The organism is Streptosporangium subroseum (genome assembly GCF_900188345.1).
Taxonomy (GTDB): Bacteria; Actinomycetota; Actinomycetes; order Streptosporangiales; family Streptosporangiaceae; genus Streptosporangium; species Streptosporangium subroseum.
In genome coordinates, this window is sequence record NZ_FZOD01000035.1 from 1 (window position 1) to 56,550 (window position 56,550).

At 69.5% G+C, this 56,550-nt stretch carries 51 protein-coding genes; 22 read left to right on the forward strand and 29 right to left on the reverse strand.

The window, feature by feature from the left end:
• Positions 1-293: TCP-1/cpn60 chaperonin family protein (locus CHC08_RS28775; protein ID WP_275937217.1), on the reverse strand; the 293-nt coding region annotated here is incomplete at its 3' end.
• A gap of 216 nt (positions 294-509) precedes the next feature.
• Here CHC08_RS28775 and CHC08_RS28780 point away from each other — a divergent pair.
• The gene (locus tag CHC08_RS28780; protein ID WP_089210511.1) at positions 510-1,124 is read left to right on the forward strand and encodes a TetR/AcrR family transcriptional regulator; all 615 of its coding nucleotides are present in this window, start codon (positions 510-512) and stop codon (positions 1,122-1,124) included.
• 127 nt (positions 1,125-1,251) lie between these two features.
• Here CHC08_RS28780 and CHC08_RS28785 read toward each other — a convergent pair whose 3' ends face one another.
• The 3 genes from CHC08_RS28785 to CHC08_RS28795 all read right to left on the reverse strand — a co-directional run bounded on the left by CHC08_RS28785 (position 1,252) and on the right by CHC08_RS28795 (position 4,947).
• Complete coding sequence (locus CHC08_RS28785) at positions 1,252-2,364, reverse strand: ABC transporter substrate-binding protein (protein ID WP_089210512.1); 1,113 nt, start codon at positions 2,362-2,364, stop codon at positions 1,252-1,254.
• A 607-nt stretch (positions 2,365-2,971) separates the two neighbouring features.
• Positions 2,972-4,285, reverse strand: coding sequence for an ATP-binding protein (locus CHC08_RS28790; RefSeq protein WP_089210513.1), 1,314 nt, complete (start codon positions 4,283-4,285; stop codon positions 2,972-2,974).
• Positions 4,282-4,947, reverse strand: a complete 666-nt coding sequence (locus CHC08_RS28795) for a response regulator transcription factor (RefSeq protein ID WP_089210514.1) — start codon at positions 4,945-4,947, stop codon at positions 4,282-4,284. The genes CHC08_RS28790 and CHC08_RS28795 overlap by 4 nt, the downstream gene beginning before the upstream one ends.
• Positions 4,948-5,156: 209 nt before the next feature.
• Here CHC08_RS28795 and CHC08_RS28800 point away from each other — a divergent pair, with 209 nt between their 5' ends.
• Positions 5,157-5,975 (forward strand): COG4705 family protein, encoded by an 819-nt coding sequence (locus CHC08_RS28800; RefSeq protein WP_218825540.1) that lies wholly within the window; start codon positions 5,157-5,159, stop codon positions 5,973-5,975.
• 59 nt (positions 5,976-6,034) lie between these two features.
• On the opposite strand, the gene CHC08_RS28805 is transcribed toward CHC08_RS28800, so the two are convergent.
• Both CHC08_RS28805 and CHC08_RS28810 read right to left on the reverse strand, forming a co-directional pair.
• Positions 6,035-7,426 carry a sensor histidine kinase gene (locus CHC08_RS28805; RefSeq protein ID WP_089210516.1) on the reverse strand — a complete coding sequence of 464 codons (1,392 nt, stop codon included), beginning with the start codon at positions 7,424-7,426 and terminating at the stop codon, positions 6,035-6,037.
• A 1-nt stretch (position 7,427) separates the two neighbouring features.
• Positions 7,428-8,108 carry a response regulator transcription factor gene (locus CHC08_RS28810; RefSeq protein ID WP_089210517.1) on the reverse strand — a complete coding sequence of 227 codons (681 nt, stop codon included), beginning with the start codon at positions 8,106-8,108 and terminating at the stop codon, positions 7,428-7,430.
• A 76-nt stretch (positions 8,109-8,184) separates the two neighbouring features.
• Here CHC08_RS28810 and CHC08_RS28815 point away from each other — a divergent pair, with 76 nt between their 5' ends.
• A complete protein-coding gene (locus tag CHC08_RS28815) occupies positions 8,185-8,601 on the forward strand; it encodes a hypothetical protein (protein WP_089210518.1) in 417 nt (138 codons plus the stop codon).
• Between the two features lie 375 nt (positions 8,602-8,976).
• Here the strand turns inward: CHC08_RS28815 and CHC08_RS28820 are convergent, their stop codons facing one another.
• From CHC08_RS28820 to CHC08_RS28835, 4 genes are read right to left on the reverse strand one after another with little or no spacing between them, the layout of a single operon-like run.
• The gene (locus tag CHC08_RS28820; RefSeq protein WP_089210519.1) at positions 8,977-11,610 is read right to left on the reverse strand and encodes an ABC transporter permease; all 2,634 of its coding nucleotides are present in this window, start codon (positions 11,608-11,610) and stop codon (positions 8,977-8,979) included.
• On the reverse strand, positions 11,604-12,305 hold the full coding sequence (locus CHC08_RS28825; RefSeq protein WP_089210520.1) for an ABC transporter ATP-binding protein: 702 nt from the start codon (positions 12,303-12,305) through the stop codon (positions 11,604-11,606). Before CHC08_RS28825 ends, CHC08_RS28820 begins: the two co-directional genes overlap by 7 nt.
• The gene (locus CHC08_RS28830; RefSeq protein WP_089210521.1) at positions 12,302-12,952 is read right to left on the reverse strand and encodes an ABC transporter ATP-binding protein; all 651 of its coding nucleotides are present in this window, start codon (positions 12,950-12,952) and stop codon (positions 12,302-12,304) included. Before CHC08_RS28830 ends, CHC08_RS28825 begins: the two co-directional genes overlap by 4 nt.
• Positions 12,952-13,572, reverse strand: a complete 621-nt coding sequence (locus tag CHC08_RS28835) for a hypothetical protein (RefSeq protein ID WP_089210522.1) — start codon at positions 13,570-13,572, stop codon at positions 12,952-12,954. The genes CHC08_RS28830 and CHC08_RS28835 overlap by 1 nt, the downstream gene beginning before the upstream one ends.
• Before the next feature lie 85 nt (positions 13,573-13,657).
• On the opposite strand from CHC08_RS28835, the gene CHC08_RS28840 reads away from it, so the two are divergent.
• On the forward strand, positions 13,658-14,977 hold the full coding sequence (locus CHC08_RS28840; RefSeq protein WP_089210523.1) for a HAMP domain-containing sensor histidine kinase: 1,320 nt from the start codon (positions 13,658-13,660) through the stop codon (positions 14,975-14,977).
• Here CHC08_RS28840 and CHC08_RS28845 read toward each other — a convergent pair whose 3' ends face one another.
• Complete coding sequence (locus CHC08_RS28845) at positions 14,978-15,661, reverse strand: response regulator transcription factor (RefSeq protein ID WP_089210524.1); 684 nt, start codon at positions 15,659-15,661, stop codon at positions 14,978-14,980. It lies immediately after the preceding gene.
• A gap of 170 nt (positions 15,662-15,831) precedes the next feature.
• Positions 15,832-16,182: a sensor histidine kinase gene (locus CHC08_RS28850; RefSeq protein ID WP_089210580.1), complete on the reverse strand. Its 351-nt coding sequence runs from the start codon at positions 16,180-16,182 to the stop codon at positions 15,832-15,834.
• Here CHC08_RS28850 and CHC08_RS28855 point away from each other — a divergent pair.
• Positions 16,163-16,486 carry a TOBE domain-containing protein gene (locus CHC08_RS28855; RefSeq protein WP_179282268.1) on the forward strand — a complete coding sequence of 108 codons (324 nt, stop codon included), beginning with the start codon at positions 16,163-16,165 and terminating at the stop codon, positions 16,484-16,486. The genes CHC08_RS28850 and CHC08_RS28855 overlap by 20 nt on opposite strands.
• Before the next feature lie 24 nt (positions 16,487-16,510).
• Here CHC08_RS28855 and CHC08_RS28860 read toward each other — a convergent pair whose 3' ends face one another.
• From CHC08_RS28860 to CHC08_RS28870, 3 genes are read right to left on the reverse strand one after another with little or no spacing between them, the layout of a single operon-like run.
• Positions 16,511-17,755 (reverse strand): glycosyltransferase family 4 protein, encoded by a 1,245-nt coding sequence (locus CHC08_RS28860; RefSeq protein WP_089210526.1) that lies wholly within the window; start codon positions 17,753-17,755, stop codon positions 16,511-16,513.
• Complete coding sequence (locus CHC08_RS28865) at positions 17,752-18,450, reverse strand: phosphatase PAP2 family protein (RefSeq protein WP_089210527.1); 699 nt, start codon at positions 18,448-18,450, stop codon at positions 17,752-17,754. Before CHC08_RS28865 ends, CHC08_RS28860 begins: the two co-directional genes overlap by 4 nt.
• Positions 18,447-19,127, reverse strand: coding sequence for a DedA family protein (locus CHC08_RS28870; protein WP_218825541.1), 681 nt, complete (start codon positions 19,125-19,127; stop codon positions 18,447-18,449). The genes CHC08_RS28865 and CHC08_RS28870 overlap by 4 nt, the downstream gene beginning before the upstream one ends.
• A gap of 146 nt (positions 19,128-19,273) precedes the next feature.
• Between CHC08_RS28870 and CHC08_RS28875 the strand changes: the two genes are divergently transcribed.
• The 6 genes from CHC08_RS28875 (at position 19,274) to CHC08_RS28900 (ending at position 31,828) form a co-directional block, all read left to right on the forward strand.
• Positions 19,274-19,678 (forward strand): BlaI/MecI/CopY family transcriptional regulator, encoded by a 405-nt coding sequence (locus CHC08_RS28875; protein ID WP_089210529.1) that lies wholly within the window; start codon positions 19,274-19,276, stop codon positions 19,676-19,678.
• A 13-nt stretch (positions 19,679-19,691) separates the two neighbouring features.
• A complete protein-coding gene (locus CHC08_RS28880) occupies positions 19,692-20,636 on the forward strand; it encodes a M56 family metallopeptidase (protein ID WP_089210530.1) in 945 nt (314 codons plus the stop codon).
• Between the two features lie 251 nt (positions 20,637-20,887).
• The gene (locus CHC08_RS28885) at positions 20,888-23,302 is read left to right on the forward strand and encodes an alpha/beta hydrolase (protein ID WP_143653382.1); all 2,415 of its coding nucleotides are present in this window, start codon (positions 20,888-20,890) and stop codon (positions 23,300-23,302) included.
• 625 nt (positions 23,303-23,927) lie between these two features.
• The gene (locus CHC08_RS28890; RefSeq protein WP_089210581.1) at positions 23,928-25,148 is read left to right on the forward strand and encodes an ROK family transcriptional regulator; all 1,221 of its coding nucleotides are present in this window, start codon (positions 23,928-23,930) and stop codon (positions 25,146-25,148) included.
• A 142-nt stretch (positions 25,149-25,290) separates the two neighbouring features.
• Positions 25,291-31,113: a ThuA domain-containing protein gene (locus CHC08_RS28895; RefSeq protein WP_089210532.1), complete on the forward strand. Its 5,823-nt coding sequence runs from the start codon at positions 25,291-25,293 to the stop codon at positions 31,111-31,113.
• A 163-nt stretch (positions 31,114-31,276) separates the two neighbouring features.
• Complete coding sequence (locus tag CHC08_RS28900) at positions 31,277-31,828, forward strand: hypothetical protein (protein ID WP_089210533.1); 552 nt, start codon at positions 31,277-31,279, stop codon at positions 31,826-31,828.
• Positions 31,829-31,873: 45 nt separating this feature from the next.
• Here CHC08_RS28900 and CHC08_RS53000 read toward each other — a convergent pair whose 3' ends face one another.
• Positions 31,874-32,149: a hypothetical protein gene (locus CHC08_RS53000; protein WP_089210534.1), complete on the reverse strand. Its 276-nt coding sequence runs from the start codon at positions 32,147-32,149 to the stop codon at positions 31,874-31,876.
• Positions 32,150-32,525: 376 nt separating this feature from the next.
• On the opposite strand from CHC08_RS53000, the gene CHC08_RS28910 reads away from it, so the two are divergent.
• Both CHC08_RS28910 and CHC08_RS28915 read left to right on the forward strand, forming a co-directional pair.
• Positions 32,526-34,016 (forward strand): non-reducing end alpha-L-arabinofuranosidase family hydrolase, encoded by a 1,491-nt coding sequence (locus CHC08_RS28910; RefSeq protein WP_089210535.1) that lies wholly within the window; start codon positions 32,526-32,528, stop codon positions 34,014-34,016.
• Between the two features lie 420 nt (positions 34,017-34,436).
• Positions 34,437-36,362, forward strand: a complete 1,926-nt coding sequence (locus CHC08_RS28915; protein ID WP_089210536.1) for an ABC transporter ATP-binding protein/permease — start codon at positions 34,437-34,439, stop codon at positions 36,360-36,362.
• 66 nt (positions 36,363-36,428) lie between these two features.
• Here CHC08_RS28915 and CHC08_RS28920 read toward each other — a convergent pair whose 3' ends face one another.
• Positions 36,429-37,310, reverse strand: coding sequence for an SDR family oxidoreductase (locus CHC08_RS28920; protein ID WP_089210537.1), 882 nt, complete (start codon positions 37,308-37,310; stop codon positions 36,429-36,431).
• An 84-nt stretch (positions 37,311-37,394) separates the two neighbouring features.
• On the opposite strand from CHC08_RS28920, the gene CHC08_RS28925 reads away from it, so the two are divergent.
• Positions 37,395-37,973 (forward strand): TetR/AcrR family transcriptional regulator, encoded by a 579-nt coding sequence (locus CHC08_RS28925; protein ID WP_089210538.1) that lies wholly within the window; start codon positions 37,395-37,397, stop codon positions 37,971-37,973.
• A 74-nt stretch (positions 37,974-38,047) separates the two neighbouring features.
• Here CHC08_RS28925 and CHC08_RS28930 read toward each other — a convergent pair whose 3' ends face one another.
• Positions 38,048-38,998 (reverse strand): helix-turn-helix transcriptional regulator, encoded by a 951-nt coding sequence (locus CHC08_RS28930; protein WP_089210539.1) that lies wholly within the window; start codon positions 38,996-38,998, stop codon positions 38,048-38,050.
• Between the two features lie 63 nt (positions 38,999-39,061).
• Here CHC08_RS28930 and CHC08_RS28935 point away from each other — a divergent pair, with 63 nt between their 5' ends.
• On the forward strand, positions 39,062-40,213 hold the full coding sequence (locus CHC08_RS28935) for an epoxide hydrolase family protein (RefSeq protein ID WP_089210540.1): 1,152 nt from the start codon (positions 39,062-39,064) through the stop codon (positions 40,211-40,213).
• A gap of 121 nt (positions 40,214-40,334) precedes the next feature.
• Here the strand turns inward: CHC08_RS28935 and CHC08_RS28940 are convergent, their stop codons facing one another.
• The 4 genes from CHC08_RS28940 to CHC08_RS28955 form a co-directional block, all read right to left on the reverse strand.
• A complete protein-coding gene (locus tag CHC08_RS28940; RefSeq protein WP_089210541.1) occupies positions 40,335-41,360 on the reverse strand; it encodes a PrsW family intramembrane metalloprotease in 1,026 nt (341 codons plus the stop codon).
• Positions 41,361-41,638: 278 nt separating this feature from the next.
• Positions 41,639-42,442: a GNAT family N-acetyltransferase gene (locus CHC08_RS28945; protein ID WP_089210542.1), complete on the reverse strand. Its 804-nt coding sequence runs from the start codon at positions 42,440-42,442 to the stop codon at positions 41,639-41,641.
• Positions 42,443-42,619: 177 nt separating this feature from the next.
• Positions 42,620-43,396 (reverse strand): MerR family transcriptional regulator, encoded by a 777-nt coding sequence (locus CHC08_RS28950; RefSeq protein WP_089210543.1) that lies wholly within the window; start codon positions 43,394-43,396, stop codon positions 42,620-42,622.
• A 4-nt stretch (positions 43,397-43,400) separates the two neighbouring features.
• Positions 43,401-43,706: a hypothetical protein gene (locus CHC08_RS28955; protein ID WP_089210544.1), complete on the reverse strand. Its 306-nt coding sequence runs from the start codon at positions 43,704-43,706 to the stop codon at positions 43,401-43,403.
• A gap of 190 nt (positions 43,707-43,896) precedes the next feature.
• Here CHC08_RS28955 and CHC08_RS28960 point away from each other — a divergent pair, with 190 nt between their 5' ends.
• The gene (locus CHC08_RS28960) at positions 43,897-45,057 is read left to right on the forward strand and encodes a serine hydrolase domain-containing protein (protein ID WP_089210545.1); all 1,161 of its coding nucleotides are present in this window, start codon (positions 43,897-43,899) and stop codon (positions 45,055-45,057) included.
• A 356-nt stretch (positions 45,058-45,413) separates the two neighbouring features.
• Here CHC08_RS28960 and CHC08_RS28965 read toward each other — a convergent pair whose 3' ends face one another.
• Complete coding sequence (locus tag CHC08_RS28965) at positions 45,414-46,112, reverse strand: alpha/beta fold hydrolase (protein ID WP_089210546.1); 699 nt, start codon at positions 46,110-46,112, stop codon at positions 45,414-45,416.
• A 313-nt stretch (positions 46,113-46,425) separates the two neighbouring features.
• Between CHC08_RS28965 and CHC08_RS28970 the strand changes: the two genes are divergently transcribed.
• On the forward strand, positions 46,426-46,965 hold the full coding sequence (locus CHC08_RS28970; protein WP_245878627.1) for a DUF1062 domain-containing protein: 540 nt from the start codon (positions 46,426-46,428) through the stop codon (positions 46,963-46,965).
• 64 nt (positions 46,966-47,029) lie between these two features.
• Here the strand turns inward: CHC08_RS28970 and CHC08_RS28975 are convergent, their stop codons facing one another.
• From CHC08_RS28975 to CHC08_RS28990, 4 genes are all read right to left on the reverse strand, one after another.
• Positions 47,030-48,526 (reverse strand): carboxylesterase/lipase family protein, encoded by a 1,497-nt coding sequence (locus CHC08_RS28975; RefSeq protein ID WP_089210583.1) that lies wholly within the window; start codon positions 48,524-48,526, stop codon positions 47,030-47,032.
• 191 nt (positions 48,527-48,717) lie between these two features.
• Positions 48,718-49,722, reverse strand: a complete 1,005-nt coding sequence (locus CHC08_RS28980; protein ID WP_089210547.1) for a HEAT repeat domain-containing protein — start codon at positions 49,720-49,722, stop codon at positions 48,718-48,720.
• A gap of 6 nt (positions 49,723-49,728) precedes the next feature.
• On the reverse strand, positions 49,729-50,394 hold the full coding sequence (locus CHC08_RS28985) for a HEAT repeat domain-containing protein (RefSeq protein WP_089210548.1): 666 nt from the start codon (positions 50,392-50,394) through the stop codon (positions 49,729-49,731).
• A 123-nt stretch (positions 50,395-50,517) separates the two neighbouring features.
• Positions 50,518-51,300: an SDR family NAD(P)-dependent oxidoreductase gene (locus tag CHC08_RS28990; RefSeq protein ID WP_089210549.1), complete on the reverse strand. Its 783-nt coding sequence runs from the start codon at positions 51,298-51,300 to the stop codon at positions 50,518-50,520.
• Between the two features lie 86 nt (positions 51,301-51,386).
• Here CHC08_RS28990 and CHC08_RS28995 point away from each other — a divergent pair, with 86 nt between their 5' ends.
• The 3 genes from CHC08_RS28995 (at position 51,387) to CHC08_RS29000 (ending at position 53,262) form a co-directional block, all read left to right on the forward strand.
• On the forward strand, positions 51,387-52,238 hold the full coding sequence (locus tag CHC08_RS28995; protein ID WP_089210550.1) for a helix-turn-helix transcriptional regulator: 852 nt from the start codon (positions 51,387-51,389) through the stop codon (positions 52,236-52,238).
• Positions 52,239-52,446: 208 nt separating this feature from the next.
• Positions 52,447-52,599, forward strand: coding sequence for a hypothetical protein (locus CHC08_RS49800; protein WP_179282270.1), 153 nt, complete (start codon positions 52,447-52,449; stop codon positions 52,597-52,599).
• Between the two features lie 63 nt (positions 52,600-52,662).
• A complete protein-coding gene (locus tag CHC08_RS29000; RefSeq protein WP_089210551.1) occupies positions 52,663-53,262 on the forward strand; it encodes a copper resistance CopC family protein in 600 nt (199 codons plus the stop codon).
• 7 nt (positions 53,263-53,269) lie between these two features.
• On the opposite strand, the gene CHC08_RS29005 is transcribed toward CHC08_RS29000, so the two are convergent.
• Positions 53,270-53,911 (reverse strand): vitamin K epoxide reductase family protein, encoded by a 642-nt coding sequence (locus tag CHC08_RS29005; protein ID WP_089210552.1) that lies wholly within the window; start codon positions 53,909-53,911, stop codon positions 53,270-53,272.
• Positions 53,908-54,582, reverse strand: a complete 675-nt coding sequence (locus CHC08_RS29010; protein WP_089210553.1) for a DsbA family protein — start codon at positions 54,580-54,582, stop codon at positions 53,908-53,910. Before CHC08_RS29010 ends, CHC08_RS29005 begins: the two co-directional genes overlap by 4 nt.
• Before the next feature lie 900 nt (positions 54,583-55,482).
• Between CHC08_RS29010 and CHC08_RS29020 the strand changes: the two genes are divergently transcribed.
• Together CHC08_RS29020 and CHC08_RS50840 are read left to right on the forward strand one after the other, a co-directional pair.
• Positions 55,483-55,842: an ArsR/SmtB family transcription factor gene (locus CHC08_RS29020; protein ID WP_089210555.1), complete on the forward strand. Its 360-nt coding sequence runs from the start codon at positions 55,483-55,485 to the stop codon at positions 55,840-55,842.
• Between the two features lie 23 nt (positions 55,843-55,865).
• The coding region (locus tag CHC08_RS50840) for a cation diffusion facilitator family transporter (RefSeq protein ID WP_218825542.1) at positions 55,866-56,550 on the forward strand (685 nt) is incomplete at its 3' end.

Sequence of the window (56,550 nt, forward strand, 5' to 3'; positions counted from 1 at the left end):
GCCTGAGCGAGCACGGTGGCAGTCGTGGTGCCGTCACCCGCGACGTCGTCGGTCTTCTTGGCGACTTCCTTGACGAGCTCGGCCCCGATCTTCTCCCACGGGTCTTCGAGCTCGATCTCCTTGGCGATGGAGACACCGTCGTTGGTGATAGTGGGGGCGCCCCACTTCTTCTCCAGAACGACGTTACGGCCCTTCGGGCCGAGGGTCACCTTGACGGCGTCCGCGAGCTGGTTCATACCACGCTCGAGACCGCGCCGGGCGTCCTCGTCGAACGCGATCATTTTCGAAGTCATTCCTGCTCCTGCTTCTGATGGGGGCTCTCCGGGACGGCGCCCGCGACGGACGGTCCACCGGCGGGCGGCCACCCCGCCGGCAGACCTCGCCGTCCCGGCACACGCCTTGTGGTTGGCACTCTCCAGGCGTGAGTGCCAGGCGTTCCATCGCACTCTACCCACAACTTGCGTGGCACGCATATAGTGCGCGGCACGCAATGTCGGTAGGGTTGCCCCATGAACGACGACGCCATGGACCTTCGGGCACGCAACAGCCAGGCCACCCGGGAGGCGATCAGCCATGCCGCGCTGCGCCTGGCCATCGAGCGAGGCCCCAGCGGGCTGGCCCTTGTCCGCGTCCATGACATCGCCACGGCCGCGGGAGTCTCACCCCGTACCTACAACAACTACTTCTCCAGCAGGGCGGAGGCGATCTGCGCCTTCCAGGCCGACCAGTCCAGGCACGCGGGGCAGGCGTTGCGTTCCCGGCCCGCCGACGAGCCGCTCGGTCAGGCCGTCATCACGGCCGTGATCGAGCTCTACACCAACCCCGAGCCCGACAAGGCCGGCCTGCGCATGATCATGTCGACGCCCGAGTTGGAGGGCGAGGCGCTGAAGGCGTTCACCATGGCGGAGGGCCCGCTCGCCGAGGCGATCGCGGCGCGCACCGGCACCGACCCCGGACGCGACCTGTTCCCCGCCGTCACGGCCGCCGCGGTCGCCGGTGCCATCCGCGTGGCGGGGCGGCACTGGCTCGAGCCCGGCAACACCGAATCCTTCGCCACCACCCTGCGTCGCGCCCTGTCCTGCGTCTTTCCTGTCGCGCCGCCCAAAGACCCGCAGGATCGGTGACCGGCCCGCGCAGGCCCGGCATTTGAGACTGCCCATGCTGCTGCGTTCCCTGCACCGGTGACCGGGAGGCGGCAGGTGGTTCAGCCGTCGAAAAGCGTGGAGCACGATGGTGGTCGTCCGTGCTCTCTCAGCCGGCGTGGAGGATCCGAAAGCGATCAGGTTCCGCGGGATCTCGATCGACGACCTGGATTGGCGTCCACGCCCACTGCCAAACGCCGATGCCCGGCGTGCGGGAGAACCGGATCTGCCCGCGGGTGCCCTCGACGGCGACGCGCGGCCAGGATTCGGCGATGCGCGCCCGGTCCGCGCCGTGAGAACGCAGCACGTCGGCGAGGACGGCGACCGTGTCGTAGCCCTCGAAGGCGACGAAGGAGGGCGCTTCGGCCAGCCGCTCACGGAGGGCCGTCTCGACGCGTGCGCCGAGTGGGCTGAGGCGCTCGGGCAGGTAGCGCAAGAACGGGATCGCGGCGCCGTCGTCGCCCAGCGACGTCGCCCATTCGGCGAACTCCGGTTGCCCGGCCGGAGCGCCGATCATGATCTCGGCGAGGCGCTGGTCGCGGCGGACGGACTTGACGATCGACACGGCCGGCTCCGGGTGGCCGACCAGAAGAAGGAGGGCTGTCGCGCGACTGTCGACGAGTTCGTCGCACACGGCCGTGGGGGTGAGCGAACGCATGTCGAGTTCGATGACGGTGCCGCCGCGTGCAGCGAGGTGGTCCCGCAGAATGCGGGCCCCAGACGCCCAGTAGACACTCGGCTCGGCTGCTACGGCGATTCGGCTGTGTCCCGCGCCGAGGAGGAAGTCCGCGTAGATCTGCCAGCCGTGGGACTGCGCCGGGGCGAGGCGCGCGACCCATTCCGTCGGCTGTTCGGTGAGCGCGTCGAGAACCGCCGACGAGCAGAGGAACGGCAGGCCGAGAGCGTCGGCCCTGGCGGCGGCGGCGCGAGCGACGACGCTGTGATACTCCCCCGCCAAGGCAGCCACGCCCAGGTGAGCCAGTTCGTCTACGGCCGCCGCGGCCCTCTGTGGATCAGCCGCGGTGTCTCGGACCACCAGCTCGAGTGGTCTTCCGACGATCCCGCCGGCGTCGTTGACTTCGCGAACGGCCAGCTCGAGTCCGGCGAGCAGGTGCCGGCCCGCCTCGACCCAGCCAGGCCGGGTCAGCGGAACGAGAGCGCCGATCTGGATGGATGATCCGTCGGTCCGCTCCGCTCCGGGTGGCGATGGTGGCGTGTTCATGCGGTGGCGTCTCCCGTGCGACGATTCGGTTGCGGTCTGCCCGGATCGCAGCGTGGCAACGGCCTCGACACCCTATTCGACGCACCTTCCCGTCGGCGGCGGCAGGCCGCGTTCACGCTTCGGCGAAACCTGGATCGATTACCCGGGCTTCGGGGTTAGAAGACCGTTGACCGGTGCGAGCCGGTGGCGGGGTCAGGCGAACCGAGATTCGCGGACCGGCCCGGCCGCCGTCCCCCTCCAGGGGGATGAACGGATCACCTCAGAACATTACGCTACGGGTATGGGTCTCAGGCGCCGGATGGCCGCCTCGTACGTGCTGGTGACGACGGTGGCCGTGCTGGTGCCGTGCAGCACCGCGTCCCGGGCGGACGCGCCAAGTCACTTGCACTCAGGCTCGGCGAGGCGTCCGCGCCAGGTGCGGGGGTGGCCGCGCAGGCGGCCAGGATGGGCACGGCCAGGAACGGGCCCGCCCTACGGATCTTCATGGATACCGTCCTCCGGGAATGTGGGGATGCCTCCTCCACACTCCCGGCCGGGCAGGCCCCGCACATCGCGCCGGAGTGAGGCGGCCGGTCCCCCGTTCGGGGGAGTCCGCCCGTGCTCGGGCTCAGGCCACCGGAAGGCGCAGCTCGATCAGGCCGCCCTGGGACACCTTGGGCGTCAGGACGCCGCCCGCCGCCTCCGCCAGCCTGCGAGCCAGCGCGAGGCCCAGCCCGGCGCCCTCGCCGGGCGCGGCCGCGCGTCCCTGCGCTCCGGGGCCGAGAACGGTCTCCAGCTCGCCTGCGGCGAACCCGGGGCCGTCGTCGACGATGGCGAACACCACGTCGTTCTCGGATCGCGAGACGCGGAGCAGCGCCGCCGAACGGCCATACCGCAGCGCGTTGTCCAGGAGCGGCTGGAGCATCCGCAGGACCACCTCGTGATCACAGCCGACGGTCAGGCCGGCGGCGCACTCCAGATCGAGCTGGATCTCCCGTCCCCGCGCCCGGCAGGCTCGCCGCGCGTCCGCGGCCACGTCGACGGCCGCGGCCGTGCCCGCGGAGGGGTCGATGCTCCGCCGGGCCAGGCCGATCAGGGTGTCGAGGGCCGCGGCCATCCGATCGGTCCCGTCGAGGACCTGCCGCAGCACGGCCTGGAACTCGGCGGCCGAACGATCCCGGCGGAGGGCCACCTCGGTCTCCAGGCGCAGCTGGGCGAGCGGGGTGCGCAGTTCGTGGGCGATCTCGGCGGTGACGCGCTGTTCGTGGCGGAGCGCCGCGGAGAGCCGGCCGAGCAGGCTGTCCAGGGTCGAGGCGAGGCCTGTCAGCTCGTCACGGGGCGAGCCGAGGCCGAACCTGCGATCGAGATCCCGTTCGGACCACCTCGCCGCCTGGGCGGTCATCTGTGCGACGGGCCGCAGAGCCTGCGTCACCGCGCGCCGGACGAACAGGGCGCTGAGCCCGAGGACCAGCACGTCGAGGACCAGCGCGCCGATCAGTGCGGTCCGCTCGGCGTGCTCGTACGGAATCAGGGAGAGGGCGGCCACCACTATCGCGTCCGGCGTCGCAGGGCCGTGCAGCGGTATCGCCAGCATCCGCAGGTCGTCGCCGACGTTGCGGAAGGTGGAGCGGGAGACCGAGCTGAGCCTTCGGGCGAGCGGGTCCAGGGGGCCCGGTACGGGCGGGGCGCTGACCGGGACGCCGGCGGCGTCGAACACCCACACCCCGCTGTCGAGAACCTCGTCGAAGTGCGTCTCGTTCACCCTCAGCCGGCCCCGGAAGGTCGTCACCGTGGCCGCCGCCGCCTCGGCCCGCGCCCGCAGGACACCGTCGGCGTCACTTTCCAGCCGCCAGGAGAGCGCCGTGTAGAAGCCCATGGTCAGCGCCACGAGGGCGACGGCGAGTGTCGCGGTCGCGGTGGCGACGAGCCTGCGGCGGATCACGCGACCGAGTACCCGACGCCGCGGACCGTCGTGATCGCCGACGACCGGCCGATGCCGTCGAGCTTGCGGCGGAGCCGTACGACATAGGCGTCCAGGGTGTTGTCGTGGACGATCGCGCCCGGCGGCCAGGCCGCGGCGATCAGCGAATGACGGCGGACGACCTCCCCGCGGCGTGCCAGCAAGGCCGCGAGCAGCCGGAACTCCGTCGGGGTCAGGGCGATCCCCCTGCCCTCATGGCGCGCCTCGTGTGCCGCGGGGTCCAGATGAAGGCTCGAAGGCGGGTTCGCGGCCCTGCCCCCGCGCCGCGTGAGGGCTCGCAACCGCAGCACCAGCTCCTCGAAGTGAAACGGCTTGGGCAGATAGTCGTCGGCGCCCGCGTGAAAGCCCGACAGCCGGTCGGTGACGCCCGCGCGCGCCGTGAGCAGCAGGACCGGCGCGTGCACGCCGCGGGCGCGCAGAGCCAGGCAGAGATCGCGGCCGTCGACGTCGGGAAGGCCGATGTCGATGACGAACACGTCGGGCGGCGGGTCTTTGAGACCCTGCAGGAGAGCGGTCCCGCTGGTCACCGACAGGGAGACCTCGAACCCCTCCTCCCGCAGGCCACGGCTCAGACCGGCGCGGAGAGCCAGGTCGTCCTCGACGATGGCGACGTTCGGAGTCAAGAGATCGGTTTCCCCGTTCCAGAGGCCGGCGGGTTCGGCACATCAGGGTATGCGACCCGGAAAAGCGGCACGTGGGACCGTCGGATCCGTCGTTCCTCACGGAGGTCGCGCATTCACCTTCCTGCCACGGCCGCAGTGGAGGATGGCCGATCACCGGCCCGGAAAACGCGGTCAGGTTACGTTCAGGTGGGCTGTGCCAGCCTTGCGCGATGATGACGCACACGGGGCGGCGCGAGGCCACATCACGAGGCCGCCAGATGCTGAACAAGGTTCCAGAGGTCACGATCTACTTCTGGATCATCAAGATCCTGTGCACCACGGTGGGCGAGACCGCGGCGGATTTCCTGGACACGAACCTGAACCTTGGCCTGACCAACACCACCTACGTCATGGGCGGCCTGCTGGTCATCACGTTGCTCTTCCAGTTCGGGTCCAAGAGGTACGTGCCGGGGATCTACTGGCTCGCGGTCGTCCTGATCAGCGTCGTCGGCACGCTGATCACCGACAATCTCACCGACAACTTCGAGGTCTCCCTCGAGACGACCACCATCGTCTTCGGCGTCGCGCTGGCGGTGACCTTCGCGGCGTGGTACGCGAGCGAGCGGACCCTGTCCATCCACACCATCACCACGATCCGGCGCGAGGCCTTCTACTGGCTGGCCATCCTGTTCACCTTCGCCCTGGGCACCGCGGCGGGTGACCTGGTGGCGGAGGGGCTGGATCTGGGGTACTGGGTGTCGGCGCTCATGTTCGGCGCACTGATCGGGATCATCGCCGGTGCCCGCTTCGGCCTCAAGATGAACGCGGTCCTGACCTTCTGGGTCGCCTACATCCTGACGCGGCCTCTCGGAGCCTCGATCGGCGACTACCTGTCGCAGTCCCGCGACGACGGCGGCCTCGGCCTGGGCACCATCGCGACCAGCGCGCTCTTCCTTATCACGATCTTGAGCTTCGTCGTCTACCTGTCCGTCACCAGAAGGGACGAGGTCGCTCCCGTGGCCGTCGCGGGGGGACGGTGGGGACGGTAGGGCCCGGGCCGCGTCGTCCGCGGGGCCCGCGACATGCCGTCCAGGCCCGCAACGGCCGGTCATCCGGTTTGTGCGGCCGGGCTCGCCGAACCTGACGAGGCCGCGAGGGGCAGGACGATGCGGACCGCGGCGCCGCCCGCCGGTCGGTTGGCGGCTTCGGCGTGACCGCCGTGGGCCTCGGCGACGGCCTTGACGATCGCCAGTCCGAGCCCGGCCCCGCTCGAGTCGCGGGTGCGGGCGGTGTCGGCGCGGCGGAACCGTTCGAAGGCCGCGGGCAGGAAGTGCTCGGGGAAGCCGGGACCGGAGTCCGTCACCTCGATGATCACGGTGTCGTTCTCCGTGAAGGCGCGTACCACGATCTCGCTGCCCGCCGGTGCGGCGCGCTGGGCGTTGTCGAGGAGGTTGTCGAGGGCCTGACGCAGCCGGTCGGGGTCGAGGTCGGCGGTGAGGCCGGCCGGCACGTCGACGCGGAACTCGATTCCGGGGCGGCGTGCGCGGTTGGCCGCCGCGTGGACGACGGGTGCCAGGGGCAGTCGCTGGAGCCGGGTGAGCGGTGCGTCCTCGTCGTTCTGGGCGAGGAGCAGCAGGTTGTCGGCGAGCCGGGTGAGCCTTCTGGTCTCCTCCGCGGCGCCTGCCACCGCCAGGACGAGTTCGGCCCTGCTGCGGCCGGGCCGGGTGGCGAGTTCGAGTTCTGCCTGCAGTACGGCGAGCGGACTGCGCAGCTCGTGCCCGGCCTCGGCGACAAAACGGCGTTGCCGCCACAGCGAGGACTGCAGGCGGGCGAGCAGATCGTTGAAGGTCAGGGCGAGAGCGGCGATCTCGTCCCGGGTGCGCGGCACGTCGAGGCGGGCCGCCGGATCGCGGACGTGCATGTCCGACGCCGTCCGGCGCATCCGCTCCACCGGGCGCAGGGCCGTACCCGCCAGCAGCCAGACGCCGGCCGCGCCGAGGAGGGCCAGGCCGGTCGCGCCCACCGCCAGATCCTGGCGCACCCGGGCCAGCGCGGCCGTCGCCGGCTCCAGCGAGCCGCCGACCAGGACCACCCAGACGCCGGACGAGCGGGCCACCGGCTGGGTGAGGAGCCGTAGCGGTTCGCCGTTGAGATTCCGGGTGAGGTGGCCGGGGGCGCGCCGGGCGGTCTCCAGCTCGGCGGGGGTGAGCAGCGGCCTGCCTCCGATGGATTCGGACGCCACGGCCAGGGCTCCACCCGGGGTGAAGACCTGGGTGAACGTGGCTCGCGACGGACCGATCCGTTCCGGCTCGTCCTGGAAGTCGAGGGCGCCGTTCTCGGACACGATCTGGGTGACCTCCTCCGCCCGGCTCTCCAGGGCGGCGTCCATGGAGGCGATCAGGCCGGTCTGCAGCTGTCGTTCGAACACCATCTCCCCGCCCGCGGCGAGGAGGATCGTGGCGAGAAGGTAGGCCAGCAGCAGCCGGATCCGGATCGGCACGCTAGCTCCCGCACGGATCGCGCAACCGGTAACCGGCGCCGCGCACGGTCTCCAGGTCGGCGCGTGCGAACGGCCGGTCGATCTTCCGGCGCAGCAGCCCGACGTACTGGTCGACGACGTTCGACACACTGTCGTAGGCGAAGTCCCACACGTTGTCCAGGATCTGGGTGCGGCTCAGCACCACGCCGGGGTGCCGCAGGAACAGCTCCAGGATCGCGAACTCCTTGGCCGCGAGCTCGATCTCCGTCTCGCCGCGCCACGCGCGCCGTGACGCCGGATCCAGTCGCAGGTCCCCGACCTGGAGCACGGCGGGCCGCTCGTGGGCGCCACGCCGGATCAGGGCGCGGATACGGGCCGCCAGTTCGGTGAAGCTGAACGGTTTGGCCAGGTAGTCGTCGGCTCCGGCGTCCAGCCCCCGGACCCGGTCCGCCACGGCGTCGCGGGCGGTCAGCATCAGCACCGGCGCCCACCGCTCGGCGGCGCGCAGACGCCTGCAGACCTCGAATCCATCGAATCCGGGGAGCATCACGTCCAGCACGATCGCGTCGTAGTCGTGCTCGGTCGCCCGCCACAGGGCGTCCTCGCTGTGGGTGGCCACATCGACCGCGTAGCCCTCTTCCGTCAGGCCGCGCCGTAGGAGAACGGCCATCCGCGCGTTGTCCTCGACAACCAGTAAGCGCACGTCACACCTTCCCTACATCTATGCGTGGCTAGCGTCGCCACACGTCAGCGACATCACGAAGGGAAGTAACCGCACTATGAGAAAGACTCCGATCACCGTAGGCGCCCTGATCACGGCCTCGATCCTCACCCTGGGGGCCGGTTTCGGCGCCGCCTCGTCCGCGGCGGTGCAATCCCCCGCCGGCACCGCCGTGACCGGCACCCGGCTCCATCCGGCCCAGGCGGCGCCCACGCCCGATCCCGTGGACTCGACCGAACCCGCGGAGTCGGCCGAACCCAAGGGCGACACCGCCGAGGGAACGACCGAACAGGGCGAGACGGGCGAGCAGGCGGACTCGACCGAACCCGCGGAGTCGGCCGAACCCAAGGGCGACACCGCCGAGGGAGCGACCGAGCAGGGCGAGACGGCGGACGGCGCGAAACAGAAGGGCGAAGCGGGCGAACAGGAGGACAGCACCGCCCAGGACGCCACTCCCGAAGGCTCCGCGGGGTAGGACGTCACCCCCCGGTACCGGTCTGACGGTGAGACCGGCACCGGCGAAAAGCCCCGATCCTCCCATCGGCCGCCGGTCTTTCCCGGCGACCCCGGATCGAGCGGTGCACCCGGTGGCCGGATCACGGCGCCGGGTGCACCCGCGCGGCGCGTCACCGCGAACCCACGGTGGTCACGGGACGCTCCTGGCCGGCGCCGGGGGGACGTGCCGGACGACGACGCCACAACACGATCACCATGAGAACTCCGGCGGGCGCGACCAGGATGGCGGCGGGAACCAGCAGCAGGACGGGCAGGCGGAGCGCTCCGAAGATCGAAGGAGCTGACGCTTCCCCGGTGGCCGGCTGTCTGGGGCCGTTTCATGAGATATCCCCGATCACAGGTCTCGCAGGACGGTCAACGGCGGGCGCGGGGCGGCTCGTACGGCCGCCGCCCCCGCACTCGCGAGCCCCAGAACGCCGACGGCGGCGACGCCACCGAGGTAGGGCCAGGGCACGGACAGCGCGCTTGGCGGCGGATCGAAGACGCCGGTGAGGACGCTCACCAGCATCTGCGACAACGCCCAGCCGCCCAGCCCTCCGAACAGGGCGGTCCCGGCCCCGACGAGCAGGACCTCCGTCCAGACGAAGGCGCCGAGCTGGCGAGAGCGTGCGCCCAGGACCGTGGCGAGGGCGAAGGTACGGCGCCGCTCGGTGAAGCCCATGATCAGCAGTAGCGCGGTCGCGGCGACGGCGAGTCCGAGGGCGAAGGTCAGCTCGATGGTGGTGAGGCCGCCGAGATCGACGGCGGTGAGGCTGGAGCCGATCACCCGCCGGGTGGTGTCCAGGTCGGTGATCTGCGGCCGCGGGCCGAGCGCGGAGCGGAGCCGGTCGGCGACCGTGTGCGCGGCCGTGCCGTCGGTGGTGACCAGGAAGGCGCCGATGGTGTCGGAGCCGGTCTGCGCTGCCACGTAGGCGGCGTTGGCCACCAGGAAGCTGTCGCGCGGAGCGGTGGGGAACTCGGCGGCGATGCCTGCGTAGTGGAAGTCGACGTCGTGGAACTGCTTGGTGCGGCCGTCCTGGAGGCGGAGCCGGAGCAGATCGCCGATGTGCAGCTGGAAGTCGTGGACGGTCTCCTGGCTCACCAGGATCGCATCGGGCCGGCGGGCGAGCCGGTCGATCAGCGTGCGGGCGGTGCCTCCGACGAAGTAGGCGTCCTCCAACCGGGTGGTGTGTGGCAGGGTCGCGGGGCGGATGCCGTACAGGTCCTGCAGGTCGGCGCCGACGTAGGCGAATCGGTGCTGGAGCGGCTCCACCGCCGCCACGCCCTGGACGGCGGCGATCTGATGCTCCTGCGACGGGGGGATCTGAGCGCCGGGCGACTCGGTCACGGTCACGTCGGCGCCGTTGGTGAGCTGCGCGTCGACCAGCGCCTGCCGGCGGTAGGTGGCGTCGAAGGTGGCCGTGGAGGTGGCGAACACCACGGCCAGCGCCGCGATCGCCACCGTCCTGGTGACCAGCCGCCGCTGCCGCGACAGGGTGGCGGCGACGGTGCCCGCCAGGCCGGAGGCGAGAGGCCGGGAGAGCCTCCTGATCAGGCCTCGCGAGCCGAGCGTCAGATAGGTGAGGCGCCAGATCAGCAGGCCCGAACCGGCCCAGAGCAGCGCGGGGCCGGCGAACGCCCAGTAGTCGACCGAGATCTGCGGGACGCCTTCGGGCACCAGGACCAGCTGGTAGCCGCTCTGGCTGGTGACCAGGAACACCGCCGCCGAGCCGAGCAGGAGCCAGCCGTCCAGGCCGTACCTCATCCACCACGGCGGCCGGGCCGCTCCGATGGTGCGGCGGGCAGAGGCGACGGTGACCGTGCGGGCATCTCGCACCGCCGGGAGCAGGGTCGTCGCTCCCGCGATGAGCAGACCGGCGATGGCCGCGAGCACTCCCCCGCCCGCCACCGTCGCCGCCGTCGCGCCGAAGCCGGCCGAGCCGAAGGCGAGCAGGCCGATGATCGCGGCCAGACCCAGCCCGGCGAGCACGCCGGTCACGCCAACCATGATCGACTCGGCCAGGGCCAGCCGAACCAGCGCGCGGGTGCTCGCTCCCCGGGTGCGGAGCAGGGCCTGATCCGCGCGGCGCCGTACCGCTCCCGCCCCTGTGATCGCGGCGGTGAGCAGGGCGGCGAGCAGGGCGCCCGGCAGGCCGAGGAAGAGGAAGAGGATCTGGGCGTAGAGGGCGTCGGAGCGGGCGGCGTCCAGGGCCGCGCCGAGGTTGTCGCCGACCAGTCCCCCACCGGCCAGCCGCACCTCCAAGTTGCGGGCCGCTCCGGTGACCTGCTCGTAGGCGGCCGCGGGATCGCTGGGCAGGCGGTGGGACAGCCGGGCGTGGAACTGCCGGCGGGGCGGCGCGCCATAGAGCTTCTCCAGCTGATCGGCCGGCAGCAACAGCACGTTGTCCGGAGGGGCCTGGAGCTGGGCTCCCGGGGGGGCGCCCACCTTCTGGAACAGGGAGTCCGCTTCGGGCAGGTCGACGATGCCGTCCACCCGGACGGTGGCGTCGGGCCTCCCGGCACGGTGCAGGGTGATCGTGTCGCCCGGACCGGCGTGCAGGTTGGCGGCCGTCTGCTGGGCGAGCAGCGCTCCCTGCGGAAATCCGGTGAGGGGCCGCAGCTCGCCGGGAAAGACCCCGGTGTAGTCGGCGGGCAGGCCGAGCACCTGTCCGGCGCCGGTGGTGAGCACCTGGCCGCCCTGGCGGGATTCGAACCCGGTGACGGCCGCGAAGCCGACCGGGCGGACGGCCTCGATTCCCGGAGCGTGCTGGAGGGCCTGCGCCACGGCGGTGGGGTCGGCGCCGGGTTGGACCTCGATCTGCCAGTCCACCGGGACCCGCTGGACGGATCGCGCGGTCATGGTGGATTTGGCCGCCGAAAGGAAAACGCCCAGCGAGGCCAGCAGAGCGACGGCGACGGCGATGCCGGCCGCCGCCGCGATGAGCCGTCCGGTGCGGCGCGCCAGCAGGCCACGCAGCCAGATCAGCATGTCCGCCTGCCCAGCGCGCCGTCGGACATCTCCCAGCGGAGGGGGAACCGCTTGGCGATGGCCGGATCGTGGGTGGCGATGACCAGGCCGGCTCCCAGCTCGTCGGCCACTCCTATGAGCAGGCCGATGACGTCGTCGGCGTGGGCGGAGTCCAGCTGGCCGGTGGGCTCGTCGGCGATGATCAGACGCGGTGCGGCGGCCAGGACCCGGGCGACGGCCACGCGCTGGGCCTGCCCGCCGGACAGCTCTTCGGGCAGGCGCTGCCCAAGGTCTGCCAGACCGACCTGGCGCAACGCCTCGTGTGCCCGCTTCCTGGCGCCGCCCTCATCGAATCCGGCGATCAGCAGGGGCAGGGCGACGTTCTCCGTGACGTCCAGCGGTGACAGCAGGCTCGGTCCCTGAAAGACGATCCCGACAGGGAGATCGTGGCGGTGGGCGTCTTTCCCGGTCGGTCCGTCACGGCGGGGAACGTCTTTCCCGGTCGGCCCGTCATGGCGGTGGATCTCTCCCGCGGTCGGTTCGTCGAGCCCGGCGAGCAGATGCAGCAGGGTCGTCTTGCCCGACCCGGAGGAGCCGGTAACGGCGATCTTGTCGCCCTCACCGACCGCGCAGGTGACGCCGTGGAGGACGACGACCGCGTCGAGGCCGCTGCCGTAGGTGCGGGACACGCCCGTGCAACTGACGATCTCTGTCATGTGATCCGCCCGTCATGGAGGGTGAGAACGCGGTCGGCGAAACGGCGGACCGCGGGGCTGTGCGAGGCGATCACCACCGCGCAGGGGCGCTGTGCCTGGTCACGCAGCAACGTCAGGATGCCGGCCTCGGTGGCGCGGTCGAGTTCCCCGGTCGGCTCGTCGGCCAGCAGCACCGCCGGGCGGTTGGCCAGCGCGACGGCCAGGCCCGCGCGGGCGGCCTCTCCCCCGGACAGGGTGCTCGGCCGTGCCCGGGTACGCGCGATCAGGCCGGTGAGCTCAAGGACGTGATCGGCCCATGCGGCGTCGCGTCGCCCGGCCAGCCTCTGAACCAGGTCGAGGTTCTGGCCGACGGTGAGGTGCTCGATCAGGTTGCCGGACTGGAAGACCACGCCGATGGAGCGGGCGCGCAGTGCCGCCCGTTCGGCTTCGGGACGGTGGCTGATCCGGGTCCGATCGATCCACACCGCACCGCCGTCCGGCTCGTCCAGTCCTGCCAGACAGGCCAGCAGCGTGGATTTGCCCGACCCCGACGGCCCGGTGATCACGACGATCTCACCCGGATCGACCTCGAGTGAGACACCGCGCAGGGCCTTGACCTCTTCGTCGCCTGCCCGGTAGAAGCGATACAGCTCATCGGCCTGGATCATCACAGCCACGTGAAGGAGTCGGAGACCAGACGCCAGGGGTCCACGTTGTCGGAACCCGCCGGCCCCGACAGCGTCAGCACCGCTTCCTGACCGTTGCCGGAGAACTCATAGCGCTCCGCGTCGTCGCGGATCACCTTCCCGGTGACCGGATTGGGCGGGCTGTCGACCTGATAGACGAGCCGCACGGCCTGGCCGCCCTTGCGGCCGACCGTCTCGATCTTCTTCAGCGTGAAGTTGCCGCCGGCCGACTGGAGGGCGCGAACCTCCTGTTTCGCCGTCTCAGCGGTGGGAGCCGACGCCGCCGGTCTGAGCTCGATCTTGACGCTGTTGAGCTTGTCGGTGAAGCTCGTCCCGGCCGGGAGGTCCGTGCGCGCCCAGCCCTCGGGCACCTTGATCTCGTACAGCTTGGTGCGGTACGGGACGAAAGCGGTGTTGTCCGGGATGTCCCCCGGCGGGCTGGACTCGGTGGCGTTCGGATCCGGCTCCCCCGCCGGCGTTCCCACGGTCGAGACGGATGTGACGGGAACCGTGGGAGTCAGCGCCGCCTGCGTGCCCGAGCATGCGGTCACACTCACCAGACCTGCGAGAAGACCCGCGGTGATATATAGCTTTTTGACCATGTTCCCACGCTAGGGACCAGCCGGTCAGCGCCCGCTGAGCGGCAGGTTAGCGTGATGCTTACCTTGACTTTGAGACGCTGGTCCGGTGAAGAGAAACCGCGAGCCGGCACCGCTACGCCATCGGGTGCTCGTGGCGATCGTCGGCGTCGCCGCGTTGACGGTCGCCCTGTTCGCCGTTCCCCTCGCGGTCGCGGTCGGCCAGCTCTACCGCAACGAGACGACGGGAGGGCTCGAGCGAGACGCCACGTGGATCGCCGCCGCGATCCCCGACGAGCTGACGCAGGGCGGAAACGTGCCGGTGTCGCTGCCCAAGGTGCTCCCCTCCGGACTGACCGTCGGCGTCTACACGATGGGCGGCAGGCTGCTGTCGGGTGACGGCCCCCAGACCTCGGACGTTGTCACGAGCGCTCACGACGGCCACGTGCACGACGCCGTCGAGAACGGCTTCCTCGCCGTGTCGGCTCCGATCCCCTCCGACGAGTCGCCGGCCGGGGTCGTCCGCGTGGCCACACCCTACGATCTGGTGGAAGATCGCGTGCACCGGGCGTGGCTGGTCATGGCGGGGCTCGGCGTCATCGTGATCGGCCTGGCCACGGTGTTCGCCCTGCGCCAATCCATACGGCTCGCCGCACCGCTGGAGCACCTGACCCGCGCGGCGCAGGCTCTGGGCGCGGGCGATTTCTCCATCCGCGCCCCTCGCTCCGACGTCCGCGAGGCCGACGCCGCGGGGCTGGCGCTGGAGGCCACCGCGCACAGGCTCGGTGAGGTGCTCGACCGCGAGCGCGCCTTCAGCGCCGACGTGTCCCACCAGCTGCGCACGCAGCTCACCGGCATGCTTCTCGGTCTGGAATCCGCTCTCGCCCGTCCCGGCGCCGACCTCCCCCACGTGATCGGCACCGCTCTCGCCCGGGGCGAGCGGTTGCGGACGGTCATCGAGGATCTCGTGCGGTTGTCACGCGACAGCCGTACCGGCGCCGAACCCTTCGATGTCAGGAGCCTGCTGGAGGAGGCGCGCGCCGACTGGCACGGAACCCTCGCCGCGCAGGGACGGCGCCTGAACGTGACCCTTTCCGGCGAACTTCCCGCCGCGCAGGCCTCGGCGGCGGCGATCCGGCAGATCCTGCGGGTGCTGCTGGAGAACGCGACCGTCCACGGCAGAGGCGAGATCGTCGTCGACGTGGCCGATCTCGGCGACGCCATCGCGATCGAGGTCTCCGACCAGGGCGAGGGGGTTTCCGAGGACGCCGATATCTTCACCCGCCGCTCCGGCCACGCCGACGGGCACGGGATCGGCCTGGCGCTCGCCCGGTCCCTGGCCGAGGCCGAGGGCGGACGGCTCACCCTCCGCCGAGGCTCACCACCGGTGTTCAGCCTGCTGCTGCCCAGCGCCTCCGACCAGGAATGATCAAAGATCGGTCTCATAGCGGTAACCGCGTCCCCGCAGCGTGGTGATCCGCTGCGGATCCTCCCCGTGCTCGCTGAGCTTGCGGCGCAGCGCGAAAACGTGCACGTCCAGCGTTTTGGTCGGCCCGAACCAGTTGAGGTCCCACACCTCGTCCATCAGCTCCTCACGCGTGACGACCTCACCGGCGCGGCAGGCCAGCACCACCAGCAGATCGAACTCCTTGGGCCGCAGCATGACCTCATCGCCGTCGACATAGGCGCGCCGGGCGAGAAGATCCAGCCGCAGGCGGCCGACGGACACGCTGCGCTCCTCCTGCGGCGCGCTCTGACGGCGCAGGTGCGCCCGGATCCTGGCGAGCAGCTCGGTGAGCCGGAACGGCTTGGTCAGGTAGTCGTCGGCACCGGCGTCCAGCGCCACCACGACCTCGAACTCCTGGGTGCGTGCGGTCAGCACCACGATCACCGCCTGCGGCAGGGCCGTGCGCAGCCGCCGGCAGACCGCCACGCCGTCGATGTCGGGAAGGCCCAGGTCAAGCAGGACGAGGTCGGGTGCGAACCGCCGAGCCTGCTCCAGCGCCTCGCCGCCGGTGGCCGCCAGGCTCACCTGGTAACCACCGCTCGCCAGCGCCTCCGCCAGCTCCGCGCCGATGGACGGGTCATCCTCCACGACCAGCACCCGTGTCATGGGTCGATGGTAGGGCGATGCCGGCTCTCGGCGTCGAACCAAGACACCCGACCCGCCCGGGCACCGGCCGGAAGCGCGTATCCGCAGGAGGAGAAGCACCTGGCACCAGTGTTCCTGCGATGATCCCCGCCTACCGCAGCGGTCACGCACCGCCGACGCGTCAACCCGCGCTACGTCCTCACTCGTCCTGGGAAGGTCACGCACGGCATGGACATGGTCGCGACCGTACCCGTTCCCGGCTCACCGATCATGACGAGCCGCCCTCCGTTGTCATCGATCACCCGCTCGACCAGTTGCAGGCCGACGTGGCCCGGGCGGCGACTTCGGCGTGGGTCGAAGCCCACACCGTCGTCGGTGACGGTCAGTTCGACCACCGTCGCGTGGCCCGTGTCGCGAGCGACGACACCTACGCGGACCATCCGGGCCTGGGCGTGCCGGAACGCGTTGCGGAGCAACTCATCGGCGACCCGGTACAGGACGACGGCGATCTTCGGTGACGCGGTGCTCCTGCCGGCCGTCATCACCGGCCACACGGCACGGTGCGCGCTGGGCGCGCTCACCGTCCGCGGCGAACCGGCGCAGGGTCCGGCCCAGGTTCTGATCCGCCCCGAACAGATCGAGATCCTCGACGACGGCACCGGGGTGCCCGCCGTCGTCGGCACGGTGACCTACTTCGGCCACGACGCCACCGTCGACCTGACGATCCAGCCGCACGGCCCGGACATCACCGCCCGCGTCGGCGGCACGCGCACCCCCTGCCCGGGCACCCCCGTCCACCTCGCGGTCAACGGCCTGGTCACGGCCTTCGCCGAGCGCGAGACATGATACGAACCGGCTGGCACGGCCCGGTCACGATCGTTTCGCGCGGAGCCGGCGCAGGTAGGGTATCCGGCGCGCGGCGCGGCCCAACCGAGCGCGTAGCGCCGAGCGGCGCCGCCGCCGGGCCTGGGTGCGGCGGCCGGCACCGAGCTCGGCGAACAACTCCTCGTAGCGGCGGGCGATCACCCGGGGGGCGTAGCGGCGGGCTTCCACGAGTGCGGCGGCGCCCATGCGCCGCCGTGCCGGTTCGTCGTCGATGAGATCGAGCAACGCGCCGGCCAGCGCATACCGGTCGCCGACGGGAACGAGCCGGCCGTCCACCCCGTCGTGGATGATCTCGGCGGGCCCCAGGGGACAGTTGGTGCTGACCACGGGCACGCCGCAGCGCATCGCCTCGACGATGGTCATCCCGAACGACTCCGCGTCGGAGGAGACCGCGACGATCGACGCCTTGGCGAACTCAATCTCGATCAACGAGTTCGGTCCCATCAGCGTCGCCTGGCCGGTGAGGCCGGCGCGGTCGATGAGCCGCTGCAGGCGGTCTCGATCGGCGCCGCCGCCGTAGATCCGCAGGCTCCAGTCGGGGCGCTCCGCGGCGACCTCGGCGAATGCCTCGATGAGCAGGTCGAACCGTTTGCCGCGGACCAGGCGCCCGGCCGCGGCGATGACCTTGGCGGCGCCGTCGGAGGGTGAATCCGGCGGTTCGGGCACGCTGTTGGGCACGGCCAGCACCCGCACCCCCGGCAATGGCATCTTCGCCCGGTACGCGGCGGCGTCGGCCTCCGTGGCGGTGACCACGGCGTCCAACGTGCGGTAGTGGCGGGCCAGTTCGGCGCGCAACTCCTCGCTGTGGCTGTCATGGGTGAGGTGTTCCTGGGCGATGCGCAGGGCTCGAGGGGAGCCGAAGCGCGCAAGATAGACGTTGATACCGGGTCGGGTGCCGATCACCACGTCCGCACCGCAGCCACGCAGGTACTCCGCGGCCCGCTGGTCGATGAGCAGACTGTACTGGCGGTACCGCTGCTCGGCGGTGGGGAAGATCAGAGCCGGTTCCCGGTGCAGGGGATCGCTCAGGTCCCGGCTGCCCGGGCGGATGTCGACCAGGGGCACCACGGTCACCCGGGGGTCGATGGCCAGCCGGGGCTGCGCGCGGTGGCGCAGCATCGAGACGATCTCCACCTCGTGGGTGCCGGCCAGTGCGGCGGCGAGGTTCACGGTGGTGCGGATGGTGCCGCCGATCCCGTACACGTTGTGGATCAGGAAGGAGATCTTCACGCGTCGCCCTCCGCTCCGGATGTGCCCGCCGGGACCGACGCGAGTGGGCCGGCGCCGTGGGGGTCGGGCGGGACCGGCGTGAACAGCGGGCGCAGGCGGGTGCGGGTGAGCGCCCGGATGAGCCGGCTGATCGGCCGGCGCAGCAGCAGGTGGCCGGCCCAGGCGACGGCGGCGCCGAGCGCCAGGCCGGCGAGCACGTCGTGCGGGTAGTGGATGCCGACGTAAACGCGGGAGGCGGCCATCGCCAGCGCGGCGATCCCTGCCAGGACACCGAGGCGCCGGTCGACCAGCAGCACGCCGACGGCGATCGCCCCGGCCAGGGTGGCGTGGTTGCTGGGAAAGGAGTAGTCCCCCGGTCCGGGGCACACCTCCACGAGGAAAGCGTGCGGGAAGGCGAGGCACGGACGCGGTTCGGCCGTCACCAGCTTGATCACGGCGCTGAGCGCGAGGGCGGCGGCGGTGGTGAGCGGTGCGCACAGGGCGGCGGTCAGGGGCCGGACGCCGTGGCTGCGCGCACCCCACCAGGCGGCGGCGAGCAGGACGCCGAACAGGAGTACGCCGTAGGTGCTCCACGCTTCGGTCGGCGCGTTGAGCCAGGGGGTGTGCCGGGCGGCCTCGGTGATCTCGGCGTACCAGCCGCCGTCGAAGGAGAGGCCGTCGAGTACGGGCGGCGATACGGCAACGGTGGGTGTCATACGGTGCCGTCCTCACGGTGATGCGCGGCGGTGGTGCGGTGGCGGCGTAGTTCCACCGCCAACGGGGTCAGGGACACGGCGACGATGACGGCGACCACGGGCAGCAGATACCGGTCGACGCCGGGGACGGTGGAGCCCAGCACGTATCCGGCCAGGGTGAGCCCGACCGACCACAGCAGCCCTCCGGCGACCTGCCAGAGCGTGAAGGTGCGCGCGGGCACGCCCAGAGCCCCGGCCAGCGGGTTGAGGACGGTGCGCACCACGGGCACGAAGCGGGCCAGCAAGATGGCCTTGCCGTACCCGTAGCGGGCGAGCAGTTCCTCGGCGCGGACCGCGCCTCGCCGCAGACGCGTGTTGCGGCTGCGCTCCAGCAGGGGGCGTCCGGCCCGGCGGCCGATCACGTAGCCGGTGTGCGCGCCGAGCAGTGCCCCGGCCGCCGCGGCCGCCAGCACCGCGGGCAGCGACAGATGCACACCGCCGGCCGTGGTGGCGCACAGCAGTCCCGCGGTGAACAGCAGCGAGTCGCCGGGCAGGAAGAACCCGATCAGCAGCCCGGTCTCGGCGAACAGCACGGCGAAGACCCCCAGCGTGCCCAGGCCGGTCAGCAGCGAGGTCGCATCCAGCGGGTTGAGCGCCAGCGCATGCGGCAGCCCGGCGGTTATGGAGAGCAGGGGCAACGGAGTTCCTCTTCTCGCCCGCGTCCCCACCCTCCGGCGATGCGGAGCGTTGATGCGCATGGCATACTCGGCGAACAGGTACGACTTCTACATGACAGTAGAAGTTCTACACGACTGTAGAAGATAAATGAGGGGGTGCCAACCCGATGACCCCGAACGCGCACGGCGGCGCAGGTTCGCCAGGCGGGCGCCGGGCCGGCGGCGCGCTGGAGTCCGAGATCCTGGCCGTGCTCCGCGAGACGGCGCCGCAGGCGCTGACCCCCGGCGAGGTCCGCACCGCCCTGGGCGGCGCCCTGTCCTACAGCACCGTGGTGACCACCCTGTCCCGGCTGCACGACAAGGACGTGCTCACCCGCACCCCCCGCGGCCGGGCCTTCGCCTACGCCCCCGCCGACGACGAGCCCGGGCTCGCCGCCCGGAAGATGCGTCACGTCCTGGAGAACGAACCCGACCGAGAGGCCGTCCTGAGCCGCTTCGTCGACGATCTGACCACCGGCGACGAGCAACTGCTGCGCCGTCTGCTGGGCGCCGACCTCGACCCGGGGCAGTAAGGATCACTCACGCATGCACCTCGCCGTCTACCTGCCCCTGCTCCTGCCGGTCCTGGCCGCCCTGGCCGCCCGGCCCCTCAGCAACCGGCTGAACCCGAAGCTCGCCACCTGGCTGCTGACCGTCTCCGCGGTGGCGCTGGCCGCCGCCAGTTCCGCGGCGCTCGCCCTGCTGGCACTGGCCGGGCTGGCCCGCATCCCCCTCGTGGACGCCCTGGGCCACTGGTCCACGCGCGTCATGCAGCACGACAACCCGACCGCCCTGTGGATGGCCCTGATCGCCGGCATGCTCCTGACCGCCGCGACGGTCGCCGCCGCGCGCATCTTCTGGCGCCGCGCCCGCACCCTGCTCGCCGCCGCCGCCGAAGCCGCCTGCCTGCCGGGAACCGGCGAACTGGTGGTCATGGACGATCCGGCCGCCGAAGCCTTCGCGATGCCCGGACTGCCCGGCCGCATCGTGGTCTCCACCGGTATGCTCCAGGCCCTCGACCACGCCGAACGCGACGTCCTGCTCGCTCACGAACGCGCCCACCTCACCGGCCGTCACTACCTGTTCACCGCCGCGGTCCAGCTGGCCGCCGCCGCCAATCCCCTGCTGCGGCCGTTGGCCACCGCCGTGGCCTACACCGTCGAACGCTGGGCCGACGAGCACGCCGCGGCCGTCTGCGGTGACCGCCGCCGGGTCGCGCGCACCGTGGGCAAGGCCGCCCTGGCCGCCACCCGCACCGGCGCCCGCCCGCGCTTCCCGGCTGCCGCCCTGGGCATCCTCGGCCGCCGTCCCGCGCCCTCGCGCACCGAGGGGCCCGTACCCCGCCGGGTGGCCGCCCTCCTCACCACCCCACCTGACCACCGGGCCCTGCCCCTGGCCGCCGTCGCGGCGGTCCTTCTCGCCGCCGCCCTGTGCTCCATCGAGGCCGCCGGCGACCTCGACGCCCTCTTCGACCTCGCCCACCTGCGATAGCCGGCGGGGCCCGGCACCGACGCACCCCCCTCCCTCTCCAACCGGGAAACCCGCTGTGAGCCGGCGCCCGGCAACCGGACAGATGTGGCGCAGGTTTTCCAGCGGTCATCTCCGAATGTCATTTACAGACTCGCAAAAACCCCGTAACCCTCGCAGGCGATCACGCACGATCTGATTCGGGCCGTACATGCAAAAACCCCACCAATAGCGGATGTAAACACCGCTGGGGCATTGTGCTCGAAGGGAAAAACATGCGCTTGCACGCGCGGGCCAGGACACGGGCACTCATCGGAGCCGTGACTGCCGTGGTCGTCTCCACGACGCTCTTCGCCGGACCCGCCCACGCCGACCCACCCGTATCGGGAACCGGTGAGGACGGCGCCTGGTCGATCGAAACCGTGGAGGGTGGCTACAAGATCACACTTCGGCTCGCCGAGCCGCTCCCGGTACGGGACGCCATACCGGAACTCGCCGTCGACGGCGCCTCGCTCGGCCCCGCCGTGGAGTCGCCTGACGGTGCGACCCTGACGATCACCACGTCCGACCCCGACGCCTCCGCGGCGGCGTCCGTCAACGTGGCCTGGAACGGCGAGGTCCCCTCGGAGGCCGCCCCCACCGCGAGCATCGCCCCCAGACCGGCGCCTCTGCTGCAGAAGAGGCCGGGCATCTCCCCTCCATCGATCGACCCAGCGGCCCCCGGGCGCTACACGGTCGTCCACGACGAGTACAACCTCGGAGACACCGCCATCACCCTGGCGGGCCTCGGCGGCAGGCAGGCCGAGATCCGCGCGAAGGTGTACCTGCCGAAGGAGGCCGTCGGCAGGCTCCCCCTGGTCGTCTTCCAGCACGGCCGCCACTCCTCGTGCTACAACCCCGTCACGCGCCAGACGTCGAACAGCACCTGGCCGTGCCCGGCCGGGCAGCAGCCGATCCTCAGCTTCACCGGGTACGACGGCCCCGCCGACGTGCTCGCCAGCCACGGGTACGCCGTCGTCTCGGTCAGCGCCAACGGCGTCAACGCCGCCGACAATCCGTTCAGCGAGGACCGGGGCGCTCTCGCGCGTGGCGAGATCGTCATGCGCCACCTCGACCTGCTCGCCGACGCGACGAAGGGGACGGGCGACGCCAAGCTCGTCGAGCTTTTCAAGGACCGGCTCGACATGGACGACATCGGCCTGATGGGTCACTCACGCGGGGGTGAGGGCGTCGTCAAGGCCGCGCTGCTCAACGCCGGGCGCCCCAAGCCGTACGGGATCAAGGCGGTTCTCCCGCTCGCACCCACCGACTTCGCCCGGGCGACCCTGCCCAACATCCCGATGTCGGTCTTCCTGCCGTACTGCGACGGGGACGTCTCCAACCAGCAGGGCCAGCACTTCTACGACGACTCCCTGTACGCCTTCGAGAAGGACGAGGCGTTCCGCTCCTCGCTCATGATCATGGGAACGAACCACAACTTCTTCAACACCGAGTGGACCCCGGGCGTGGCCGTCGCGCCGGCGTCCGACGACTGGAGCAACCGGAACGACCCGGTGTGCGGCAGCACCGCCGCCCCCAGCCGGCTGACCCCGGCCGAGCAGTACGCGGTGGGTACGGCGTACATCGCCGGGTTCTTCCGTCTCGTCCAGGGCGGGGAGCACGAACTGCTCCCGCTGTTCGACGGCAGCGGAGCCGTTCCGGCGTCCGCCGGGCGTGCGGTCGTCCACACGGTCGCGCAGGCCGAGGCCGACAAGCGCGTCGACGTGGCTCCCTTCACGTCGCCGTCGTCGTCCTTCACCGTCTCGGGCGCGGCGACCGGCGTGATCTGCGCCGGCATGCTGGACCGCTCGCCGCAGAGCGGCGTGCCCACCTGCGCCACCAGGCTGACCACGTCGCAGGCGCCGTCCTGGACACCCGCGACGTACGCCGGGAACGTCACCGCCACACCGGTCCTGCGGTTCACCTGGACCGACACCACCGGCGAGGTGAGTGCCCCGCTGCCCGCGGGGTCGTGGAACGTCAACGGCTACGACGCGCTGACCTTCCGCGCCGCCCTCGACGAGAACGCGACGGGCAACGTCGACCTGGCGGTCACCGTCGTCGACGGTCGCGGCACGACCGACACCGTGCCGGTCTCCAGCGTGAGCGACGCCCTCACGCCGTTCCCCGGCACGGCCTCGCCGCTGCCCAAGGCGTGGCTGCGGACGGTGCGCGTCCCGATGTCGTCTTTCGACGAGGTCGACCTGCGTGACGTACGAGAGGTCCGCATCACCGGCGCGAGCCCGACCGGCGGCGTGTACCTGGGCGACCTCGCGTTCTCCGATGTCCGCGTGGGCAAGGCCGAGCTGGACGAGCTGCCCCAGGTCTCGCTCCAGGGTCTCACCGTCCCCGAGGGCGACGGTCCCGGCGTCGCCACCATGACGCTGACGCTGTCGGGGCGGAGCAAGAAGCCGGTGACGGTCAACGTCCAGTCGATCACCAGCGGCACCGCGCCGGTGATCACGGCGCTGGCCCGGCAGGTCGTCATCCCCGTCGGGGCCAGGTCGGCCACCTTCCAGGTGCCGATCGTGGGCGACACCGCACCGGCGACGGCCGAGCAGTCGTATCAGGTGGTCGCGTCGGTGCCGACGAACGCGACGATCGGGAGCGGCTTCACCCGCCTCGTCGTCACCGACGACGACGCGCTCTGATCTCAACGGGTACGGCTCGCCGGCCGTACCCGTCGCCGTGAGGCCGGCCGGTGCTTCGAGCCCTGCCCGGCGGTGAACACGAAGGCCGACAACCCTCGCCGACGAGCCCCATGGCTCGTCGGCGAGGGTTGTCCGGTGTCGGAACCGGTTCCGAGCCGTTTACATGCCCGGCCGTCTCGCGTGCCGATGGGGCGACGATCGAGATTCTTGAATCCCGCTCCGGATAACGTCCGGCTCAAGTCCCATGCGATGGGTTTGAAGCGGTACGAAATCAACGGTCCGGCGACTTTCGCGGAGTGGTCTCCGAAATCGGCCACCCCCCCCGGTGTTTCGCCTCGGGCGGCGTCCCCTCGATGACGAAGTGGACCGCTCCCGGGGGACCCCTCGGCCCAAAAGAGACAAACAGTACAAATGCAACGGTCCAGCAATAGAGCGCACATGCCGCCTACCTGCACATATTTGAAGATATCAACTCGTTACCTCGCAACAAGGTGCACACCAGTACACATGCATGTTACAAACCTCATTAGTTGATTGCGGAGACAAAAGAAAGGCGGTGACTCGCGTGACCCAGGAACACAACGTCACGCACGCGGCCGGCACCGCCTTACCGAGCAGCTCCCCCATGGTGCGTCAGACGAACCTCTCGCTGGTTCTACGCCACCTGCGTGACCACGCGTCCCAGTCGCGGGCCGACATCGCGGAGACGACCGGCCTGCACCGGGCCACGGTCTCCAACCTGGTGTCCGAACTGCTCGATCGGCAACTGGTCCGGGAGATCGGCACGGAGCACGTCGGCGCGATCGGCCGTCCCCGGCGACCCCTGGCCCTGCACGGCGCGCATGTCGGCGCGCTGGGTTTGGAGATCAATGTTGACTACATCTCGGTTCACGGGTCCGACCTCAGCGGCCGGGTCCTGGTGGAGCGCCGGGTCGGCTTCGACACGATAGCCGCCGGGCCGGATCGCGCACTGCGCATGCTCAGCCAGATGGCCCTGGATGCCGTCGAGGCGATGAAGCGGGCCGAGGCCGTCCCGGCCGGCCTCGGGGTGGCACTCCCCGGCCTGGTCGACGTGGCGCGCGGCGTTGTCACGTTCGCGCCCAACCTGGGCTGGCGCGACCTGCCGCTGGCGGCGCGACTGTCGGCCGCACTCAGCCCGTGGAGCGTTCCAGTGTCGGTGGACAACGACGCCAACCTCGCGGCCGTGGCCGAGCACACCTCCGGCGTCGCCGCCGGCACCTCCCATCTCGTCTACCTGACCGGCGAGGTCGGCGTGGGCGGCGGCATCTTCGTCGACGGCAAGCTGCTCCGTGGCGCGGACGGTTTCGCCGGCGAGGTCGGGCACCTGCCGGTCGACCCGGGCGGCGCTCTCTGCGGCTGCGGTCGATACGGCTGCTGGGAGACCAAGGTGGGGTTGGCCGCGCTCGTACGGATGGCCATGCCCGACCAGGTGTACCAGCCGGCCGACCTGCCGGTGTCCGATCCCGAGGAGCGCGCGACGGAGATCGCCAGGGGACTGGCGGCGGGCGACCCCCAGATGATGGACGCGGTCGCGCAGGTGGGGCGGTGGCTCGGGCTCGGCGGCTCGATCCTGGCCAACCTGTTCAACCCGCGGGTGATCGTCGTCGGCGGTTACTTCGCCACACTCGCCGAATGGCTGCTGCCCCACGCCCAGGCGGAACTGGAACGCCTGGTCGTGGCCCGCTCCGCCAACCACTGCCGGTTCATCGCCTCCGACCTCGGCTTCGGCGCCGCCTCACGGGGCGCCGCGAGCATGGTGGTCAACCGGCTCATCGACCACCCGACCATGATCATGGATCCACTACCCCGGCTGTCACCCATCTGACAAGCCCCCAAAAGCCTGGAGACGGCACCCTCCAGTTACCGCAGTACCCATCACCGCAGTACCCACCCCCCATGTAACAAATGGCACCGTGCGGCGGCGCGCGCTTTGCCTGACGCCCCCCAGTCAGGGAAGGAACTACCCCATGTCACCACGTTCTCGAACGTGGGCCGGGATCTCAAAGATCCTGCCGAAAACCGAAACCCGTTCCCTACGCCGGACGGCGGCGACGGTGGCCCTGGCCCTCGTCGCACCCCTGATGCCCCTCACATTCCTGACGTCGCCGGCGAACGCCGCCACCGACTACACCTCCGCCTCCAAGGCCCTGACGTCGTCGGCGAACGCCGCCGCCGATCCCGCCTTCAAGGTGCTGGTCTTCTCCAAGACCAGCGGCTTCCGGCACGACGCGATTCCCGAGGGAATCGCCGCCGTCCAGAAGCTCGGCCTGGAGAACAACTTCGCGGTCGACACGACCGAGGACAGCGCCCAGTTCACCGACGCCAACCTGGCGCAGTACCAGGCCGTGGTCTTCATGTCCACGACCGGCGACCCCGTGACCACGCCGGAGCAGAAGGCCGCCTTCGAGCGCTACATCGAGGGCGGCGGCGGCTTCGCCGGCGTCCACGCGGCCTCCGACAGCGGCTACAGCTGGGACTGGTACCGCAAGCTCGTCGGCGCGTACTTCAAGTCGCACCCGGCCATCCAGCAGGCGACGGTCATCACCGAGGACCTCGCCCACCCGTCGACCTCGCACCTGCCGACCTCGTGGACCCGTACCGACGAGTGGTACGACTTCCAGGCCAACCCGCGCAACACCGTGCACGTGTTGCAGTCGATGAACCAGAAGTCCTACACCGGCTCCACGCAGGGCATCGACCACCCGATCTCCTGGTGTCAGGACTACGACGGCGGACGCTCCTGGTACACCGGCCTCGGCCACACCAAGGAGAGCTACGCCGATCCGAACTTCCTGAAGATGCTCCTCGGCGGAATCAAGACCGCCGCGGGCGCCGAGAAGGCCGACTGCTCGGCCTCGCAGAGCGGCAGCTTCGAGAAGGTCACCCTCGACGACAACACGGCGAACCCGATGATGACCGACATCGCCAAGGACGGGCGGGTCTTCTACATCGACCGCCTGGGTGACGTCAAGATCATCAAGACCACCGGCTCGACCGTGACGGCGGCTCACCTGAATGTGTTCAACGCCAACGAGAGCGGCCTACTCGGCCTGGCGCTGGACCCGGACTTCGCCACCAACCACTGGCTGTACCTCTACCACTCACCGGCGAGCCCGAGCGTCGACCGGCTGAGCCGGTTCACCGTTACCGGCGACACGCTCGACTTCTCCAGCGAGAAGGTCATCCTCGACGTGCCGGTGCAGCGGGCCGAGTGCTGTCACCACGGTGGCGGCATGCTCATGGACCACAAGACCGGCGACCTGTGGCTGGCCACCGGTGACAACACCAACCCGTTCGCCTCGGACGGCTACACGCCGACCGACGAGCAGTCGGGCCGGTCCGCGTGGGACGCGCAGCGTAGCGCGGGCAACACCAACGACCTGAGCGGCAAGCTGCTGCGCATCACCCCGCAGGACGACGGCACCTACACCGTGCCGTCCGGGAACCTGTTCGCCCCGGGCACGGCCAAGACCAAGCCCGAGATCTACGGCATGGGCTTCCGCAACCCGTTCCGCATGGGCCTGGACCCGAAGACCGGCTTCCCGATGGTGGCCGACTACGGACCCGACGCCGGCTCCGCGAGTGCCACCCGCGGTCCGAAGGGCACCGTCGAGTGGAACCTGATCAGCAAGCCGGGCAACTACGGCTGGCCGTACTGCGTGGGCGACAACACGCCGTACATCGACTACAACTTCGCCACCAAGGCGTCGGGAGCGGCGTACAACTGCGCCGCGCCGGTCAACGACTCGCCCAACAACACCGGCCTGACCAACCTGCCCCCGGTGATCCCGGCGTCGATCCCCTACACCAGCTCCACCAACCCGAACGTCTTCCCCGAGCTCAACGGCGGCGCGCCGATGGCGGGCCCGGTCTACCGCTACGACGCCGACCTGCAGTCGCCCGTCAAGTGGCCGGCCTACTGGGACGGCAAGGCGATCTTCGGTGAGTGGAACACGAACAAGATGTTCTCGTTCCAGCTCAACGAGGCCGGCAACGCCCAGATCAAGATCAATCAGATTCTGAGCTCCTTGAGCTTCAAGCGCCCCATGGACATCAAGTTCGGTCCCGACGGCGCGCTGTACCTGATCGAGTGGGGCTCCGGCTTCGGCGGCGACAACGCCGACTCCGGCATCTACCGCGTCGAGTACGTCAAGGGCACCCGCCCGCCGGTCGCCCGCGTCTCCGCGGACAAGACCGACGGTCCGGCCCCGCTGACCGTGCAGTTCTCCAGCCAGGGATCGAGCGACCCGGACGGCAAGCCGATCACCTACGCGTGGGACTTCGACGGTGACGACACCACCGACTCGACCGACGCCAATCCCTCGCACACCTACACCCAGGCCGGGCAGTACAGCGCGGTCCTGACCGTCAGCAACCCGGACGGCCTCACCGGCACGGCGAACGTGCCGATCACGGTGGGCAACACCCGTCCGACGGTGACCCTCGAACTGCCGCCGAACGGCGCGTTCTTCGAGTTCGGCGACCAGGTGAAATACAAGGTCGTCGTCACCGACCCCGAGGACGGCGCGATCGACTGTGACGAGGTCAAGATCCAGGCGATCCTGGGCCACGACAGCCACGGTCACCCGCTCGACCAGCACGAGGGCTGCGAGGGCACCATCCAGACGCTGTCCGACAGCGGCCACGGCATCGACGACAACCTGTTCTACATCCTTGAGGCCACCTACGCCGACAAGGGTGGCTCGGGTAACGCCCAGTCGCTGACCGGGCGGGCCCAGGTCATCCTCCAGACCAAGCGCAAGCAGGCCGAGCACTTCTCGGCGACCGGCCGGGTCGCGGGCGGCACGGGCACCGACACCCCCGGCGTCCAGGCCGAGACGACCACCGACCCCCAGGGAGGCGCCCAGAACATCGGCTTCACCAACGACGGCGACTACTGGTCCTACACCCCGATCAACCTGGGCGGCATCTCCCAGGTACGGCTCCGCGTCTCCTCGGGCGGCGCCGGCGGCACCGTGCAGATCAAGACGGGTAACGCCGACACCGGGACCCTGGTGGGCTCGGTCGACATCGCGCCGACCGGCGGCTGGCAGACGTTCCAGGACGTCACGGTCGACCTGACCAACGTCCCGACGACGACCGGCCCGCTGTTCTTCATCGTGCGCAAGCCGGCGAGCGCGGCCAACGACGCCTACTTGCTCAACTTCAACTGGGTCGACTTCATCGGCCAGGGCGCCACCGACAACCAGCGCCCGACGGTGACCATGTCGGCGACCCCGGTCACGGGCATCGCCCCGCTGAAGGTCGACTTCACCTCGGCCGCCACCGACCCCGACAACAACACCCCGCTCACCTACAAGTGGAACTTCGGCGCGAACGGCTCGCCGGCGCCGACCACCGCCAACGCGAGCTACACCTACGCCGCGCCGGGCACGTACACCGCCACGGTGACCGTGACCGACGCCAAGGGCGCCTCGGCGAGCAAGACGGTCTCCATCAAGGTGGACCCGCCGAGCACCACCTGCTTCACCGGTCGTTCCGACGACTTCCTGGGCACCTCGCTGGACCGCAACCGCTGGTCGGTCGTCCGTGAGGACCAGAACCTGAGGGTGGCGGACGGCAAGCTCATCCTGCCGACGTCGCTGACCGACATCTACGGCACCGGCGCCGGCACCACGACCAACATCACGCTGCAGCCGCTGCCGCAGGGCGCCTGGACCGCCACCACCAAGGTGACGATGGTCGCCAACCAGCAGTATCACCAGGCCGGTCTGGTCGTGTACGGCGACGACAACAACTACGCCAAGATGGTGCTCCAGGGCCGGAGCGCCACCCCCGACCACGCCGCTCGTATCTTCCAGTTCATCCGGGAAGAGAACGGCGTGCCGAACGAAGTGACGGCGAGCAACACCGCCAACCTCGGTGACGCCTTCCCCGACACCTACTACGTCCGGTTCATGAGCGACGGCACCAACCTCACCGCTCACTACTCGGCCGACGGCACCACCTTCACCGCCATGCCGGAGACCAAGGCGCTGGCCGGGATCACCAACCCGCGCATCGGTCTCATCTCGTTCGCGAACAACGGCACCACCAAGCCGATCATCGACGCCGCGTTCGACTGGTTCCACATCACGCCCGACGACACCGCCACCGCGGCGACGCCGAGCGACGAGTTCAACGGCACGTCCCTGGACGGCTGCCGCTGGAACGCGATCGTCCGTGGCGACTCCTCGGCCGCCCGGGTGACCGGCGGCAACCTGGAGCTCGACACCACGACGGGCGACATCTTCGGCACCGGCAACACCGGTCCGAAGAACTTCATCCTGCAGAACGCGCCGAGCGGCGACTGGACGCTGGAGACGAAGGTCGACGGGTCGGCGCTCAACGAGCAGTACCAGCAGGGCGGCCTGATCGTCTACACCGGTGACGACGACTACGTGAAGCTCGACTACGTCGCCGACAACACCGCGGGTTCCGCGGTGTCGCGGCGGATCGAGCTGCGCAGCGAGGTCGGCGGAACCGTCCTGGATCCGCAGCCGCAGGTCGGCTCGCTCACCCAGGGCGTCTGGTACCTGCGTCTGAAGAAGGAGGGAACCAGCTTCAAGGGTTCCTACTCCTCCGACGGCACCACCTGGACGGAGTTCGCGCAGGCGGTGACCAACACCGCCGTCGGCAACGGCAAGATCGGTGTGTACACCATCGGCACCGCGCAGCAGGCGTCCAAGACGGTCAAGTTCGACTACTTCCGCCTCACCGGTGGCGGAACGGCCGACTCGACCGCGCCGGTGACCACGGCCACCCCCGACCCGGCCCAGCCGGCGAACGGATGGTTCACCAAGCTGATCCTGGTCACGCTGGCCGGCGCCGACGAGGCGCAGGGCAGCGGCGTCAGCAAGACCGAGTTCCAGCTCGACAACGGCGCCTGGACCACGTACCTGGAGCCGGTGGTCATCACCGGTGACGGCAACCACACCCTGGCGTACCGTTCCGTCGACAAGGCGGGCAACGTCGAGGCGACCAAGACGCTCGCCGTCAAGGTCGACGCGACCGCACCCACCACGACGGCGGACTTCCTTCCGGTCAGCCAGACCACCGTGCCCGTGACCCTCGCCGCGGCGGACGCCACGTCCGGCGTGGAGAAGATCGAGTACGCCCTCGACAACGGCGACTGGACGCCCTACACCACGACGGTCAACGTCACCGGTGCAGGCGACCACGAGCTGCGCTACCGCGCCACCGACAAGGCCGGCAACGTCGAGGAGACCAAGGCCGCGACCATCAAGATCGAGGACGGCGCCACCGAGCCCACCATCCTCATCTCCGGGGTCGCGGACGGCACCCAGTACGGCGACAGCCAGGACCTGACCATCGCCTGGGAGGTCACCGGAACCGGGATCAAGACCGTGACCGGCAAGCTGGACGACCAGCCGTTCACGTCCGGGACCGTCCAGCAGCTCCACAAGCTGGCCCTGGGCGACCACACGCTCACCGTCACCGTCGAGACCAACTCCGGCGGTACGTACGAGCAGTCGGTCGCGTTCAAGACGGTCACCTCGACCGACGACATCTCCGCCCTGATCGAGCGCTTCGAGGCGGCCGGGCAGCTGTCGGCCACCGGTGCCGCGAAGCTCCAGGACAAGATCTCCAAGGTCATGGTGTCCGAGGACAAGGAGCGCGAGCGCGACAAGAAGAAGATCGTCAAGAAGCTTGAGCGCTTCATCGAAGCGGTCAACGACCCGAAGATCGTCTCCAACCCGGCGGTGAAGGCCACGTTCATCCGTGACGCCAACGCCCTGATCGTCGAGAACGGCGGCACGCCCGTGTAAGTGGGGCCACGGCCCCGACCAGGGGGTGCCGGGCTCAGCCCGGCACCCCCGATGGATCCGTAGTCGGGGTGCCCCATGACACGGGGCACCCCGTTTCGCACTTCGGTGACGGCGGGCACCTTCCGGACCCGCCGTCACCGAACCCGGAAGGGAGTCACGACTCGTGAACAAGGTCCTGAGATACGCCGCGGCCATCCTGCTGGCCGGGCTCGGGCTGCTGCTCGGCGCCCCAGCCGCCTCCGCCGCGCCCGGCTCACCCATCGCCCTGGAGGTCGCCGGGGACGGCGGCCGCAACGTCAACGTGCTGTTCACCTGGAAGAAGGACGGCCGCCCGGTCACCGACATCGTCGCGGCGACCCTGTTCGCGAAGGCGCCCGACGGCCGTACTTTCGGCCCGATCCCGCTGAAGTCGGCGCCCGAGGGCCAGAACCTCTACAACGCGGCCGAGCCGCTCCCGGCGGGTGAGTGGAAGGTCACCGTGACCGCCACCAAGCCCACCGAGGCCCGCAAGTCGGCGACCGTGAAGGCACAGGACATCGTGCTCCCCGCGGCGGCCGCGCCGGCGTCCAGCACAGTACGGGCCGCGGCACTGGCCGAACGCGCCCAGGAGGGCTCCTCGGACCTGCCCCTCAAGATCGGCATCATCGCCGTCGCCGTGGTGGCCGCCATCGCGATCATGTTCGTGCTTGTGCGCCGCCGGAACGTGTCCGGCTGACCCGCGGGCCGGAGAATCACCGTGCCCCGCCCGGGGCACGGAAAGCTACGCTCTACGTACTCTCCGGCAATGACCTTCTATCCCCTCCTCCGATCCCACGGCGGCCGAAAGCGCGGTGTGGTGCGCCGGGCCGTGAGCCACAGCTCGGCGGAGGTGCGCAGGTCCGGCCGGGGCCGCCGGACAGCACAAGCACCCAGGAGGGTTCGACAACGGCTCGGGCGGGGCGACCACGTCGATCACGTTCGCCACCAACCGGAACCGTTCGCCCCTGTCGGCGAGTCCGACCACTGTCGCGGGGCCGGGAACGGCATCGAATACCAGCTGTCATGACCTACGGTTGCCAAGTCGTAACTTCAGTGAAATTTTCACTTGCGCAGGCGCCGTTAGATGATCTCTCTCCGGACGAATGTCCAGGCGGGAAAGCATGCCGACGGCAACGCCCAGGTCGGCGAGGACCGTGGCTCGTTGACGCCGGTCGACCAGTCGGATGTACTCCGCGACATCACCCTCTCGGAATCAGGCCCTGGAGATCTGGAACCCTAAATGTTAGCGATAACAATTTTTGCGGCATCAGGGCTCCGTGCTGCGCATCGACCCGATCGTTGTCTCGTCGAGCGTCGCGGACCGGCAGGACGCCGCCTTCCGGGCAACTTCATGATCGACATGTTAACGCTAACAAGTTCTTGAAGGGAGAACCATGCGACCCACCAGACGAAACCGCCTGCGCGTGCTGATCGCCGTCCTCACGTCGTTCGTGCTCACCAGCGCCCTGCTCACCCTCGCCACCCCCTCCGCGACCGCGGCGACCGTCGACACCAACGCCTGGTACGTCCTGGTCAACCGGACCAGCGGCAAGGCGCTGGACGTCTACAACCTGGCCACCAACGACGGCGCCCGCATCACCCAGTGGGCCCGTAACAACGGCAACCAGCAGCAGTGGCAGTTCGTCGACTCCGGCGGCGGCTACTACCGCGTCAAGTCCCGCCCCTCCGGCAAGGTCCTGGACGTCAACAACTTCTCCACCGCCAACGGTGGCACCATCGTGCAGTGGGCCGACCTCAACGGCACCAACCAGCAGTGGCGCCTGGCCGACTCCGACAGCGGTTATGTGCGCCTGATCAACCGCAACAGCAACAAGGCCCTGGAGGTCCAGGGCGCCTCCATCGCCGACGGCGCCAACATCGTCCAGTACGACGACTGGGGCGGCGGCAACCAGCAGTGGCAGTTCGTCCAGGTCGGCAGCGGACCGAACCCCACACCGACGCCGACGCCGACCGGCACGTGCGCTCTTCCGTCGACGTACCGCTGGACCTCGACGGGCTCACTGGCGAACCCGAGGTCGGGGTGGGTCTCGCTCAAAGATTTCACCACCGCCCCCTACAACGGCCGGCAACTCGTCTACGCCACAACGCACGACACGGGCACGACCTGGGGCTCGATGAACTTCGGCCTCTTTACCAACTGGTCCGACATGGCCTCGGCCAGCCAGAACACGATGTCCTCCTCCACCGTCGCACCCACACTCCTCTACTTCGCCCCGAAGAACATCTGGGTACTCGCTTACCAATGGGGCGGGACCGCATTCTCCTACCGAACCTCCAGCGACCCCACCAATCCCAACGGCTGGTCATCGCAGCAGGTCCTCTTCTCCGGAAGCATCACCGGCTCCGGAACAGGACCCATCGACCAGACACTCATCGGCGACAACACGAACATGTACCTGTTCTTCGCCGGCGACAACGGCAAGATCTACCGAGCCGCCATGCCCATCGGAAACTTCCCGGGCAGTTTCGGCACGACATCAACCGTGATCATGAGCGACACGACCAACAACCTGTTCGAAGCCGTTCAGGTCTACAAGCTTCAGGGCCAGAACCGATACCTCATGATCGTCGAGGCGATCGGCTCACAGGGCCGCTACTTCCGCTCCTTCACGGCCACCAGCCTGAACGGTACGTGGACACCCCAGGCCGCAACCGAGAGCAACCCCTTCGCCGGCAAGGCCAACAGCGGCGCCACCTGGACTAACGACATCAGCCACGGCGAACTGATCCGCACCAACCCCGACCAGACCATGACCGTCGACCCCTGCAAACTGCAGTTGCTCTACCAGGGACGCAGCCCCGGCTCCGGCGGCGACTACGGCCTCCTGCCCTACCGGCCGGGCCTGCTGACCCTACAGCGCTAACGGCGTGACATAGGCCCGGCTCGGGTGCTCCTGACGTTCACCGCAAAGACGTATGCCCCATCGGGTGAGCGTCGTCACGGCACGTGATCAGGACCGGGTGGAGTTGGAGCGGCGGGCTCGGCGCACGGCCGAGCCCGCCCGGGCCACGCAGAAACGTCAGCGCTCACATGGCGACGGAATGCGGGGTCGGGCACACGCTCCCCAGCCTGAGGTCCACCCCTTGGAAGGATCACCACGAGATCCGCACCCTCACTCCGCCTGCCCTGGCGCATGGGCTCGTTGCCCCAGACCGACTCCCCCTGCTGATCGCCCCCCGAACCGCCCCGGACGTGGCGAACACGTCGAAGAACGACGACTCGAACGACTCCCTCCCGCGAGTTGAGGGGCGCTCGTCGCAATCTGTGCGTATACGTTTCCGGAATGGAGTTGTTCACCCCGACCCTCGACTGGGGCTCTGAGCTCTGGGCATCGCTGGTGTGGATCGCCATAGCCTGGGCGATCGCCGCGATATGCACCTTGGCGGTCCTCGTGCTGATCGGCCTCTTCACGACGTGGGGCAGGCAGTTCTGGCGCATCACCGGCGCGTACTTCACCGGTCCGGGGAGCGTCAAGGTCTGGCTCTCGCTCAGCGCCATGCTGTTGTCGGTGGTCACCGGCGTCCGGCTGAACGTGCTGTTCAGTTACCAGGGCAACGACATGCTGTCCAGCCTCCAGGTCGCGGTTCAGGGCATCGCCGTCGACAACGCTTCGGTGAAAAGCTCCGGCGAACACGGCTTCTGGATGTCCCTGTGGACCTTCTGCGTCCTGGCGGCGATACACATCGCCCGGCTGCTGCTGGATCTGTTCCTGCTCCAGCGGTTCGTGCTGGCCTGGCGCGTCTGGCTCACCGACAGGCTGACCGGAGACTGGCTCGACGGTAAGGCCTACTACCGGTCGCGATTCATCGACGGCACCATCGACAACCCGGACCAGCGTATTCAGTCCGACGTCGACGTGGTCACCGCCGGATACGGGCCTCTGCCCAACCTTCCGAGCAACGGGGGGACGTCCAGCACGCTGTTGTTCGGCGCGATCTCCGCGGTCACCTCGATCGTGTCGTTCACGGCGATCCTGTGGAATCTCTCGGGCAGGCTCTCCATCTTCGGGGTCGACATCCCCAGGGCGATGTTCTGGATCGGGCTGGTCTACGTCCTCATCGCCTCCGTCATCGCATTCTGGATCGGCAAGCCGATCATCTGGCTGGCCTTCAGAAACGAGAAGTTCAACGCGGCATTCCGTTACGCCCTGGTGCGCCTGCGCGACGCGTCGGAGGCGGTCGCGTTCTACCGCGGCGAGCTCGCGGAGCGCTCAGGGCTGCGGCGCCTGTTCACTCCCGTCGTCGCCAACTACAAGCGGTATCTGAACAGGACCATCGGCTTCAACGCCTGGAACTACTCGATCAGTCAGAGCATCGTGCCCCTGCCCTATCTCCTGCAGGCGCCGCGGCTGTTCGCCGCCGAGATCCGCCTCGGCGATCTCACCCAGTCGGCGTCGGCGTTCAACGAGATCCAGAGCGGTCTCTCGTTCTTCCGGAACGCCTACGACGCCTTCGCCGGCTACCGGGCGGCGATCATCCGGCTTCACGGTCTGGTCATCGCCGACGAAGAGGCCAGGGCGCTGCCGGAGGTGACGACGCTGCCCTGCGTCGACGGGACGGTTCAGCTCGAGGCCGTCGAGGTCCGCACCCCCGATGGACAGCAGTTGATCAAGCCGCTCGACATGCGGCTCGACGTGGGTGACACGTTGGTCGTCACCGGGCCGTCCGGCAGCGGCAAGACCACGTTGTTGCGCAGCCTCGCCGAGTTGTGGCCGTTCACCAGCGGCACGCTGACCCGGCCGTGCGGACCCAACGAGACGATGTTCCTGTCGCAGCTGCCCTACGTACCGTTGGGCGACCTGCGCGCTGTCGTCACATATCCCGGCAAAGAAGGCACCACCGATGACGAGACCCTGCGCGGCACGCTGCGTAAGGTAGCGCTGTCGCACCTCGCGGACCGGCTCGACGAGGTGCAGGACTGGGCCAAGGTGCTCTCCCCGGGCGAACAGCAGCGGATCGCGTTCGCACGGATTCTGCTGACGAAGCCGAAGGTGATGTTCCTCGACGAGTCGACCTCTGCGTTGGACGAGGGCCTGGAGTTCGTCCTCTATCAATTGGTGCGGTCAGAACTGCCCGACACCATCGTCGTCAGCGTCAGCCACCGCTCGACGGTCGAGCAACACCACGCCCACGAACTCAAGCTGCTCGGTGAGGGGGAATGGCGCTTCGGCCCGCTGGGAGACGACGAACCGGAACCCGCTCCGGCGTGACACGGGCCGGCTTGCACGCGGAGCCGAGCGCCGGCAGCGGGTCCGCCCGATCGCCGGTGTCGCCGGTCAGGGCTGGATGTTCTCCAGATCCTCCAGAAGGTTCGGGTGCTTCGGCTCCCAGCCGAGCGCCTGCCGGGTGTGGGCGCTGGACGAGGGCTGGTCGGTCATGAAGATCGGGCCGAGAGTGCCGTAGGTCTCCGACGGCACCGGCTCGACCGGCAGGCCCAGCCGTCGGCCGATGACCGCGGCGATGTCAAGCAACCTGTCTCCCTCGTCGGCCACGGCGTGCCAGGAGCTACCGGCCGGCGCCTGCTCCAGGGCGAGCCGGAAGAGGACGGCCGCGTCGAGCGCATGCACGGCCGGCCAACGCTGTGCGCCGTCGCCCGGGTAGCCGGACACCCCGCTCTGGCGTGCGATACCGGTCAGCATTCCGGCGAACCCGCCCGTGCCCCGGTTGTGAACCGTGCGCGGCAGGCGTACGGCCGTGCTCCGGACTCCGCGCGAGGCCAGACCCAGGACCGCCGTGACCGCGCGGCCACGACCACCGACCGGCCCGTCGGTATGCAGCGGGTCGGCCTCGGTGGAGGCGCGGCCCGGCACATAGGGCGTACCCGAGGCGGTGACGAAGGGGCGGTCGCTGCCGACGAGTTCCTCGCCGAGGGCCGCGAGGGCGGCGCTTTCCTCGGCGACCGCCTTTGCGAGGGCGTCGGAGCTGCTGAAGTCGTTGCTGAATGCCAGGTGGATGACCCCGTCGGCCTGGGCAACGCCGGCGCGAAGGACGTCCAGGTCGGCGAGAGCTCCCCGGAGCGGCTCGGCGCCGGCCGCCTCGACGGCCAGCGCGGACGCGTCGGAGCGGGCGAGGGCGAGGACGGTGTGGTTGTTGCCGAGCAGTTCGGCGACGACGGCGGAACCGATCAGACCGGTGCCACCAGTGACAAAAACGCGCATGGAACTCTCCCGAAACGATGGGACTGTTGTCCCATCACTCTAACAGGGTGATGGGACAATTGTCCCATCGCGTATGATGGACCCATGGGTCGATGGGAACCAGGGGCGCGCGAACGTCTTGTCGTGGCTGCCGTCGACCTGTTCACCGAGCAGGGGTACGACGCCACGACGGTCGCGCAGATCGCCGAGCGCGCCGGGGTCACCAAAAGCACCTTCTTCCGGCACTTCCCCGATAAGCGCGAGCTGCTGGTGGCCGGGCAGGAGACGCTGAGCCGACTGCTGGCCGAGGGAATCGCCGAGGCGCCCGATGACGCCAGCCCGCTCGAGGCGGTCGCGGCCGGTCTCGAGCGCGCCTCGAGCGCGATGGGCGCCATGAATCGGGAGCTCGCCCCTCGCCTGAAGGCGGCCGTCGCCGCCAGCACCGAGCTTCAAGAGCGTGACGCCCTCAAGAGCGTCAGCCTCGCTGCTGCGATGACAACCGCTCTGGTCGCCCGCGGCGTACCCGATCCGACCGCGGCTCTCGCGGGCGAGCTGGGCGTTCTCGCCTTCAAACGAGGGTACGTCGAATGGTCCGAGGGCGACCGTGACGCCAAGGACGAGCTCGCCGGTTACGTCCTGGCGGCCCTGGGCGAGCTGCGTACGGCGAGCGCATCGCTGGGCTGACCGGACAAATCTCACCCGCTCATCGACTGCTCGCGCATCGACCCATCGCTCGTCAGATCGCCTATTACGGCGCCTCACCGGACGGCGTCGGCGAGGCGGGTGGCGAGGTCGCGGATGTGCGCAATCAGTTCGGGTGGTTCGTGAACGGTGAGGGGGAGGTTGAACAGGCCGAGGTAGAGCGCGAGTTCGTCGAGTGAGTTCGACCCGGTGTGCAGGAGGCAGCTGTGCAGGTCGACGGACTCTATGACGCCGACGGTCGGGGGAATCCGCTCAGCCGCCGCCTCAGCCGCGACGTGTACGGTGATGTGCGCCCGATAGCGGTAGGCCGCGGTCGAGACGCCGCGTGACAGATACGCGGCGAGGTCGATGTCGGGCGCCTCACGCGGGGTGAAACGGGGACCCGTCGGGATGCGGGGCGCCAGCCGGTCCATCCGGTACGTGCGCCAGCCGGCGCGCTCGAGGTCCCAGGCGATCAGGTACCACCGGCGGCCGGTGTGCACGAGGCGGTGGGGCTCGGTTGTACGGACCGACGCCCTACCGTCGTGGCCGCGGTAGTCGAAGCGGAGCCGTTGGTGGTCACGGCAGGCCACGGCGACGGCGGTCAGGACCTCGGGTTCGACGGTCGGGCCGGCGGCGGGGACGGTCACGGTCACCGAGTGCAGCAGGGTGACCCGGTGGCGCAGCCGCGACGGGAGGACCTGTTCGAGCTTGGTGAGCGCGCGTACGGATGCCTCCTCGATGCCGGCCACCGTGCCGGTTGCGGCGATGCCCAGCCCGATGGCGACGGCGATCGCCTCGTCGTCGTCCAGGAGCAGCGGCGGAAGTTTCGCACCGGCGCCCAGCCGGTAGCCGGCCACGCCCGGGGTGGCGTGAACCGGGTAACCGAGAGTACGCAGCTTGTCGACGTCCCGGCGGACGGTCCGCACGTCGACCTCGAGGCGCTGGGCCAGGTCGGCCCCGGTCCAGTCGCGGGGTGTCTGCAGCAGGGACAGCAGGCGCAGCAACCGCGCCGAGGTTTCCAGCATGCGCTCAAGCCTGCCCGCAGGCTAGGACAGGAGCTGTCCGCTTCGATCCCTACGGTCGGCCCCATGAGTGAAGACATCACCCCGTTCCGCATCGATATCCCGCAAGAGCAGCTCGACGACCTGCACGACCGGCTCGGACGTACTCGGTGGCCCGTCGCGCTGCCGGGCGACGACTGGGACACCGGCGTCCCGACAACCTGGCTGCGCGAGCTGGTCGATTACTGGCGCACCGGCTACGACTGGCGGACCGCCGAGGCGCACCTGAACGCGTTCCCGCAGTTCATGACCGTCATCGACGACCAGCGAATCCACTTCCTGCACGTCCGCTCGCCGGAGCCGACCGCGTTCCCGCTGGTACTGACACACGGCTGGCCCGGCTCGGTGGCGGAGTTCCTCGACCTCCTCGGGCCGCTGACCGACCCGGGGGCACACGGCGGCGACCCGGCCGACGCGTTCCATGTTGTCATCCCGTCGCTACCCGGCTTCGGCTTCTCCGGGCCGACCGCCGACAGCGGCTGGGACACCGATCGCATCGCCCGTACCTGGGCCGAGCTGATGAGCCGGCTGGGCTACGAGCGGTACGGGGCACAGGGTGGCGACATCGGCGCCTCGGTCAGCCCGCAACTGGGCCGGGTGGCTCCGGACCGGGTCGCGGGCGTGCACGTCAACGGCGGTGCCACGCTACCGCCGCTGCCGCTGCCCGACGAGGAGCTCGCCGCTCTGTCGGAGCTCGAACACGACCGGCTCCGCCGGATCGAGGCATTCCAGCAGGAGGAATTCGGATACATCGCGATCCAGGCGACCCGGCCGCAGACTCTGGCCTACGGCCTGACCGACTCTCCGGTCGGACAGCTCGCCTGGATCATGGACAAGTTCCGGGAATGGACGCACCCGCGATCCGTACTGCCCGACAAGATCATCGGCCGGGACCGGCTGCTGACGAACGTGATGATCTACTGGCTCACCGGCACGGCCGGCTCGGCGGCGTACGTCGGCTACGCGCAAGCCTCCGGCTGGGGCGTGAGGTACCCGAACTCCGGCGTGCCCACCGCGTCGATCGTCTTCGCGCACGACGTCGCCATCCGTCGTTACGACGAGACGGCCAACACCATCACCCGGTGGGTCGACGTCGACCGGGGCGGCCACTTCGCCGCGCTGGAGGAACCCGCCCTGTTGACGGCCGACATCCGGGAGTTCTTCCGCGACCTGCGCTGACCGCGGTCCCGCCAAGAGGGACGCGCCATGCGGCCCGGATCGCCCCGTCGGTCCGGACCGCATGGCCGATACCTGGGCGTTTTCGATGACGGCCCATCCGGGTTGCGGCCGCCGCTGTCCGCTACGCGTTCGAAGCTTCGAGCGCTCCGAGCATGCCTCTTCTGGCGCCCGCGGTCATCCGTGCTTGTTCGTCGAGCCCGTCCCGGTCTCCGGTGGCCTGTGCGCGGGTCGTTCGGATGCCGAGGGCGCTTGCCTCGGCCTGATAGCGCGCGGTGGCGCGAGCCGCGGCCCGGCCTGCGCGCCGGCGCACGTCCCGCCTCCAGCGACGACGTTCTCCCAGATTCGCGAGGAGCGCGACCTCTTCGGGGGCGATGTGCCCGTCGCGCGCGAGAGCCGGTAGGGCCTCGGTGATCACCTTGCCCTCTCGGCGGCGTAGCACGAGCGCCAGGATCACCATGGCGAGGAAGACCGGCACCATGACGGCTCCGTAGATCTTGTAGATCAGGAACGGATCGCTTGCGGCGAGCCCCGCCCAGTCCCATACCCCGTGCAGGACGATCGCGACGAGCAGGCCGGCGATCGGAAGACCGATGCGCGCCCCGCCGCGGTGCTTGTTCACGGACGCGGCGATACCCAGCCCGAACACGGAGACGAAGAACGGATGCATGAACGGCACCAGCACCACTCGCAGGAAGAAGGTGATCCCGAGTACGGCGATGGCCTTCGCATCGGATGTGTCCGATGCGGCGAAGGTGGTGACGGCGCGGCCGAAGTAGAGGATGTTCTTCGTGAACGAAAAGCCGGCGCCGACGAGTCCCGCGTAGACGATGCCGTCGAGCAGACCGGTGATCCGCCTCCGGCGATGGATCAGCAGCCACACCAGGAACAGGCCCTTGAAAACCTCTTCGGTGACCGGGGTGATGATGAGCGGGCGAACCCACGCACCGACGTCGGTGCCCATCGTGCTGTCGACGACGGCCTGCAGTCCCGCCTGTGACCAGATCGCGCAGAAGGCGGCGATCGACGCTCCCCACGCGAACGCCGAGGCGAGAGAGCGCGGGCGTTCGCGCTCCCAGCGGTCGAGCCACAGGAAGACGCCCACGATCGGCAGGATGACCAGGGCGGACAGGGGCAGGCCGGCAGTCAACGACCGACACGCTGATCACTACGATGCTCGATCTCTACAACCCGGCACAACTCGACGTGATCGTGCGCATCTGGAAAACCGCGGGTCTGATCTGAGGCCGCTCTCCAACAACGGGAGCCCACCGCGCACGCAGAGCGCAACCACATCACGGTCTGGGATACCCCGCATGATCTACTGAACGGCCCACCCGGTGCTGCGCCCGGTGCGCACGCCCAAGCTGGGCGACCCGCGCGTGATCCGGCACCGCAGGCTTGGCCCGGGCGGGGTGGGTGCGCCGCTCAAGCTCGCCGAGCGCGAGCCCAGTCGCGATTCTCGCGCACGACGGTGAACCCGGCCGATCGATAGAGCGCCACCGCGGCGTCGTTTGTGGACGGTGTCGCGACGGCGACCGCGCTCGCACCCCGATGGGCGAGAGCCGCGCACGTGCCCAGCACGGCATCGCGCCCATAGCCGTGCCCGCGATGGTCCGGATGGGTGCCGACCGGCTCGAGCAGCCCGCACCTGCCCACACCCGCGAACCATCCGGTCGCGGCGGCTGCGGGCTCCCCCGCGGGCGTGCGCACGAGCGCCTCCACGGCCGACCCGCCCGCCGGCGACCGCTTCATCGTGCGCCAGCCCTCGACGGTGAACGTGGATCCCGTGAAGGCGGACCGCTGCACCAGCACCCGGTCGGCCGCACCGGCCTCACCGACCGGCTCGGCGCGGCTCGACACCGGCCGCGGGGTCCAGGACATGACGAGCCAGGACTCCTCCTGGTGGAGCTCCCACCCGGGCACGGGCAGACCGTCGGACCAATCGTTGCCGGGCACGAGCAGCTCCTCGGCATCGACCGCGAGCGCCCCGAGATCGGCGCCGGGCGCGGCGGTCACGCGCAGCACGGGGCCGTCGAGGAAGCCGACCGCCACCGGTGCCACAGCATCGGTCCAAAGAAAAACGGCCGCGTCGTCCAACCGCAGATACCACCCCACGTCTCCGGGGTGGAGGCCGCCGCCCGGGGCGTCGACCGGCGTCCACTCGCACAGCGCGCGCAACGCTGGGCCGGTTTCGGCGGGATTCAGGCGGTGCCGCGCGAGTGAGATCACAGACGGCAGACTAGCCAGCGCGCCGCGGTGTCTCAAAGGCTTTTCAACCAGCCGCCGAACCGCTCGCCCGCCTCGGCCGTGGGCGTGCCCGGGCATTGGTGATCTGCTGGAGGACAAGGAAGCCGGTGCGTGTCGACGCCGACGTCCCGCGGCGGCACCGGGCCTGTCGGGCGGCCGTCACTGATGCGGGATGTCGACGCCGGCCGCGCGCAGGTTCGCCTCGACCAGCGCGTTCAACCGGGCGATGGACGGCTCCCGGTCTTCCCGGTGGTGGTTGACCAGTCCGTACCGGGCGGCGGCGTCGGACCGGTTCCGAAACCCGGTCGGCATCGCCGGCACCACACGGTTGGCCAGCAGCTTGTCGGCCAGCGCGGATGCCAGTTCCTCGATTCGAGGGTCGTCGGGATCCCAGGACCTCGCATCCCAGCCGCGCTTGGTCAGCTCGACGAACTCGGGGTCGTCGAGCGAACGTTCGAGCTGGGTCAGAAAATTGTCGTAGATCTCCGGAATCAGCGCCCGGGCCAGCACCAGAGCCTCCCGTTGACCGGCCACGTAGTCGGGGCTGAAGCCGAGATCGGTGAGTCGGTCCAAGACCGCGCAGGCCCGGTCGGGCAGCAGGGCTCGGTCGCCACGATCGAGCCGGTGCAGGGTGTCGCGACGCGCGACCAGGTCCTCGATCCGTTCGGTGAGCCGGCGATGGACGTCGTCCAGGGCGGCGGAGAACCGCTCGGGATCGGCGTCGAGCAGGTCACCGATCTCGGCCAGCGGCACGCCGGCCCCGGCCAGGGTTCGGACCTGGACCAGCCGGAGCAGGTCGGCCGACCGGTAACGGCGGTAGCCGGAACCGTCCCGTTCCGGCTCGGTGACCAGGCCGAGCCGGTGATAGTGCCGCACGGTCTTGATCGTGACGCCGACGAACGCCGCCGCCTGACCGATCGTGAGTCCGTCTGCCATCGGCTCAGCGCACCTCCAGATCGTGGGCGGTCGCGGTCTCGCGAATCACGCCGGCGACGGCCCGGAAGTCCTTGCGCAGGATCGGGCCATGGTCGCCGACGACCTTCGCGCTCACCGTGAGGTGCGGGTTGCGGGCGATCACAGAGGCGAGGATAGCGCGCACCTGTTCCAGCTCATCACCCTCGTCGCCGAGGCCGGCACCCGAGCGACCACGTACCGCACCGGGACGGTCAACGTGCCGAGGACCGGGCCAAGGGGTGTGGGCCTCGAGGTCGATCTCGGCGTTCCGGCCGGTGCGGACCGCGGTCAATGCCTGATCCAGGCCGGGGACGCTTGCGATCGGCGCCGCCCAGCGATGATCGCGACAGGGGTTGACCTTGACCTTAGGTCAGGGTGAACGCTCATCGTATGGCCGCCTCGAAGGGGCCGGTGGCCACCGGGGCCGCCGTTGCGCTTTCGAGCCGTGCCGAACACCCACTGTCGCGAGATAAGGAATGACCATGGGCGAGTCCCTCCACACCATCGAGGACACCGCTGCCGGGCAGGATCGCCCGGAGTTGCAGAAGGCCATCCAGGAGATCGTCGATGCCGGTTTCGCCGGGGTGCAGCTGCGCGTGCATGATGAGCGGGGCGAGTGGGTCGGCAGCGCCGGAGTGCGCAAGCTGGGCGAGACCGCCAAACCGCCGACGGACGGCCACTTCCGGATCGGCAGCAACACCAAGACCTTCGTCGCGACCCTGGTCCTGCAGCTGGTGGCCGAGGGCAAGGTCGGGCTGGACGCTCCGGCGGATGACTACCTGCCCGGGTTCGGCCTGGACCGCCAGATCACGGTGCGGATGCTGCTGCAGCACACCAGCGGGGTGTTCAACTTCACCGGCGAGCTCTACCCCGACGGGACGATCGTGCCGGGAATCCCCTGGCAGGGCCAGGAGTACGTGGACGGCCTGTCCCACACCTACCAGCCGGAGGAGTTGGTACGGCTGGCGTTGTCCAAGCCGGTGAGGTTCGCGCCGGGAACCGACTGGAGCTATTCCAACACCAACTACGTGCTGGCCAAGCTGCTGATCGAGAAGGTCACCGGCCGCTCACTCGCCGAGGAGATGCAGCGGCGGATCCTGGGGCCGCTCGGGCTGTCGGGCACCGTGGTGCCGGGCGCCTCGCCGGAGATCCCCGAGCCGCACTCCCACGGCTACTACCGGTACGAGGATGCCGGCCAGTGGAAGGTGGTCGACGTCACCCGCATGAACCCCTCCTGGGTCTCCGCCGCCGGTGACATGATCTCGACCACCGAGGATCTCCACACGTTCATCGCCGCGCTGACGGGCGGCAAGCTCATCCCGGCCCCGCTGCTGGCCGAGATGTGCAAGCCGTACCCCAAGATCGGCTATGGCCTGGGGGTGTTCGTGCAGGAGACGGACTGCGGCGGCACCGTGATCACCCACAACGGCGGCTTCTTTGGCTGGGGGGCGCTGATGTACAGCACGCCCGACGGCGGTAGGACCCTGACCGCCTCGCTGACCAGCGGGGACGCCGCGCTCGACTTCGCCGCCACGGCCGAGGCGTTCCAGAAGGCCCAGCAGAGGTTCGTCAAGGAGGTGTTCTGCGGCGGGCAGGCCGGATCGGCCGACCAGGCGGCCGAGCCGACGCAGCCGACGGGCTGATCACCTCGGGCCCGTACACCCTGAAGGCGGGCTCCGTACGGTCTCGCATCAGGCAGAGACGCTCGGCGCGGCTCGGGCCGACCGGAGGCGGAAGGGGTGTCCGGCCGGGCCGGCGTAGCCCTCTGGCCACTCCGGGGGGACATGCCCCCTGGATCACGAACAGGACGTCGTGGCCCGAAGCTCGACGACCCGATCCAGCGTTTACCGCACAGGTGGGCAAGAAGGATGACCGGCTCCTGCCGAAGCCGGTCATCCCGGCAGGGGCGTGTGATGGGCCACCACGTCCTCACACGCAGTGGCCGTGACCGGCGCATGCGATGCACGCCCGAAAGGAGCCCGCAGGCATGGGCCCGCGGTCACTCCCCGGCCGCTTGGAGGAAGATCTGCGCCAGTTCGCGAGGCCGGGAGAACATCGGCCAGTGGCCGGTGTCCATATCGACCAGCCGCCAGTGCTTGCCGGTCAGCAGCTCGGCCACGCCGGAGCCGGGCCCGGCTCCGGCGAGCAGGCATTGGATGTACGTCGCCGGGAGTTCGTCAAGTGGCCGTGACAGCACAGCGGGCTCGGTAAGCGTGGCGCCCGGGTGCGGCGTCGAGCCGGCCACGATCCGTGCGATCTGCTCATCGGTGAGGCCCTGGCCGTCGTAGTGGGCTGCGGTCACGAGCGGCCAAAATCCTCCGTTCTCGGCGATCGATGCCTTCACCATCGCCCCGCCGTCCGGCCAGGCGGAGACGAACGCCTCGCCATCGGCCGGAAGGCTGGAATCGACGAAGACCACGTGGGCCAGCCGGTCACCGATCCGCTCCGCGGCCTGACCGACCGGGATGCCCGAGTAGCTGTGACCCACCAGGACGACGTCGCGCAGATCCCGGTCTTCGACCTCGTCAACGATGTCCTGGACGTGGGTCTGCTGCCCAGCCGGCACACCCGCTTTGTCGGCAAGACCGGACAGCGTCAACGGGTGAGCGCCCTGGCCGGCTGCGCGCAGATACGGCACCACCTCGTCCCATGCCCACGCCCCGAGCCTCGCGCCTGCAACCAGTACAAAATTCGCCATGGCTGCACCGTAACGGAGCAGCCTGACAATCGCCCGTCCTGAAGACACTTTCGATACGCACCCTGGTACCGCTGACGTCGTACGGGCTCTCCAAGGCCTCCTGTTGACGGCGGTCGCGAAAATGGATGGATCTTGTGGGTGGTGGTCGCCTAGTTTGGATTCTCACTTCAACGTGAGGACTTCGCGCGCATGACGCCGCCTGCTCTTTAGACCTGACACTTCCTGCGCATTGGTCGCCGACGACGCCGTCGGCTCTGTTTTCCGTGCTCTTCGTCAGGTCTTCAGAGAGATCATGTCTTCACATCCTCATATCGTGCTGCCCTGGGCGGTGCGGCGCACCCGCCTGCCCCTGCTCGTTCTCCGGTGCGTGGCCTGCCCTTCCGACCGCGCCACCATCGGCCACGGCAGGTTCCGCGTCAACGCCAACGGCAAACTTCTCGACGTCTGGCTCCTGGCCAACTGCGCTTCCTGTGGCCGGACCAACAAGCTCACCGTCCACGATCGCGTCCCGGTCCGTTCACTGCCCGCCGACCTTCTGGCCGGTTACTCGGACAACTCGCCTTCCCTCGTCGTGGACACCCTTCTCGACCCGTTGATCGCCCGCCACAACCGGTTCGCACTCGATTGGGACGGGTGCTGGGAACTCCACGCACCTCCCCTTGCCGAGGGGCCATGGCCCCTTCAGATCACGGTCACCTTCGACGATCCCGTACCAGTCCGTCCCGAACGGCTCATCGCTCATGGATTGGGCATCAGCCGTAATGAGATCGCTCACAGAGTCAAGATCGATATCCCGCTGAACCGCACGACGAAACTGGATTTCTCATTCGTCCTGGTGTGGTCGGTTCAATAGGCCCAAGCGTCGGTGCGACGCTCTCCGCCAAGGCAGAACACGGCTGTGCCGTGTTCTGCCTTGGTCACGCCTGCAACGTGAGGGGGGAGAAGGCGTACCCGGCCCACAGCTCCAGGGAGATCTCCTCCGGATACGCCGTTACGCTCGGCTCGGCGTCGATGACCCAGGTATGCCTGTTCTTCGGCTCGTACACCGGCCAGCCCGGATCCCCGGTCGTGGCGAAGGCGATCCATGCCGCGCGGACCCGGGCCGACAGCTCGGCCGCGGCCGGTGGCGGCTCCTGTCCGATCAGCAGTCCCGCCGCTCCAGCGGTCAGGTCGCCGAACGTCAGTGGCAGGCCGAGCCCGTGGCAGGCGCCGAGGGCGCCGCCCATGCCGGGGGCCGGCCAGGTCAGCTCGTACAGGTGGGCCCGGCCGCGCTTCTGGTGGGTCTCGGCCAGCCGGACGGAGGGCATCCGGAACATCCAGTCGGAGTGCACCAACTCGTACAGCCGCTCGTCGTCAGCCCCGGGGTAGGCGGCCCGGTAGGCCTCCGGGTCCGGGGCGAGCTCCCGCAGCGCGGTGGCCGCCCGCTCGGCGGTGATCCGGCCGATGTCGCCGCTGATGGCCATGAACAGCCGATACTCGTCGCGGGTGTGCCCCACGATCAGCTCCACCTCGCGCGCGGCCCCGTCCGACGGTGACAACCACGGCACCGCGGGCAGCACCTCGCCGTCCACGACCGGCGCGAACGGCGTCCGGACGTACGCGGTCCGGCCCCACCGCGGGCAGCCGCCCATCTTTTCCGCCACCGCGTCCCCGGCGTCGATCAACCGCTCCGGCGACAGGCGGGCGAGTTCGTCCGCGAGCGGGTCCAGGCCCAGCTCACCGGCCAGGGCGGCGGCGATGTCGGTGGCCAGCTCGGCGGAGAGGAACATGCCCGGCACGCTCTGCGCGATCGCCCTGCGGAACAGACCGGCGGCTCCGGGCATCACCGTCAGCGCCGCGATGCTCCCGGCTCCGGCGGACTCCCCGAACACGGTGACCCGATCCGGATCTCCGCCGAAAGCCGCGATGTTGTCGTGCACCCAGCGGAGGGCGGCCACCTGGTCCAGCAACCCGCGGTTGGCCGGTGCCCCCTGGAAGTGTCCGAAGCCCTCGGCGGAGACCCGGTAGTTGAAGGTGACCACGATGACGCCGTCCCGGGCGAGCACGCGGCCGTCGAAGACCGGGTCGCCGGACCACCCGTACATGTAACCCCCGCCATGGATCCACACCATCACCGGCAGCCGGGCGGCGCCCAGGTCGGGAGACCAGACATTGACGGTCAACCAGTCGCCGTCCGTGCCGTCCGCGCCGGACGCGCCCAGCATTTTGGACTGCGGCGGCGGCGGACCGAACGCTCCTGCCTCGCGCACCCCGTCCCACGGCTCGGACGGCACCGGGGCGGCCAGTCGCAGGGCGCCCACCGGCGGGCGCGCGAACGGCACGCCGCGGAAGACGGCCACGCCATCCTCCATCCGCCCGCGCAGCCTTCCCGTGGTCACCCGGACCTCCGGGGCTGCGGATCCGATGGCGCTCATGGCACGCTCCTCTTCCGGGGTGCCGGCTCCCATAGCCAGGCGCGGCCATCCTCACCCAAACGCGACCTCGCCGCATCTCGATATCGAGCGGACCGGAGGAGCGAAAGGTCTCCATCGGTCTCCTGACCGGGACACCAACGCCCTGCGATATGTCCCGATGTGGCGTACCAAGACCGAGCAGGAAAGATCCGTTATCGCGCGTTGCGCATCCCGAGAATGTAGGTCGCGGTAAGCGCAACAGCACGATCTTTGTCATGTGACAGATCCGCGAGGGCACGTGACGCTGTGATTCCCGGGATATCCGCGAGCGCCTGCGTCAGCCGTTGCCGTACGGACGATTCGGCGGTGCCGTGGGCGAGGCGATCAACGAGCCTGGTGGCGATCTGATCCGCCAACGCGGGACGACTCGCCAGCGCGCTCAGCGCATCGGCCGCATCGACGTCATTCGTCCCCTCGTCGACCATGTCGACGAGCGTCGGGACCGCGTCGACCACTCCACGTGCCCCGAGCGCCAGAGCCGCATACCTGCGGACCACGACGTCGGGGTTCGCGAGGGCGTCCCGCAGCAGTGCGGTCGCCTCACCGTCCGGAATCTCAGCGATGGACTGGACGGCACGTTTCCGCACCTCGGCCGCCGGTGAGCCGAGGCCCTCCGCCAGCAGCGCCAATCCGTCATCGCCAAATCGCGCCAAAGCCCATCGAAGGGCTCCGGCGACGTTCGGGTCCGTCTCGCTCAGCACCGCCTCGACCAGTGCCTCCACCGGCACCGGAACCTCTTCGACCGAGGACAGGGCCGCGCGCTGGCGCTTGCCGGCGCTCTTCGACCCCAACGCCTGGAGGAGCGCGACGATCTGGAGGACGTCCTCCCAGCCGGCGGGTTCCGCGGCACCGATCCGACGGAGTCGCGTGAGCAACTCCGTCTCATCCGCGATGCGTTCTCGCGTCTGGCGGATGAGGTCGTCGACGAGCTCCGAGGGCGTGAAGTCAGGATCATCGAGCGCGCGCCCGACGTCACGCAGCGACAGCCCCAGGGACCGCAGGCTCTCGATATGGAAGATCCGCCGGATGTCCTCGCCGGAGTACTCCCGATAGCCGGCGCCGGTACGACCCATCGGCCGCACCAGGCCGAGCGAGTCGTAATGCCTGAGCATGCGGGCGCTGACCCCGGACCGTCGTGCCACATCACCGATCAACACTGCCTGTCACTCCTCCTGGCCGGTGCCGAGGGCTACGACGCGCTTCGCCTCCCCGATCGCGAACTCGAATCCGGCATCCGGGTCGCGCAGCAGCCGTTCCGTGGCGATCGCGTGCGCGCGCACGCGAAGGTCGAGATCCGTCATCGCGGCGCGCAGGGTCGGCAGAATCACCTCGCCGAGCGCGACCAGCGCCCGGCTGAGGCTCAGCTGCGTCTCACGTTCGCCGCGCCCGAGCTGTGTCGACAACACCGCGGCCAGCCCGGGCTCCTCATCTTCGGGCACGAGCACGACCGCTGCCCGCCAAGCACTCCGCGCCACCTCGTCGTCGGCGTCGGACAGAAGCGCCCGTGTGATCGCCGGCCACGCCTGCCGATCCCCGATCTTGGACAGCGTGTGCAGCGCCTGGCTCCGTGCCTGCGCACGCTCCGAGCGGAGTTCCTTGAGAAGCTCCGGGACCGTCATTGACGCTGAGTGGCGGGTGAGTGCCCACGTCAGCATATCGCGCACATAGAATTCGGGTTCGATCGCGCATCGTTCGATGAGCTTGTCGATGAACCGCGGGTCAGGGGTCGTACCGACCGCCATCGCCGCCCGCAGCCGCACTGACGAGCGGCTGTCCTCCAGCCCCTGGAGAGCCCGAGTCGTGTCCGCGTCCTGTTCCTGCATGGTCATCGGGACCACCTCCCTGGCAACAGTGAAGACCTTGTCACTGTGTCAAGGTCAAGCGGGATCACGCCTCAAGATCACCAGGAACCCTCTGCCCGCCGAGTTCGGTGCCTGTCACGTCAGCCCCTGTCAGGCGCCGGCGCCGCCGTCCACCGGCACGATCGCGCCGGTCACCATCGAGGCCCGATCGCTGAGCAGCCACGCGGCCACCTCGGCGACCTCACGAGGCTCGGCCATCCGGCCGAGCGGGATGCTCACGGTGAGGCGCTCGACGACGCCCGGGGACGCCGCCTCCCACGCGTCGATCATCTCCGTCGCGGTGCCGCCGGGGGTGATGCCGTTCACGCGGATCCCCTGCCGCCCCCAGGTCACGGCGGCGGTCTCGGTGATGCTGTCGAGCGCGCGCTTCATCGCGCCGTACGCGGGGAGCTCCGGGTTCGCGCGGCGGCTGCCGATGCTCGAGGTGTTGACGATCGCCCCGCCACCGCCCCGGCGCATGAGCGCGGCCTCGACCGTCATCGCGGTCCAGTGTCCCCGGAAGTTCACCGCGAACTGCTCCTCGACGTCCTCGTCGCTCGTCATGTCGAGCGGGCCGGGCTGCTGGATCGCCGCGCCGTTGTTGAACGCGCCGTCGAGCCGTCCGTGCAGCTCCTCGACGCGGTCGACCGCCGCGCGGATGCTCGCACGGTCGGCGAGGTCCACTGTCACGGCATCCGCGACGCCGCCGTCGGCGCGGACCTCGGTGACGATCCGCTGGAGGGCGTCGGTGCTGCGGGCGGCGAGCACGACGGCGGCCCCCTCGGAGGCGAAGAGCCGGGCCGCGGCCGCCCCGATGCCGCGGCTGGCGCCGGTGATGAGCACAACCTTGCCGGTGAGCAGGCCGATGGGTGCGATGTCAATGTTGTTCGTCATGACGACAGTGTCAGTCCGGCCTCCAGACCGGATTCAGGCACAGGCTGTACCAGGATCCGCCGCCGCGCGGCGTGCACACTTGGGATATGGACAAACAGGAGCTTGGGGCATTTCTCCGTAGCCATCGTGAGCGGCTCCGACCGGAGGATGTCGGCCTCCCCTCGGGCTCGCGACGCCGGACACCGGGTCTTCGCCGCGAGGAGGTGGCGGTCCTCGCGCACATCTCCACCGAGTACTACGTCCGGCTCGAACAGGGCAGGGCGCCGCGACCGTCGGGCGAGGTCCTCGCCGGGATCGGAGGCGCGCTGCGGCTCACGGACGCCGAGTTCGATCACCTCCACGTCCTCGCGGGCACCGCGCCGAGCCGTACCGGACTGCATCGGCGCGACGTCCGCCCGAGCATCCTCGCGCTCCTCGAGCGGCTGCCGCAGACGGCCGCTTTTGTGATTTCCGCCACGTTCGAGGTGCTCGCGTGGAACGACCTCGCGGCCGCGCTCATGGAGAACTTCGCCGAGCTCGCCCCGGAGGACCGCAATCTCGCGCGCCGGACATTCCTCGGGTCGGCGCGCGCCGATGCGACGCTGTACGGGGTCTCCGACGCCGCGGAGTTCCGGCACCACGTCGTCATGGGGCTCCGATCCACTCTCGCCCGGTATCCGTCCGACCCCGCGGTGACCAAACTCGTCGACGAGCTCCGCGACGCCAGCCCCGAGTTCGCCCGGCTCTGGGAGCGGCACGACGTGCAGGCCGCGCCGATGCTCACGAAGACTTTCCGTCATCCGGTCGTCGGGGAGATCACCGTCGACTGCGACTCCCTCACGCTCACGGACCGCGACCAGCACCTCGTGCTCTACAGCGCGCCGCCGGAATCCCATGGCGCCGAGGCTCTGGCTCTTCTGAATGTGCTTGGAGCCGAGGCCGGTGATTACCTGCGGTAGCGTCGCCGCCGGCCACGGCGAACACCGTCGCCGGCGGGGGGCGACCCACGACCGGTGGCGACAGGCGAAAAGCCGCGAAGGTTCAGGGGTCGAGCAGCGCATTGGAGCGCGGGTGCGTGCCGAAGCGTGGGCTGTATCAGCGAGACGGCCATCTTCGACATAATGTAGAAGTTTGATGCGGTCAGTCCGACGGCTGTGGGGTCGCTTCATGTTCGAGATCGTGTCCGCGCCCGTCCCGCCGCCGGTGGTCGGCGGTGCTTCTGTCGCCGGGATCGTCCGGCCGGTGCGCGGCGAGACGCACGCCGAAACAGCTGAGCGCACCGAACGGAAGTCCGCAGGCGACGGCTCCCTGCCCGAGTGAATCGATCATGCTTGCGTCTGACGCGGTGCAGACGCCACAACATACCGAAAGAGAGCCCATTTCATGTTCCTGCGCAGGCCAGCGATCTTGCTTGTCATCCTCACCGCGGCGCTGTGGCCGGCGACGGCTGCTCAAGCGCATGACGTGCTGAAATCGAGCAACCCCGCCAAGGACGCCAAGGTCGCCGACATCAGCGAAGTGACCTTGGAGTTCGAACGTGCGGTGAAGTTCCCGAAGGTCGCCGTGCTGAATGCCTCAGGCGAACGGTTCCAGGCCGGTGAGGCCGACTTGCGGGGCAAGAAAGTCGTCCAGACGTTGTCCGGAACGCTTCCCCCGGGTAAGTACACGATCGGCTTTCGAGTGGTCTCCTCCGACGGCCATCCCCGCACCGGCGAGATCCCTTTCACCGTGATCGCCTCCTCCACCTCCTCCCCCACGCCCACCCCGAGTGCGACGGCCTCGGAGGCGCCCAGCACGCCCGCGCCGAGTTCTGCCGCGCCGAGCGCCGAGCCCGTGGAGCCGACCCTGATCCCTCAGGCGAACGAGACCGGCGGGTCGGCAAGCGGGGGCTCCTCGGTGTTCCTCTGGGTCGTCGTCGGCCTGGCGGCCGTCATGGCGGCGGTCAGTATCGTCATCAGCCGGCGTCGCCGTTCGGGCAGATGACCGGATCTCAGATCAGCGTGATCCAGTAGGACCAGAAGCGCTGCACGATGAGTCCGATGATGGTGAGCGTCCACACCATGAGCACGCTCGTGTGATACCGGGTCGCCGCGGTGGCGACCCGGTGCGCGCCGCGCGGCAACCGGATGCGGCCGGTGTGCAGGTTCGCGAGCGTGACGTACCAGAAGACGGGGATCGTCGCGATCCACACGAGCATGCAGTACGGGCACAGGGCGCCGATCACGTACAGGCTCTGGAAGATCAGCCAGTGAACAAAAACGACGCCGGCCAGGGTGCCCAGCTGCAGGCCGTACCAGAACCACCTCCGCGGGCGGGCTCCCGCCAGCAGGACCATGCCCACCGTCGTCACGACGGAGAACGCCGCGATGCCCAGCAGCGGGTTGGGAAAGCCGAGGACGGAGGCCTGCGCGGTTTTCATGACCGACCCGCAGCTGAGGATCGGATTGATGCTGCAGGCAGGCACATAGGTGGGGTCGGCGGCCAGCCGCAGACGTTCGACCGTCAGCAGGAACGCCGCCAGGAGGCCGAGGCCGCCGCCGATCGTCAGGATGAACGGCAGCGACCTGGTGACGATCGACGAGGATGAGACCTCGGCGGCGGTTGCGGGCCGAGCGGTCTTCACGGTGGTCATGAGGCGAGCACTGCGTCGATCCTGGCCTTCAGGTTCTCGTAGCTGGGCTCCTCGGTCAGCTGGGCGCCGTTGAAGAAGATCGTGGGCGTGCCCTGGACGTCGAGTCGCCGTCCGTCGTCCTGGTCCTTCCTCACCCGCTGCGCGGTCGCCGGCGCGATGAGGTCGGCGTGGAAGGCGGTCATGTCCAGACCCACCTGCTTGGCCAGGTCGGTGAAGAACACCTCCTTGGATTCGGCGGACTCTCCCCACTGCTTCTGGGTCTCGAACAGCTTGGCGTACATGGCCTCGAACCTGTCCTGCTTGCCGGCGGCCTCGGCGACCCGGGCGGCGAGCTCGCCGTTGCGGTGGCCCGGCATCGGGAAGTAGCGGACCACGAAGGTGATCCGCCCGTCGTACTCGGCGCGGATGCGCTCCATGTGCGGGAAGACCGCGCCGCAGGCTTCGCACTCGAAGTCGAGGAACTCCACCAGCGTGACCTTGCCGTCGGCCGCCGTGGACAGCGTGTGGCTGTCCTCGCGTACCAGCACCTCAGCGGGAACGCTCTGCCCGGCGGCCGCATCGGCTACCGAGTCGGTGGATCGCGCTCCGAAATCGCCGAAGACGGCGATCACCGCGACGATCGCCGCCATGACTGCGGCGATACCGAGGGTTATCTTCAGGTTCGTCGTCATATTCCGCTCTCAAGGGATGCTCGCAGGGCACGGAGCCCTCCTATCTTCTACCAGATGTAGAAGATAGGAGGGGTGTCAACGACGAGGTGGAGCCGCTGGGCGACCCCGCGGAAGTCGCAGCGCCGGACTTATGGGGGTTGCCGAGGCCCTACCGCACGGCCGACGTGAAGCCCGGCCCGTCTCGTGCGAAGGAGGCAGCCGCCATGCCCCCGCTCATCATCGCGATGCCGGCGGGCGCGGGGAATGCCATGGTCATCAACGGTGCCGCGCTTTACCCATAAATGAAGCGGCCCCGCGAGGAGCATGACGCCCATCCCCATTGCGACCAGAAAGCGAGGAATTCCCAAATAGAACCAATAAGAGAAAATTTTATAATTAAACACGAGATGCCACATGAACACCAACGGACGAGAGTCTCGCATATGCCCGAAAACAAACGCGGAGCGACGCCCCAATTATCTGCAGAAGCGGATCATAAGGACAATCTAATGGCGATCGCATCTGAATCGCGAAGAGGTCAGCGGGTTTTATACGATAGCAATCCTTGCCACTCCTCATTGTCAGGTCGGCGCGGCGAGCGTGCCGGCACGCCGCGCCAAGACAACGGCAAACCCCCAGGCAGGAAGGATGGTGTCCGGGAGACGCCAGGCGGTCGGCACACCTCGATATTGATCCCCTCTCCTTTGCCGGACGCGGTCATCGCGCACAAGGATCTCAACGTCCTTCAGGCCAAAATTCGCAGAAAACAACCCAATTCATACTTTAGCGATTACTCAAATTTGCGCTGCAATGGAATTTCTCTGTAGCGAGATCTGGTAATAAGCAAACGCACTCTCTACGCTTCGTCATATGAGCAGAGTTTCAGATATTGCTGCTGAGTCCGGGGCTTGTACGGCGCGCATGGTGGACCCGGATCGGGTTGCCGCGGTAGCCGAGGCCCTGCCGGAGAGCGGGGCGATCGATGAGCTGGCTCGGGTCTTCGGGCTGCTGTCCGATCCGGGACGCCTGCGTGTGATCATCGCATTGCTGGAGGGCGGCGAGATGTGCGTGTGCGACATCGCCGCGGCATGCGGGCACAGCGAGTCGGCGGTCTCGCACACGTTGCGTCTGCTCCGCGCCCACCACGTCGTGCGGGTGCGCAGATCAGGGCGCATGGCCTACCACCGGCTGGACGACGCCCACATCCGGATGCTGCTGGACCTCGGCCTGTCCCACATCCACCACGTCCCGGTCGCCCATTCCGCTGACGAGATCCGCTAGTGCGAGCCATCGAAGGAGGTTCCATGGTCGTACCGCATCACGAAGGCGACCGGCATGATCACCATGACGGACAAGACCCCGAGGCCGCTCCCGCAGAGGCACCGCATCACGAGCCCGCGTCACATCACGGGCCCGTCGCACCCCTGGAAACGCGGCATCACGAGTCCGCGTCACATCACGGGCACGCGCACGGGCATGGACATGGGCACGGCGTCTCGGCCGACGCGGATCGCCGTTACCTGAGTGCCGCCCTGGCCCTGCTGATCGTCTTCATGGCGGGCGAGGTCGTCGTCGGCCTCGCCGCGCAATCCCTGGCGCTGATCTCCGACGCCGGGCACATGCTCACCGACTCGGCCTCCATCGGGTTCGCCCTGATAGCGATGCGCCTGGCCACCCGCCCGCCACACGGCGGCTTCACCTACGGCCTCAAACGCGCCGAGATCCTCTCGGCCCAGCTCAACGGCGCCACCCTGCTGCTACTGGCCGGATTCTTCCTCTACGAGGCGATCCGACGCCTCCTCAACCCCCCCGAGGTCCAGGGCGGCCTGGTCCTGATCACCGCACTGATCGGCATCGCCGTCAACCTCGCGGCGACCTGGCTGCTCAGCAGAGCCGACCGATCGAACCTCAACATCGAAGGCGCCTTCCAGCACATCGTCAACGACCTCTACGCCTTCATCGCCACCGCCCTTTCCGGACTGATCATCA

Coding starts and splice junctions, on each gene's coding strand:
- CHC08_RS28780 (WP_089210511.1), top strand. CDS start 510: ATGAACGACGACGCCATGGACCTTCGGGCACGCAACAGCCAGGCCACC.
- CHC08_RS28985 (WP_089210548.1), bottom strand. CDS start 50,394: ATGACCATGCAGGAACAGGACGCGGACACGACTCGGGCTCTCCAGGGG.
- CHC08_RS29005 (WP_089210552.1), bottom strand. CDS start 53,911: ATGACCACCGTGAAGACCGCTCGGCCCGCAACCGCCGCCGAGGTCTCA.
- CHC08_RS28885 (WP_143653382.1), top strand. CDS start 20,888: ATGCGCTTGCACGCGCGGGCCAGGACACGGGCACTCATCGGAGCCGTG.
- CHC08_RS28875 (WP_089210529.1), top strand. CDS start 19,274: ATGACCCCGAACGCGCACGGCGGCGCAGGTTCGCCAGGCGGGCGCCGG.
- CHC08_RS28920 (WP_089210537.1), bottom strand. CDS start 37,310: ATGCGCGTTTTTGTCACTGGTGGCACCGGTCTGATCGGTTCCGCCGTC.
- CHC08_RS28880 (WP_089210530.1), top strand. CDS start 19,692: ATGCACCTCGCCGTCTACCTGCCCCTGCTCCTGCCGGTCCTGGCCGCC.
- CHC08_RS28865 (WP_089210527.1), bottom strand. CDS start 18,450: ATGACACCCACCGTTGCCGTATCGCCGCCCGTACTCGACGGCCTCTCC.
- CHC08_RS28930 (WP_089210539.1), bottom strand. CDS start 38,998: ATGCTGGAAACCTCGGCGCGGTTGCTGCGCCTGCTGTCCCTGCTGCAG.
- CHC08_RS28825 (WP_089210520.1), bottom strand. CDS start 12,305: ATGACAGAGATCGTCAGTTGCACGGGCGTGTCCCGCACCTACGGCAGC.
- CHC08_RS28950 (WP_089210543.1), bottom strand. CDS start 43,396: ATGGCAGACGGACTCACGATCGGTCAGGCGGCGGCGTTCGTCGGCGTC.
- CHC08_RS28845 (WP_089210524.1), bottom strand. CDS start 15,661: ATGACACGGGTGCTGGTCGTGGAGGATGACCCGTCCATCGGCGCGGAG.
- CHC08_RS28915 (WP_089210536.1), top strand. CDS start 34,437: ATGGAGTTGTTCACCCCGACCCTCGACTGGGGCTCTGAGCTCTGGGCA.
- CHC08_RS29020 (WP_089210555.1), top strand. CDS start 55,483: ATGGTGGACCCGGATCGGGTTGCCGCGGTAGCCGAGGCCCTGCCGGAG.
- CHC08_RS29000 (WP_089210551.1), top strand. CDS start 52,663: ATGTTCCTGCGCAGGCCAGCGATCTTGCTTGTCATCCTCACCGCGGCG.
- CHC08_RS28800 (WP_218825540.1), top strand. CDS start 5,157: ATGATGACGCACACGGGGCGGCGCGAGGCCACATCACGAGGCCGCCAG.
- CHC08_RS28895 (WP_089210532.1), top strand. CDS start 25,291: ATGTCACCACGTTCTCGAACGTGGGCCGGGATCTCAAAGATCCTGCCG.
- CHC08_RS28910 (WP_089210535.1), top strand. CDS start 32,526: ATGCGACCCACCAGACGAAACCGCCTGCGCGTGCTGATCGCCGTCCTC.
- CHC08_RS28935 (WP_089210540.1), top strand. CDS start 39,062: ATGAGTGAAGACATCACCCCGTTCCGCATCGATATCCCGCAAGAGCAG.
- CHC08_RS28965 (WP_089210546.1), bottom strand. CDS start 46,112: ATGGCGAATTTTGTACTGGTTGCAGGCGCGAGGCTCGGGGCGTGGGCA.
- CHC08_RS28995 (WP_089210550.1), top strand. CDS start 51,387: ATGGACAAACAGGAGCTTGGGGCATTTCTCCGTAGCCATCGTGAGCGG.
- CHC08_RS29010 (WP_089210553.1), bottom strand. CDS start 54,582: ATGACGACGAACCTGAAGATAACCCTCGGTATCGCCGCAGTCATGGCG.
- CHC08_RS28835 (WP_089210522.1), bottom strand. CDS start 13,572: ATGGTCAAAAAGCTATATATCACCGCGGGTCTTCTCGCAGGTCTGGTG.
- CHC08_RS28960 (WP_089210545.1), top strand. CDS start 43,897: ATGGGCGAGTCCCTCCACACCATCGAGGACACCGCTGCCGGGCAGGAT.
- CHC08_RS28850 (WP_089210580.1), bottom strand. CDS start 16,182: ATGACGGCCGGCAGGAGCACCGCGTCACCGAAGATCGCCGTCGTCCTG.
- CHC08_RS28815 (WP_089210518.1), top strand. CDS start 8,185: ATGAGAAAGACTCCGATCACCGTAGGCGCCCTGATCACGGCCTCGATC.
- CHC08_RS28830 (WP_089210521.1), bottom strand. CDS start 12,952: ATGATCCAGGCCGATGAGCTGTATCGCTTCTACCGGGCAGGCGACGAA.
- CHC08_RS28975 (WP_089210583.1), bottom strand. CDS start 48,526: ATGAGCGCCATCGGATCCGCAGCCCCGGAGGTCCGGGTGACCACGGGA.
- CHC08_RS28890 (WP_089210581.1), top strand. CDS start 23,928: ATGGTGCGTCAGACGAACCTCTCGCTGGTTCTACGCCACCTGCGTGAC.
- CHC08_RS28990 (WP_089210549.1), bottom strand. CDS start 51,300: ATGACGAACAACATTGACATCGCACCCATCGGCCTGCTCACCGGCAAG.
- CHC08_RS49800 (WP_179282270.1), top strand. CDS start 52,447: ATGTTCGAGATCGTGTCCGCGCCCGTCCCGCCGCCGGTGGTCGGCGGT.
- CHC08_RS28925 (WP_089210538.1), top strand. CDS start 37,395: ATGGGTCGATGGGAACCAGGGGCGCGCGAACGTCTTGTCGTGGCTGCC.
- CHC08_RS28820 (WP_089210519.1), bottom strand. CDS start 11,610: ATGCTGATCTGGCTGCGTGGCCTGCTGGCGCGCCGCACCGGACGGCTC.
- CHC08_RS28785 (WP_089210512.1), bottom strand. CDS start 2,364: ATGAACACGCCACCATCGCCACCCGGAGCGGAGCGGACCGACGGATCA.